The sequence below is a fragment of the Anaerococcus nagyae genome (genome assembly GCF_017874535.1).
Classification (GTDB): domain Bacteria; phylum Bacillota; class Clostridia; order Tissierellales; family Peptoniphilaceae; genus Anaerococcus; species Anaerococcus nagyae.
This window is the reverse complement of sequence record NZ_JAGGLS010000001.1, coordinates 288004-345674: the sequence shown is the minus strand read 5'-3', so window position 1 is coordinate 345674 and position 57671 is coordinate 288004. Positions and strand designations below refer to the sequence as shown.

Below are 57671 nucleotides of genomic sequence, written 5' to 3'. Positions count from 1 at the left end.
GAAGCTTTAGAAGCTTATTCAGAGATTGCTGCATTAACTGATAGACTTTCAACTTTTGCAAGTATTACTACAGAAGTTGATACTTCAAATTCAAGCGTAATGAAGAGATTTGCAAATTTTGCAAATGAAATGAGTAAGATCGATGCGAATCTAAGCTTTTTTGAATCAATGCTTGCAAAAACTGATAAAAGCTTACTAGAAGAAACAAAGACAAGTTATCCAGAATATAAGTATTATATTGATAGGGTAATTGATAATTCTAAATATTTACTATCTGACGAAACAGAAAAGGTCTTAGCAAATCTAATTCCAACATTTGATGCGCCGTATAAATCATATAGTGATATTCGCTATGCAGATATGGACTTTGAAGATTTTGAATATGATGGTGAAGAAATTGTATTAAATCATAATACTTTTGAAGAGTTTTTGGAAGCTGATCCTCGTGATGACTTACGTCGTGAAGCTTTTAAAAGATACCACGATGTTTTAAGAAAATATCAAAACTCAGATGCTTCTGTCTATACAACTCACGTAGAAAATGAAAAAAGAATATCGGATATTAGGGGTTATGATACAGTATTTGATTACCTACTTTCACGACAAGATGTAGACAAAGAAATTTATGAGAATCATATAGATACAATTATGGAAGAGCTTGCACCTCATATGAGAAAATACGCTGGGATAATTAAGGGAGTTTATGGTCTAGATGAGATGACCTATGCTGATTTAAAACTTGCTATAGATCCAGAATATGAACCAGAAGTAACAATTGATGGTGCTCGCGAATATATTATTGAGGGTCTTTCAAATCTTGGGGAAGAGTACGGGCAAGTTCTAAATCGTGCCTTTGATGAAAGATGGATTGACTATGCTCAAAATATTGGTAAGCGTACAGGAGCCTTTGCGTCTGGTCCTTATGGATCACATCCATTTATTATGACAACTTATAATAACAAGATGAGCCAAGTAATGACCTTAGCCCATGAATTAGGGCATGCTGGACAATATTATTATTCAAATAGTAATCAAAATGCTTTAAATAATGATATGAGTATGTATTTTGTAGAAGCTCCATCAACAGCAAATGAAATCACCATGGAAAGATTTTTATTAAATAAAGCGAGTGATGATCGCGAGAAGCTTTGGGTACTTGCTACAATGATTTCTAAAACTTATTACCATAACTTTGTAACCCATTTTATAGAAGCTGCTTTCCAAAGAGAGGTTTATAGAAAAGTAGAAGCTGGCGAGAGTCTAAGTGCTGATGATTTAAATCAAATCTTCACAAAAAAATTAGAAGAATTCTGGGGAGATTCTGTAAAATTGGTAGATGGATCAGAATTAACATGGATGCGTCAACCTCATTATTATATGGGACTATATCCATACACATATCAAGCGGGATTGACAATAGGAACAGTTATTTCTGATAAGATTGTAAATGGAAGTAAAAAAGATGTTGATACTTGGATAGATGTACTTAAGTTAGGTGGATCAGTAGGTCCAATTGATTTGGCAAAAGCTGCTGGTGTTGACATGACAAATACAAAAGCTATATCAGAAACGGTTGCCTTTATAGGATCATTGGTAGATCAAATAGACGAGCTTTGCCAAAAGTTAGGAATGTATAAATAATGTTTTTAGGAAAAGCTAATGAGCTTTTTGATTACACTGTAGATATTAGAAGAAAAATGCATAAAATCCCAGAGCTAGCGGGCAAAGAAGAAGAAACTGTAAAACTTGTTTGTCAAAAGTTAGGTCAAATGGGAGTATCTTACGATATAGTCAACCAGGGAGGAATATTAGGATTTATAGATGGAAATAAAAATAATAATAATCCTAAGACTATACTTTTAAGGGCAGATCTTGATGCTCTTCCCTTTGATGAGCCAGATAATAACCTAAGCAAGCCACGCATTGTTAAAAGTAAAAATGAAGGAGTAATGCATGCTTGTGGACACGATGGTCATACCTCTATACTTTTGACGGCTGCTAGAATATTAAATGAAGTAAAGGATGATTTTGCTGGAAGTGTAATATTATGCTTTGAAAGAGGAGAAGAGAGTGGTAAGGGTTATAAGTACCTTCTTGCTTACCTTGATAGTAAAAATATAAATATAGATGCTTGCTATGCTATCCATGTCTCTCCAGACTATAAGTCTGGAGTAATGGCTATAGGAGCTGGGGGGATCAATGCAGGTTCTTTGGCTTTTGACATAACTATTAAAGGAAATAGTGGACATGGTTCTCGTCCCTATGAAGCCAATAATCCATTAGATTGCTTTGTAGATATTTATAGTGGACTTAAGTCTCTTAGAATGAATAACTTTTCACCATTTGATCCTATGACCTATTCCATAGGGGCAGTACAAATGGGAAATAAATATAACCAAATACCTGACAAATTAAGATTTAGAGGTAGTATGAGATTTTTTGATAGGGAAAAAGTCGGTTATAAATTTTATGAAGATTTTAAATCTCTAATAATTAATAAGTCCAAGGCTAATAATTGTAAAGTGATTTTTGATACTTATACCAAACCTCGTTTCCCAATAATAAATGACCTAAATCTATCGGCTCTTGCTCTTACTTCTATGACTGATGAACTAGGAGAAGATTTCGTAAAAGAAGCTAGTCCATCTATGGGATCAGATACTTTTGCAACTTATTCTTATCAGTGGCCAAGCTTATATATTATGCTTGGAATAAATAATGAAGAAAAAGGAAGCGGAGCAGCTCTTCATAGTCCAAAATTTGATTTGGATGAAAAAGCACTTATACATGGCACTGCTGCTACTGCAAGATTCGTTGTAGATTTCTTAAATTCTGACATAGAGCTTGCGGATAGGCCTTATAAAAATAGATTAAGAGACTTCTTTATAGAAGAAGATAGATCTGATGAAGAAATTGAGGATATTTATGAAACAATTACAAGGTAGTGATAAATATAAAGATTTTATCCTTGCCCTTATGGCGGGAATTATTGTTGGATTTGGTGGAATAGTTCTTCTTTCTACAGAAAATCCTTATCTAGGAGCATTTTTATTTGCTGGTGCCTTATTTATAATTTTAAGTCTTAAATATAACCTTTTCACCGGTATGATTGGTTACTTTTTTTATAATGAGAAAATATCTTATAGTAAAAGACTGTTTGTAGTATTAATAGCTAATCTTTTGGGGACCTTTCTAGTAGCAAATCTTATAAAGTTTACTAGAATAGGACCAGATCTAGTTTTGAAAGCTCAAGAACGAACAGCTGTAAAGCTTTCAGACTCCCTAGGATCTATGTTTGTCTTATCTATATTTTGTAATATGTTTGTGACCAACGCGACCCATCAGTTTAAGTATAACCCTTATCAGGTTGGCAAGTATTTAGCTATATTTATTTCAATAATGACCTTTGTATTATCGAGTTTTGAACATAGTATAGCTGATAGCTTTTATTTTTTCCTAGCAGGGGAGTTTAACAAACAGACTATACTTGTATTTTTAGTGGTATTATTTGGAAATATAATAGGAGGCTTAGTAATCCCTACAGTAGCCTTGCTTTATGATGATAATTTTAGGCTGAAAGGATAATATTGAATAGCTAAAAGAGACAAAAATTACATGAAAAACTTTAAAGAATTAGATCTTTATTATAGATAATATTACAGCTTTAAATGGGTAAAAATAAGTTAAGTTAAATCTTACAATAGAAATCCTTGACAAAGTTGATTTTTAGAGTAAGCAATGTTATAATTAAATAAGTTAATTGTGGAGGGAGTGTTTTGCACTCCCTTTCATTATCTTATTAGCAAATCTATTGATAAGTAGTTTAAATATATATTATAATGAAATTAAGTATATTAGAATTAATTTAAAAGGAGTTACTATGAGCGATGTTAGAGTAAGATTTGCTCCATCACCAACTGGTTATTTACACATTGGTGGACTTAGAACTGCATTATTTAATTATTTATATGCACGTCATACAGATGGAGCTATGGTTCTTAGAATAGAAGATACTGATAGGACTAGATTTGTAGAAGGAGCACTTGAAAATTTATTAAAGGCTCTAGAATGGTCTGGAGTAGAAATAGATGAAGGTGTAATGCTTGATAGCAATGGTGAAGTTATCCAAAAAGGAGAATACGGCCCATATATTCAATCTGAGAGGGTTGAAGCAGGTATTTACAATAAATATATCGAAAAACTTATAGAAGAAGATAAGGCTTATTATTGCTTCTGCTCTCAAGAAAGAATTGATAAAGTTCGTGATAGACAAAAAGCTGATGGACTAACACCAAGATATGATGGACTTTGCCGTTCTATTCCACTTGAAGAAGCTAAACAAAGAGTAGCAAATGGTGAAGAATACACAGTTAGACTAAAACTACCAAAAGATCGTGATATCTCATTTGAAGATAGAATTAAGGGTAAAATTACATTTAATACAAATGATATGGATGATCAAGTTCTTATAAAAAGAGATGGATATCCAACATACCACTTTGCAGTAGTGGTAGATGATCACTTGATGAAAATTACCCATGTAGTACGTGGAGATGAATGGATATCATCAACTCCAAAACATGTGTATTTATATGAAGCTTTTGGATGGGATACTCCAGAATATATCCACCTACCAACCGTTCTTAATGAAGATCATAAGAAATATTCAAAGAGAAATGGTGATGGGATGGTAGAAGACTTCATAGAAGAAGGATATACACCAGAAGGTTTGATCAATTTCCTAGCACTTTTAGGATGGTCACCAGATAGTGAAGAAGAAATCTTTACTATAAAAGAATTAGCTCGACAATTTGACTTTGATAGAGTAAATAAAACTGGTGCTGTATTTGATAAGAGAAAACTAGATTGGGTAAATGGACACTATGTACGTGAAATGAGCCCAGAAGATTTAGCAAAAGAAATAAAGCCATACATGGTAGAATCTGGCCTAATTGATGAAGATTATTCAGACCATAACTTACTACTATTAGCAAATACATGGCAATCAGCAATTGATAAGTTCTCAGATGCCCCTAAACTCTCTAAAAATTATTATTTAGATGATAATAAAGTAGATTGGCAAGATGAAGCTAAAGAAGTTTTAAAAGAAGAGGATACTAAGAAACTTATCGATTCATATATAGAAAAGTTAGATAAAATAGATGAAATAGATGAAGAATTTGCTGGCTCTATTATGAAGATTATACAAAAAGAAACAGGTATCAAAGGCAAAAATCTTTGGTTCCCAGTTAGAGCGGCAATCACAGGATCAGTACACGGCCCAGACTTATCATCTGTTATGGTATTAATGGGTAAAGAGAAAATAGCACAAAGACTTAATTACGTAAAGGAAAATTTTTAAATGAAAATTCATAACACGCTCACAAGAAAGACAGAAGAATTTATTCCAATTGAAGAAAATAAAATAAGGATGTATGTCTGTGGGCCTACTGTTTATGATTATATGCACATAGGAAATGCAAGGCCTCTTGTAGTATTTGACACATTCAAAAGGTATGCCAAATTTAGAGGCTATGATGTGACCTATGTTGTAAACTTCACAGATGTAGATGATAAGATAATCAATAAGTCTATAGCAGAAGGCATTACTACAAAAGAGGTCACAGATAAATACATCAAGGCTTTTATGGAAGATGCATCAGATCTAAACTTAGATGAAAAATCAACTATTCATCCAAGAGCTACAGAACTTATGGATGAGATTATAAAATTTGTAGAAGGTCTTATTGAAAAAGATGCAGCATATGTTGTAGATGGAGACGTTTATTTTAGAGTTTCTAAGGCTAATGATTATGGAAAATTGTCAGGTAAAAATGTAGCTGATTTAGTTCATGGAGCAAGTAATAGACTTGAAAGCGCAGATTCTAGCAAAAAAGAAAGTCCAGTAGATTTTGCTCTTTGGAAAAAGACAAAAAAAGAAGGTGAAATTTCTTGGGATTCTCCCTGGGGCAAGGGACGTCCAGGTTGGCATATAGAATGCTCTACTATGAGTAAAAATATTTTAGGTGAAACTATTGATATCCACGCTGGTGGAGAAGATCTAGAGTTCCCACACCATGAAAATGAAATAGCTCAATCTGAAACACTTAATGAAAAGACTTTTGCTAATTATTGGATGCACAATGGAATGATCCAAGTAGATGGTACAAAGATGAGTAAGTCTTTAGGAAACTTCTTTACTCTTCATGATATCAAAAAAGAGTACGACTTAATGGTAATTAGATTTTGGTTACTTACTACTAATTACCGACAACCAATCAACTTTACTAGAGAAATCATTAAGGGAGCTAGCAATTCTTTAGATAGGATAAATAATTCAGTGTTTAGACTAGAGGAATTACTAGAAAATGCAAATAACAGTCAAATTAAAGAGGACGAAAAAGCTTTAGTCGATCAATTAGATAGTTTTCGTGATAGATTTATAGAAGTTATGGATGATGACCTAAATACAGCAGATGCCATAACAGTAGTCTTTGATTTAGTTAAATTTGCCAATACAAAGATTAGCTTAAAAAATTCTAAGGAACTAATAAAAGCTGTTTTAGATGAATTAGTAGAATTAGAGAATGTTTTAGGAATAGAAAATCGTAAAAAATCAAATGATACTATAGATGAATCAAAGATAGAAGATCTAATTGAGCAAAGAAATCAGGCTAAGAAAAATAAAGATTATGATAAGGCTGATCAAATTCGAGATGAACTTAAAGAAATGGGAGTTGCTATAAAGGACACACGTGATGGTGTGAAATGGGAGCTTATCTAATGGATAAGATTTATGGAAGAAAACCAGTATTAGAAACTATAGATAATGGACAGAAAATTCACAAAGCTTATATAATAGATCAAAAAACTCCTATAGTAAAAAAAATTATAGATAAACTTAATAAAAAAAATGTTAAAATTGAATTTGTAGATAAAAATTTTTTTGAAAACTATAATGGCAATCATCAAGGAGTTATGATTGAGGTTAATTCTTTTAAATATGCTAGTTTAGAAGATTTAAAGGAAGCTAAGAGATTAATACTTTTAGATAAAATCGAAGATCCTCATAATCTTGGAGCTATAATAAGATCTGCTGAAAGTTTTGGTTTTGATGGAGTAATCATCCCAGAACATAGGTCAGCAAAGGTAAATCCAACAGTATATAAAACAAGTGCTGGAGCTATCAACAATATAAAAATTTTTATGGTGACTAATCTCAATCAAACTATAGAAACTATAAAAAAAGATGGATTTTGGGTTTATGGTTTAGCAGGAGAATCAAAAAATAGTCTATCAGCTACAAATCTTACTGGCAAGGTGGCCATAGTTGTAGGTAACGAGGGCGATGGTATAAGTAGATTAGTTAGAGATAATTGTGATGAACTTATAAAAATTCCAATGCTAGGTAAAGTTAATTCGTTAAATGCATCAGTAGCAGCAGCTACCTGTATGTATGAGGTTCTAAGACAAAATGACTTCCAGTAGAAAAAATATAACCATAGTTGATGGTTATAATGTAATAAATGCGTGGTCCAATCTATTAGAAATATCAAAATCCTCACTGGAGGCAGCTAGAGATAAGCTTATAGATGAGATGGCTGAATATAAATCCCTAAGTGGAGAAGAAATTATAATAGTATTTGATGCTTATAATTTAGATAGACCAAAAGAAACCATAATAGAAAAATATGGCATTAAGATAGTCTATACCAAGAGATTTCAAACAGCAGATACTTATATAGAAAAGCAAATATTAAAAATAAGCCATAAGCATAACCTAAAGGTAGTAACAGATGATGGACAGATTCAAGTCCTAGTTACAAGCAAAGGAGCTAGTAGAGTAACAGCAAATGAGCTTAGAGCAGATATATATAATAACCAAAGAAAAATCAATCGAACACGCAAAAAGGACTTTAATAGGAATTTTAAATCATTTCCCCTATCAAAAGAAATGATTGATAAAATAGACCAAATCAAAGATGACTTGGATAAAGATTAGTAAAATAAATTCAAAAAACAAGGGTGAACTATGGATAAAATAAATTTAAAAGATGAAAGGGTAGTTGATAGACTAAGAAGTTATTTTAATTCATCAGATATGAGTGAAGAAGAAATAGCTATTGTCATTGAAGAATTATCCGATGAAGAGAGAGATGAACTGGTAGAGTTCATTGATGAAGAAGATGATGAAAACTATGAAGAAGAAATAAAAGATGATGTAGATGATGACATTGATGAAATAGAAGATATAGAGGAGGATGAAGAGGAGGAAGATGATACACCTAAAAGAAGTGAATCTACCGCCATATCTCCTATTACTCGCAAAGACATGATGAAAATGTCTGATCTTACCAATGAAGAAATAGTAGAAAAATTTCAAGAAGGTAACCAAAATGCCCTAGCAGCGTTAGTAGAAAAAAACCAAGGCTTAGTAAGAAGTCGAGCATCATACTTTTATAGATCTCATGGTAATGATTTAGACTTAGAAGACCTAGTTCAATCTGGAATGTTAGGTATGATAAGAGCAGCGGAAAAATTTGACCTATCTTTAGGTTATAAGTTTACAACTTATGCCTATAAATGGATTGATAAGGCCATAAGGAAAGCTATAAATAAGGAAGGCCACACTATAAGAATACCGGCTGGTAAATATTTAAAACTTAACAAACTAAAACAAATATTAAAAGCTAATCCAGAAGCAAGTGATGAAGAAATCTATAAAATCTTAGAAAAAGAAGGTATAGATAAAAAGCAAGCTGATGATCTATTTTTAATAAATCGTAACCAAGTAAATTCCACATCTTTAAATATCAACTTAGATAGTGAAGATTCAACAGGTGATGAGCTTATGGATATGGTAGGAGATGAATCAACTCCTGTAGATATGTTGATACTAGAGCGTGATATGGAAAATTTTTTAATGAAAGCTTTAGATCAGCTTACTGAAAGGGAAAGACAGATAATAATTTATCGATACGGTTTAGATAACGAAAAACCAAAAACCCTAGAAGAGATTGGTTCAATCTATGACCTATCCAGAGAAAGGATAAGACAAATAGAAAACCAAGCCTTAGGTAAATTAAAAGAATATTCAGATGCAGAGAACTAGAAGGTGCGAGATTAATCGCATCTTTTTTTATTTGTAAGTATGATAAATTTATATCAATATTTTGAAATTTATGTTACTATAATAAGTAAATAGGTTTTTAAATATAATTTTACTTATTTAATATAAAAGGAAAGGAGGGGTTATATGTATAAAGCGGCAATCATAGGCGCTGGGAAGGTTGGCACTTCTTTAGGACTTTATTTTTTTGATAACAATCATATAAGTCTTGAGGGATATTATAGCAAAAGTAAAAAAAGTGCAGACTATAGCGCAGGACTAACCAATACTAAGTCTTTTAAAAATTTAAAGGAATTAGTTGATAACTGTAATATTATTTTTATAACCACTACAGATGATCAGATTCTAAATGTATGGGAAGATTTAAAAAAATATAATATAGCAGGTAAGATTATTTGTCACTGTAGTGGGAGTCTAAATTCTCAGATATTTTCAAGAAATAAGTTGGATTTTCACCCTATTTCTATGCATCCTATGCTTGCATTTTCTAGTAAAGAAAATTCTTATAAGGATTTAGATGGATCCTTTTTTACATTAGAAGGTGATAAGAAGGCTCTAGAGATATTTACTAAAAACCTTGATAGACTGGGTAATCCTTATAAAATAATAACTACAAAAGATAAAAGTGGATATCATTTATCTACTGTGTGTATAAGCAATATGGTAGTAGGTCTTTCTTATATGGCTGAGAAAATATTAAGATCTTATGGATTTACAGATAAAGAATCATTAGAAGCCTTAGAGAGCTTGGCTAAAAAAAATATGGATAATATTTTTGCTAAAGGAGTAGTTAATTCACTTACAGGACCTATAGAAAGAGCTGATATAAATACTATCAGTTCTCACATAGAATATCTTAAAGAAAATGATATCTATATAGAGAAAGAAGTTTATCTTGATATAAGTTTATTATTGATTGAAATAGCAAAAGAAAAAAATCCAAATAGAAATTATAATGATTTAAGTTCTAAATTAGAAAAAGAAAAAGGAGAAAATTAAAATTGAAAAATACTGCATTGACTTTTAAAAAAGCAAAAGAAGATGGCGAAAAATTAACTATGATAACTGCTTATGACTACACAACAGCTAAGCTAGTAGAAAAGTCTAATATAAATTCAATCCTAGTAGGTGATAGTTTAGGGATGACCATGCTTGGACTTGAGGATACCCTTAGTGTAACAGTGGAAGATATGATTCATCATAGTAAGGCTGTAGCTCGTGGAGTAAAGGATACTATGGTTATTTGTGATATGCCATTTATGTCATATACCAATACAGATATTGCAAAAGCTGTAGAAAATGCGGGTAGGCTTATGAGTGAAGGTAGAGCAAATTGTGTAAAACTAGAGGGTGGAACAGAAGTAAAAGAAATAATAAAAGCTATTGTAGATGCCAAGATACCAGTATGTGCTCATATAGGATTGACTCCTCAATCTATCAACTCTCTAGGTGGGTTTAAGGTTCAAGGTAAGGATATAGAAACTGCTAAAAAATTGATTGCAGATGCTAATGCAGTAGAAGAAGCAGGGGCCTTTGCTGTAGTTTTAGAATGTGTACCAAAAGGATTGGCAACTAAGATAAGCAAAATGCTCAGTATACCAACTATAGGGATAGGTGCAGGTGATGGATGTGATGGACAAGTTTTAGTTTATCAAGATATGCTTGGAATGTACGATGACTTTACACCAAAATTCGTAAAGCACTTCGCTAATATAGGGGAAGATATAGTAGAGGCATTCAATCAATATGATAAAGAAGTAAAAGAAGGTATTTTTCCAACAGATGATCACAGTTTTAAAATAAAAGAAGATGTACTTAATCAAATTATATAAATGATAGTTATGTTATAAATTGATTCAGTTAGGCCCACAATATGGTAAAAATTTATAGCCTTAGTATAGTAAAAAAAAGTGAGGTATTATGGATTACGAAAAACCATTTATTTTTATAGATACAAATTTTGGGCTTGATGAAGCTTTAATGATAAAAATGGCATTTAATTCTTTTGATTTTGAACTGGTAGGTATCTCTACTAGCTCAGGAACAATGAGCCCTAAAAAAGCTGCAGATAATATAGTTGCTCTAAGTGCAAATGAGGGCCTATATTTATCTGTATCCAAAGGGGATGACTTAGATCTTTCCTATGAAGACAGAGATATTTTAACAACAAGTGATGATTATATAGAAAATATGCCAGCTTTTGAAAGTATAATTGATAAGGCAGATGATTGTGGGAAGCTTGATATACTAACAACAGGGCCTCTTACAAATATAGCTAAGGCTTTAGATGAAGCAGATGGGTTAGAAGATTATATTTCTCATATTTTTATATTGGGTGGAAGCCTTGGTGCAGAAGTTAGTGAGAACTTTAGATCTGATTATAAGGCTATAGATAAAGTCTTAAATACGGGTATAGATATATTTATCATCCCTGATGAACTTAGTAGATCAGTTATTTTGACAGATGATATGATTGAAAAATTAAGAAATACAGATAGAGATTTGGAGACAATATTAGATGAATTTATCAAAGTTCCTGAAGAAAAAAGATTCTTAAAAGCTCCCCTACTTTTATATCTAACTCAAGCTCCAGAAGCATTTATATTTGAAGAGTCTGGATTTAAGGTAGATAGCGATGAAGAAAAAGGAGCCTTAAAGCGTGTTTCAAGCCGAAAGAACAACTATTTAGCCAATAAGGTAAATGAAGAAGCATTTTATGATTTCATTCTAGGTAATTTATTATGAAAGTAAGAAGACCTGGTCTTAGAATAATTAAAACATTTATAGCTGTAACATTAGCCATGCTTATATCACATTTTAGACCAGGAGAAGGTCTGCCTTTTTATAGTGCTATTGCAGCTATAATATGTTTAAAATCTGACGTAGAGGGGTCTAGAGATATAGGGAAGAATAGGATAATAGGAACGATATTAGGTGGTGTGTGTGGTACAGTTTATCTTTTTTTGATACCAGCCCACACTCTACCACCAACTTTAGAATTAATTTTAATTAGTTTATTAGCCAGTATAATAATTTGGATTATGGCTATGGCTGGTAAACCTAAGGCTATTTCTATTATGGCTATTGTATTTTTATCTATTACTATAAATCACGGGAATGAAGGTAATTTAGCTTTTGTTTTTGCCTTTAGTAGGACACTTGATACGATGATTGGTGTTATTTCTGCGATAATTGTAAATGGAGTAGATTTTGACTTTATAGAAAAATATAAATCTAATTAGCATAAATAAATATAAAATATAATAAAAATATATAAAATATTCTTATTTGATAGTTTTATGTAAAATTCTTTTATGATATACTCCCTTGAAAAGGGGGTTTTTTATGATTGAAGTTAGAAATTTTAGCAAGACCTATAGTAATAATAAAGTTGCAGTTGATGATATTTCATTTGATGTAAGAGATGGAGAAATTTTTGGTTTTCTCGGTCCAAATGGTGCTGGTAAATCAAGTACTATAAAGGCCATAGTGGGTATAAATAAGCCTACAAGTGGATCTATAAAAATGAATGGATTAAGTCTTGATGAAGGCCAAACGGCTTATAAAAGTCAATTTTCTTACATACCAGATAATCCAGAATTATTCGAAAATTACACAGGCTATGAGTATATAAATTTTTTATCTGATATTTATGGAGTTGATGAAAAAACTCGTAAGGAAAGATTGGACTATTATTTAGAATACTTTGACATAAGAATGGCTATGGGTGATCAAATAGAAACTTATTCTCATGGTATGGCTCAAAGACTTGCCTTAATAGGTGGACTTATTAACGATCCAGAAGTTCTAATATTAGATGAACCTATGGTAGGTCTAGATGCTAAAAGTTCTTATAATCTAAAGCAAATCTTAAGAGAAAGAGCATCAGCTGGTAAATCTATATTTTTCTCAACTCACGTTATGAGCGTAGCTCAAGAACTTTGTGATAGGATAGCTATTATAAATAAGGGTAAGATTATTGCTATAGGTACTTTTGATGAAATAAAATCTCAAGCTTCTCATAAAGAAAACTTAGAAGCTATATTTTTGGAGCTTACTGATGAATAATATAAAAACTATTAGTAAATATACATTTTTAGAGCAGTTTTTTCCTTATTATCCAAATAAAAGGGCGACAAATCTTCCAAATTCTTATCCATTAAGAATTCTATATTTAGCTTTCACCTATCTTGTATTTATATATTTTACGATTATGTTTTCTCATGTCATTGGCAAGGTTTATTTAAACCAAGAAAATGGAGACCTTATGTATTTCACATTATTTGGCATAGCATTAACTTTAACAGTATTGATTTTTTATCTGCCAAAAATGTTATCTACATTTTTTTCTATTAAGGATACAAATCTTTATAAAACATTGCCTATAGGTCAAGGAGAACTTTTTATTGGTAAACTATTTGGGTCGGTATTTTCATTTGTAGATTTTTATGTATTATTTATTATAAGTATAGCTGTTTACTTTTATTTTAAAGGATTTGATTTAGAGATTTTAATTTTTGGAATTATTAATTTTGTAAGTTTGATAATGATTCCATATGCGATTTTAACTGGTCTTATACTAGTAATTATGAGATTTACTAATGTAGGTAGGCATAGGAAACTATTTAAAAATATTGGATATATAATTTTATTTTTTATAGTTGGAATGCTATACTATTTTTCTTTTAATAAAGATAATTCATCGTCAATGGAAAGTAATGGTCAAGTTTTTAATTCTGTTATTGGGACATTGTCAGGTATTTCCAATGTATTTTTTAACTCCAAACTTTATGGACTGAGCCTTAGCGGTAATATTATAAATAAAATCATATACACTCTTATACTATTTGCAATTTCTGCTGTTTTAGTATTTATACTTTATAAGCTGGCAAATAATTTATATTATGATGCTTTAGAGGATAAAAAGTTTAGTAAATCTTCTAAAAAAGAAGTAGATAATATGGACTTTAAAAGAAGTTCTCAAGTTAAGACTATATTTAAAAGGGATATAAAAAATTTGTTTTCTAATATAGCATTTATTTCACAAGCTATAATGATGATAATTATATTTGGTGTCATGTCCTTTAATATTGGAAAAGATATTGTAAGTGATGTGGGAAATGGACCTGATTTGAACACATTTAGATTTTGGATGTTTTTAGCAGGGTATGGTCTAGGTGTTTTAATCTGGATTAACTCTGGTTTTGCAGCTAATGATTTATCACGTGAACATAGCAGTTTTTACTTATTTCAAACACTACCTATAAATCCAAAGAGTCATTACAAGGCTAGATTTTTAACTAGCTTTATAGCTTCTAGTATGTTTAGTTTAATCTTAAGTATCATTGCTACTATTGCACTAAAGACTGAAATTATAGGAGCTTTAGCTTTCTTTGTAGGTCAAGAGTTAGCGATAATTTTGGCCACAAATATAGGACTTTATATAGGAAGCAAAAATATAAAAACTAATTGGACAAAACCTGAGGAACTTAGCAAAGGTGGCATACAAGGAGTTATATTTTACTTTGCAGGACTTATCTATGTTGCAATTATAATCCTCTTATATATATTTATAATTAATGAAAGCGGTAGAAGATATTATATTTTGGCATCTTCTATAGATCTAATTATAATTTTTGCGACAATTATTCTATTTAGGCATTTAGCCATTAAAGCTTATGAAGATGGTTTTTATGACGTGTAGATAAAAGGAGCCGTTGCAAAACTATGAATAATTATAGTCCCGTTATTAGAAGGTTCTCTTAGGAAATTTCATTTCCCATGGCTGGTGGGCCAATTTTAGCCTGTCAGCTCGTGAAGGCAAAATTTTCGTAGAGATTCTTCTAATGATTTTAAGACGTTTTATTCATTCTGCAACAGGCTCTTTCATAGTTAAATTTTGCTAAGTCTTTAAAATTTGATAAAATATATATAATATTATATATCTATAAAGGAGAAATTATGAAAAATTCTAAAAAAATCGTTGCAGCTGGTCTTGTTATTTCATTTTCTATTTTAAATGTAGGTCAATCATTTGCAGCTATTAACACTAATTCACCATTCTATTATTCAAACAAAACTAGACAAGCATATATTAACTTAACTGATTTGCAAAGAGAAGAACTAGATAGAATGAATACTGATAACAATAAAGTTCTTACTATTGAAGAAGTACTTGAATCAGGAAAATTTTCTTTACCAATTAAACGCGGTGTAGACTGGATTTATCCCTTTATGATAGATAAAAATAAGGATGGACAAGTAGGAGAAAATTATTGGGGAGCTAGCGGATCTAGTTCATCTAATACTAATAATAGTACTCATTCAACTATAGAAAAAGAAACTCCTAAATATGATTCTAGTCACGAATTAATATCTACACCTATTGATGAAGAAAAAGATGTCAAAAAGAAAGTGACAAATGAAGATCTTAATGAATTAAGAGAGGCTATAAGTGAAGCTAAATTAACTTTGAGTGCAGTAGATATCATACTAAAGAAAGCTCCTAATTTTTCTAATAAAAATATAGTCTTTTTAAGACAATTAGCTAAAGAAGCACAAGAATTAATTGACTTAGGAGAGAGAGTTTTATCAATCTATAAATAAAATTAGGGCTGTTGCAATATTGAAAGGATAATTCATCTTTGCAACAGCTACTTTTTGTAGTAAAATTTATTCTCTTTTAAAGAAACTGTCAATTTCAAAAGCATCTTCTGAATTAACTAATACAGTTAGTTTATCACCAATTAAAATTACATCCAAGGCACTAGGTACAAATTCATGGTTATCTCTTTCAATTGAAAGTATTATTATGTGCTTTGGGAAATTAATCTCTTTTATACTCATTCCAACTATAGCTAATCCATCAGTTATAGTATATTCAAATATTGAATAATCCCCAAGTTCTTTTCTATGAGTAGCTAATAAGTTCCTATCTTTTAGCTGTCTTTCAAAAAGTGTATCATAAATTGGTGCGATTTTTAGAGATTCGGCTACATAAAAAGAAGTTATTACTACTAGGGATAGTGATAGGAGATGGCTGAATGAAGAGGTCATTTCTGAGACTAAAATTACAGAAAGTATTGGACTTCTTACAACTGATGCTAGAATTCCACTCATACCTAAAATTAAAAAGTTTATATAATAATCATTAACTGCAATATTTTTATTGAGCATTGCAAAAATGAGAGCCCCACAACATCCACCAATTACTAGGACTGGTAAAAATATACCGCCTTGGACGCCTGAACCATAGCAAAAAGTAGTATAGATTAATTTTACAAAAAGAATAGCTAATATATATTTTACAGAAAATCTATTGGCAGCCATAGCTTCTAAAAGCTCGTGGCCTCCGCCAGTTCCCTCAATAAAAGTAAAGCCTATGATTATAGTTACAATCATTAAAAGAGCATATTTTGATACACTTGAGCTTATAGATTTAAATAAATCTTGAAATTTAGAAATTAGTTCGTTATAAATTCCACCAACTACTCCTGTTAAAAGTCCTACTATAATTGCTACCCATACGAGATTCATTGGAAGTGACTTTGCCATGGTAAAGGAAAATGCGTTATCTACTCCCATTATTACAAAGGAGATATAGTTTGCGATTATTGATGCTATAAGAGCAGGAAGTAAGACAAATCTAGAATAGGATTTATGTAATTCTTCTATTGCAAAAATACAGCCAGCAAGTGGAGCATTGAAAGCTGCTGCAAGACCTGCTGCAGCTCCTGCAGTAATCATATACTTTATTTCATCAGGAGGTCTTTTTAATATTTTACCTATAAGCTTTGCAGCTGCACCGCCCATCTGTATAGAAGGACCCTCTCTACCTAGAGAAAATCCCATTAGATTACCTAGTCCTCCACCAACTATTTTTGAAATTATAGTAGGTACTTCCTCCATTTGAAATTTGCCTAGTATCTCTCCGCGTATTTGGGGAATACCGCTTCCTCCAGATAGAGGTGCCCATTTTAACAAGCTATATATAATAAAGGAAATTATAATGGCTAAGCATATAATAATTGCAACTGATCTTATACTAAATTCATCATATAAGTTATGTCTTACTATTCCCATTTTGGAGATGATAAACTTATATAAGACAGAAAAAAGTCCTGCAAAAACCCCTACTATGATAGAGTCAGTAAGCATTCTAAATATTAGTTTTTCTTTGTGGTTAAAATCATTTCTCATGTTTTTTCCTTTTAGTTACCTTGTTCAATCTTAATTATGTAAACAGTAAAAGACCCTAAGAAGTTGAATTAAATTCAAACTTTTCGGGCCAAATTATTTTGCTAAATTTATTTGACTTAATTTTTGGGATGGATTCTGTAATTAATACCATTTATCAACTCTACATCATAGGGACTATTAGAAAAGTATCCTTTTAAGAATTCATACCTATAATCGTGATAAGTTGAATTTTCCTTTTTAAGGTTGATTGGATTTTCACTACTTACTTCAAAGTTTTCGTGATGGTCATGATCATGGCCACCTTGGCAAGTATTATCTAAAGAATTATCTGGGTTTATAGTTTCTTTTTCATACTTACTATGCATATTGTTATTAGTAATTAAATACAAGTCATTTTTATCATCTACTTGGGCGGCAAGACCATTATCACATGGCATTCCATCAAGTAAATATTTATTTAAATCAGAAAAAATTGTATTATAATTTGAAAAATCTTTTCCTTTAGCACTTTCCTCACCGAGTTTATACATTTTTTCTTTCGTATTTTCTGAGTGGGTAAGGGCATAGTGTAGTCTATTTTCTACAACATCTATTCTAGAATCAAGCCATCCATGTATATTGTCTTGATCAATTAAACTTTCTAGTGGTTCATTAGAAACGGGATTATTTATTCTATCAACTTCACTAGTATTTCCATCTAGCAAGTAATTAGTAATTTTATCTTGAAATTTGATCTTTTCATACATCATATAATGTATAGGACCTAAAAATTCGCTCATTATATCACCTCTATTATTACTTTACTATAAATATATATGATATACTATAAATTAATGAGGAGGAGCTTATGAAAAATTTAACAACAAAAAGATTAGCTTATATTGGATTATTTGCTGCACTAGCGTATTTGTCGAATTATTTGCAAATACCTGTTGTGACCCCTTTTGGCAATACTAGGTTTCATTTGGGTAATGTATTTTGTTTATTATCAGGAATTATTTTAGGACCACTTTATGGGGGCCTTGCAGCAGGAATTGGGACAAGTATGTTTGATTTATTTGATCCAGTCTATTTTACCTCTGCGCCAACAACTTTTATAAATAAGTTTGCTATGGCGGCTGTAGCAGGACTTATATTATATAAGAAGAAAGATGATACTTCTAAATCTAGGATTATACTATCATCTATACTTGGACAGATAACTTATATCATTCTTTATTTACTAAAGACTTTTATAAAAGATTATTTTATATTAGATCTTTCTGGACCCGCTACTTGGGTAGAGATGGTTCAAAAAGGTGGAGTTTCTTTAACTAATGGCCTTATTTCTGTTATATTTGCATCAATACTTTCTATACCTTTATTAAAGGCAGTCAAATTTGAATAATAGATTCTTATTTGGGTAAAAACTATTTTAAGAGATGAGTTTATGTATTATAAGAAATTTAATAAGAGGATTGTTCTTAGATTCAAAAGATGAATGACTTGCTAGAAAGCCTGACAAAAAGTTAGGCATAAATACTATAGAATTTGAATGAGGTTTATATGCAAACTAGAGAAAAAATATTTGGAGTAACTTGCCCAGTATGCAAACACTCCTTTGAAACAGAATTAAATACAGCTATATTTTCTGCCACAGAAGATAGGGAGAAGATATTAAATAAGGAATTTGGAGAATTACTTTGTCCATCTTGTGGACATAGATTTATTTTAAATTATAGATTTGCCTATACAGATGATGAAATTAAATTTATGATAGTAAATGATCCTAAGTTTGTAGATAGTAAGGCTAGGATGATTTTTAAGTCAAGCTTATCTCTGCTAGATAGGAATCATAAAGATGAGCAAAATAAGTATTTGACGCGTATGACATCAGACCTTGATGAAGTTTGTGAAAAAATTGTGATTTTTGAAAATTACCTTTCTGATAAGGCAGTTGAGATTATGAAATACATTCTCTTAGAAAGCGAGGAATTATCCTTAGGGCATGATGATGTGGAGTCTTTTAGATTAGAAAGAGATGATAAATTCCATATAATTACAACAGACGGTAATGAATATACCTTAGGATTTGTAAGGGAAGTATATGATAACCTTTTAAATCGATATTCCCAACTTTTAGAAATAGATAAAGCTGAAAAGGTAGATAAAGATTGGGCTTATAATTTTTTAAAAGATATAAAATAACTTTTATATAAAAGAACTAGCTTATGTTTAGCATAAGCTAGTTCTTTGCAATTATTTTACTTATGGTATAATTTTCACATGAAAATAAGTTTAAATGATAAAAATAAAAGAAAAACTGTATATGATATTTTAAATATTTTTTATGATGATAGTAACATAGAATTTACTAATAGAGCTAGTATTAACATTTTAGATGATGAAATTATTTTTAAAGATAAATCTTATCCCTACGAAAGTAATTACCAATTGAAAGCAAATTTATATAAAATTTTTGAAAAAGAAACTGGTTATAAGTCTCCATGGGGGATGCTTACGGGATCAAAACCATCAAAACTTTTAAAAAGTCAAAGTACAAATCAGATTAAGGATAAATACTTTGTTTCTGATGAAAAACTAGCTTTACTCAAAGGTGTAGAAAATGAACAAAATAAGCTAGACTTTAATAAAAATGATTTTAATTTGTATATAAATATACCATTTTGTCCTACAAGATGTAGATATTGTGCCTATCCTACCTTAGTAGGAATTAATCATGATAGAAGTGCATATATTGATAAATTAATTTATGAAATAAATAATATAGACTTACCCAATAGTCTTGATAGCATCTATATAGGAGGGGGAACTCCTACAAATATATCAGCATATGATCTTGATAGGCTGCTTAATACTATAAATAAGAGATTTACCTATAGAGAATTTACGGTTGAAGCAGGTAGAGAAGACACACTAGATAAGCAAAAACTTGATATTTTAAGCGAAAATAAAGTGCAGAGAATATCTCTAAATCCTCAAACTTTTAATGAAGATATTATAAATTCTGTAGGTCGCAGCTTTGATTACGATAATTTTATAACCATATATGAATATGCTAAAGATTTGAAATTTATTATAAATATGGACTTTATTGTGGGACTTGTAGGAGAGAATAGTTGCTCTTTTATAAGGAACTTTGAAATTCTAGAAAAGTTAAAGCCACAAAATATAACTTTCCATGCTTTGGCTAGCAAACGTGGGAGTAAGTACAGAGAAGAAAATAAAAAAGGTTCTGTAAAAGATGCTTTGAAGATAAATGAAGCCATTAAAAAATTTACAGAAGAAAATGGATATAAAGCTTATTATCTTTATAGACAAAAGAATATTTTATCTAATTTAGAGAATGTAGGATATCAGAAAGATGATACTAGTCAAAGATATAATATTGTAATTAACGAGGAGAGTGAGAATGTAATTGGCCTGGGTATGAACGCTAATACTAAACTTATGAATGGTAAAAAATATCGCAATGCTCGTAACTTACGTGATTACACAGAAAATATAGAAAATATTATAAGGGATAAAAATATGATGATTGAATCAAATTAAAAAGCTGACAAATAAATGCCAGCTTTTTATATTAAGTAACAAAGAACTTGTTAATCTTAAATTACTAAAAACTTATTTTTACTGAATATCTTTCCAAATAGCAGTAACTGTAATATTATCGTTTACTGTTATTTTATCTTTTGGATTATTTATATCTTCATTTCCAGATACAAGCCATCCAGCAAATTCTTTGCCATCTGGAGCTATGAATGTATTTTCAGGAAGGCTTATTTCGCTTCCTTTCACAACTTTCATTTCTGGAATCTCTCCATCCGCTCCATTGGATTCAAAATTTAAAGACACATAATCTTTTTCTCTATCTTTAAATACTGGTGTGATTTCTATATTTGCTTGAGTATTAAAAGTAAAACCTGGTTTTTTGATAGCATCTCTAACTTTCCATCCGGCGAATTCTTTTTCCTCAGGTATTGCGCCTTCATATTCTGGAAGAGTGAAGTCTTCACCTAAATTTACTTCATTTGTAGTAGCATTTACTAAGACCTCTACTTTTGGATTTTGGACATTTTCTATTTTTCCTGTATTTAAGTCAAGCTTATAAATTTGTACTTTGGTATTCCTTGCATAATCAGTTGCAATAACTTTAATTTCTATTTGATCAGGATTATTGTAATTAGCATAAGAATTTAATAAGCTATTAGCTTGGTATTCTTTTCCATTTACTAAAATTGATTTTTGTTGAATTCTTCCAGGATTTCCACTATCTATCTTATCTGTTATAGATAAATTTACTTCCTTATCTTTACCGTCAATCTCATATTTTAGTCCGATACTGTTATCGAGCTTTTCATTTGTTAATTCAATTTCTGGTTTAGTGTTGTCGATAAATATCTTGTATTGTGATCTAATACCTTCTGGCTCACCGTTGCCTATATAGTCTTTGACAGCCCAATCCATGATATCACCATCGTTAGCATCTATTTTTACTTCGAAGTCTTTGGAATTATCACTGTTTAGATCTCCATAAATTAAATATTGATCAACTATGGATTCATTTATTCTAAAGTTCCAGTTAAATCCACCTTTATCACCTACTTTTCCTCGTAAAATTAGTGGACTTTTTCTAATGTAAAGTTCTCCATAATTAGCGTTATCTTCATTTGTATAAGGATTAAAGCTATCATTATCCATATCAAGTTGGACTTTATCTTTATCTATATATACAATTTTGCCAATTTCTTCTACTAAATTTTCATCATTTAGTATAGCTTCTCCATTAGAATTTTTTTCTAGTTTATAGACTTCATATCTTAAGATGGTAAAGCCTTGAAGAGTCTTTATATTAGCTGTTTTAGTTGCTACATCTTTACTATCGTTAGTATATATATTTGATGATAAGGCTTCTAATCCGGTTTTTCCAGGATTTATAGATATTATTTTAACTGCATATCCATTTTTAATTTTTAAATTATCACTTATTTCATAATAAATATTGCCGGCCTCATCGGTTTTCTCTTTTAATCCATGATTTAGGTCAGCTCCGCCAAGCTCTATGATATTTCCATAATTAGATTCGACATTTGGTATTTTATCTTCTGTCTTCTTAGAGATTTTTTCTTTAGGCATTCTTATATAGATACTTTGGCTGCTACCATTTTTATCGGTTACGTATAGTTCTATATCTCCCTTATAATCAATACCTTTATTATTATCGACATCATTTATATTTGCCCATAGATTGAATGACATTGACTTATCTTTTTCGTTATATGTTGATGGAATAGTATTCACTTGGCCTAGCTTGTTAGTTTTTTTCATAGCAGTAGATCTAAAGTAGATTTTAGCATCTTTACTTACGTTTTTGACTACACCTTCTATATCAAATCCACCATTTGCATTTAATATAATCTTTCCTACATAGTTATGATCTTTAAAATAATCTAGGGAATTATCTACAAATTCCATCTTACTTCCATCAAGATATTTACTTGGAAGTCCATATTCATCTATGGACTTTTCATCTCCATAATCGTAGCTTTCTTCTTTTATACCAGTTAACGGATTTTCTTTTTTGATCTTTTTTACTTTTATAATTCTATTTAGATCTTTATTATCAAGTGATTCAATAGTAGATTTAGTAGTATCTATATTAATACTTGGTTTTCCTTCTAAATTAGCAGAGCTATTAGCTTCATTTTTATCTGATTTTTTTTCACTTGTATTAATATTTTTTAATAACTTGGCGTCTATTTTTCCTGCTGAATTTTTTTCTTCAATATAGTCATCTATATCAGGATCGTAGGAGCTTTTTACAGTAGAGTATCCTAGCTTGCCGTTTATAATTTTTTTGTCAAATTTAACTTGATATAAATCAGTAAAGTTTGAAGCTCCATCTAAAGCAGCAATTTCTATTGTCTTTCCTAAAAGATTTTTATTAGCTCCCAATATTTTATAACAGCTGTTACCATCTTTATCTAGTTTAAAGCCGTTATATTTATTTTTTTCTCCAACATTTACTACTTTAAGTTTATCTAATATTTCGCCATTTTCATCTACAAATGCAGCTCCTGCAAACCATACTTTGTTAGGAACTTCTTCAAATTTTTGAGGATTTTTTTCTTGTTCTCTGGTAAAGATAGTTTCATTTTTGTAGGCTTCTTTTTGCTTATGGTAGCTATCCTTTATTTTAAGTTTTATTTCATCAGGGTTAGATGCATCAACAGATACAATCTCAGGTGGAGTTCTATCTATTTTTACTGGAATATAGGAGATCTGATATGGATAATCAGGGGTTAGTCTATATTCAAATTTATAGAAATATTGCCCTTCTGCTATTGGCTCAAATTTACCTTCAACATAATTTTTATCGTATTTATCTACTGAATGAGGATTATAGATTAATCCATCCCATCTCAGATCACCATAAACTTTTAGCTTAGAACCCTTTATACCTTTTGAGTCATTTCTTTTAGAGTTTAAGATTCCCTTTATAAAATGATCTACATCGAGTACTTTTAAATAATTTTGATTTTTGGGATTATCACTGTTTACTATAGAAACTTTAGCATCTGCTGCAGATCTTAAAATGAGTGGGCTTGGAGTAAGGCCTCTATCTGTTTCATAATCTTTGATAAGTTTACTTTCTCCAGTGGATTCTAGATCCCAATCTTGTGAATTGTTAAAGGCAAATAAATCTGGGTCTTGATCTAAGCTCTTATTATCATCTTCTCTATTTTGGATAACTCCTGCTGGTTTAAATAAATCTATGCCGTGTTCTCCTCCGCGACCTCTATTTAAGGTTCCAGGTATTTTTGGATTGCCTTCATCATCATAACCTACAATGCCCTTTGAACGAGATCCATCTTCCCAAGCCCATTTATCGATTATAGGTTCATTATTCCAGTCTCCAGCAAATCCCATAAATGGCATAGATAGAGAAGGTTGAGGATCCTTTCTGGTATTTTCTTTTTCTTCTTTTGACTCAAAGTTTATAAATCCTTCTATAAATTTATTTTTGTTAACAAGGCTTCCAACGTCAAGGCTTGCACCTAAACTATAAGATCCTCTTGCAGGAATTACTATTTCGTTTTTAGCGAAGGTTAGCTTAGCTCCGTCAACTTTTTTTGGATGAATTTCATTAACTGTATGAATTCCAGTTTTGGACTTTTCATCATATTCTTCATCTAATTTTTTTACTTTAATCTCTCCATCTGTAGTAATAGGGGAGGATGATACTTTAAGAGTGATATCCCTATTAGTTGGATTATCAATATTAATTCTGAAATCTTTTTTCTTAGTTTTTATTTCCTTTAGAGAGACAGCTCCATAAGAGTTTGTTTGACCACTAGAGTCCTTTAGATCATAAGAAATTACTAAATTATTTTTAAGAGCTTTCTCAACATTGATAAGTCCGGAACCTTGTTGTCTAGGTGATGCGTAAAGATAAGTTCCACTTTCTTCTGTTTGAGGATCTATCATAGGAGTGGATGTTATTTGTAGCATTATTTTTGTAAGGGATACCAAATCTATTCCTCTACTCTTAATAACTGGTTTTTTTACCATTTCTTTTAATTTAGGTCTAATAATAACTGTTGAACCTGATACTACTGGAGTAGCCATTGACGTACCTGACATATATTGATAGGTATCTTTTCCGTCTATTTTATTTAAGGTAGAGTATATATTTTTACCTGGGGCAGATACATCTGGTTTTAACATTAGATCTACTCTAGGTCCCCATGAAGTAGATCCGGCAGGAACATTAACATCTTGCCAAGGAATTTTTTTATCTAAAAATTTAATATTAAGCTCTTTTTCCTCTCCTACTTTAGGTTTTTGAGAGTTATATAAGTTCATATCTATTCTATAGTCTGAGTCTTTTTTAGATTTGACATTAACCTTGTCGGATCTTCCAGTTAGCATTGACCATAATTTTATACCGTCCATACCAGAGATGGAAAATACTTGTACTTTTGTAGCTTCATCTTCTTCATAACCCATAGCTGGAAGGCTTTCCCAATCATCACGGTTATAGTAAGATACAGTATTTACAACTATAACTCCAGCTGCTCCTTTATCAGCTGCTTTTTTAAAAGAATATTTTAAATCTTTTGTGTATATTCTATCCATGATTACAATTTTATCTTTTAGGTTTTTGCCAGCTATATCATCATCTTGACATTTGCCTAAATAAATAAACTTATACTTGTCTTTTTTAAAACTATTGGGATCAAAAAAAGCTCCTATTCTGGAATATCTAAAGTCGTTTCCACCAATATTTATTCCATCAAAATTGATTTTAGTATTTCTGGATGAGCCTACTGCTATGGCATCTTCGTGGGCTGCTGTTCTAGTTACATTTCCAGTATCTGTCATATTTAAGGCATTGTTTGCATATCTATCCCAAGAAGAATTAGAAGCTGAGCTTGCATAATTACCAGTTGCAACGCAAACTGGAATGCCATGATTTCTTAGAGTTCTGATTGCTTGCCAATATTTTTCTCCCTTAAGTCCAGTACCTGTAAAACCTGAGGATATAGAAATTACATCTACATCATGTTTTATACAATCTTCAAAGGCATGGAACATAGTTTCATCTCCAGCAAAACCCTCACTAGCATCTGAGTACATCTTATAAGAAAACAATTGAGCATTAGGGGCAATACCTCTGATTCCCTTACCTTTATTAATATCTTCCATAGTATCATTAGCAGCTAGAATTCCTGATATATGCATTCCATGAGGATCGTGATAATCTGAACCATCATCGTACTTTTCGGTTGTTATTTTTCCTCCATTTAGATAATTTACTGAATGTGGAACCTTTTCTGAAATATAGAAGTTCTTATCGGCTTCTGATAAGTTATCTAATTTTACCTTGGCGACTTTTTTTGCATCATCATCGAGTCTCATTGCCTTATGGCTTGCATCCATACCTGTATCTATATTGGCTATTACCATGCCTCTTCCATCATAATTTTTGCCGAGATTGGGATTTATTGCATTGATATTTTTAAGGTAGTTACTTGCCTTGTCTACCTTTACTAGGCTTCTGGCATTTTCCATTAAAGGATTGAGTTTTTCTGATTTTTCTACATCTGCAACTCCTTTAATAGTTTTTATATAATCGATGTTTTCTGGATAAGTAGAGATTGCTAATCCGTTGAATATAATATTATATTCGTAGAGGATCTTTGTATCCTTGATTGAATTTAATGCTTTTTTTATTTTATTTTTATCTGCATTCTTATTAAATTCGATAAAATATACTTCTTTTTCAATATCTGCCTTTATACTAGCTTCGCTAGATAAATAATCATCGATAATTTTGCTTTTTTTCTGCTTGCTTCTATTAATATTTATCAAATCACTATCTTTTTTAGGATTTGTTGATTTTGATGCAAAGGATGGACTTACAAAGCTAAATACCATTGATAAAGCTAAAATAAATGATATAGATTTATTATGATTTTTTTTCAATATATACCTCCATAACTATTTTTAATTATCTATTTCTAGAATCTTACAATATTCTTTTAAAGCCATTTTTCCTTCTTTACATAATAACTTGGATTGTTTTATCAGTTTGTTTATTTTGTCAGAATATTTTTTGCTCAAACTTGAAATATCAGACAATAAGTGTTGGCAAGTTTTACATAAACATTCATTTTCTAATATAGCTTGTTTAAGGTTATAGTAATCTTTAAGAAGATCTTCTTTAAAATAGAATCCTTTTTTGATATATTTATAGTCGTCTGGAATATAAATTAGAGAGTGACTATTGTTGGAATTATTAGAATTTTTATGATCTTCCTTAATTTTATTAATAGATTCTTTTGATATATCGACATTTGATTCATCTTTGATAAATGGATATTTATTTACTTCTTTTGATTTGTTATCATCAATGATGTAATTGTCATCTGTGTTAGAACTTTCATTTTTAGTTCTTGCATTATTTAAATTAATAGCTTCGTTATAAATTTTATAGATTTCATCATTAGATTTAGCTAAATTGATTCTTTCCTCAAATTTTGCTTTTTCTGTATTTGATAATTTGGACAAGTTTAATAGATTATTTAAAAATTCTTTTTTATAATCTTTATCAACATAATTTTCTTCTACATCTTTATTATTTGGATTATCAATAGCTTTATTTTCAAATTTTTTATAGTAGTAAATTTTACTAGTATTAGAATATATAACAGGATTTTCGTTGATAATCTCATAGGAGAGATCTAAGTCGTTTAGAATTTTATCGTTTTCTTTAACACCTTTATATGTTTTTAAAACATTTCCATCTTGATCATATGTTGTGATATCTATGATTGATTGATCACCTGCTCTCTTTACTTCAACTTTTTGTTTTTTATCTTTACCTATATAGTATTCAAAAGTATCATTAGCTTCTTGAAGAATTTTATAATTTTCACTAAATTTATCCAAACCAATAGACTTGCCAGTATACTCATATGTTATTCCATCTTTGTTAATATTCTTAGGAGCTTGTGGAGGCGTGATATCCTGTCCAAAGAAACCAGAAGCGATAACAGGAGAATGAATATCATTATCAGTATCTGCGTCTAAAAAATGTGTAGTGTGATGAGTTCTTAGGGGGATGTCATAAGTTGTGGATTTATTTTCTTGATTTTCTGCATCAGTATTTTCTTTTACAGTGCCAAAAGTACTTTCTCCAGTGTTTTTCTTATCTAAAGCTGAAATTTCTAGTTCATTTCTAGATATATTCGTAGCTAATTTCTTGATGTTTAGTTCGCCGTTATAGTTTATGCTATAAACTTTTTCAAATTCTTTTCCTTCACTATTTATTTTTTTTAAATTAATGTAAACTTTTTGGTAAGGATCATTTCTATCAATATAAAATGTATAAGTAGCTCTATCTTCGCCATCATCTCGATTATTTTTATATTGACCAAATATATAGTATTCATTTTGATCTATCTTATCTAGGGGTATGTAACTTGGATAAGTAGGATCTTTGACAACTGTAACTAGATTTTCTTCGTTTGCGTCATCTAGTTTTACTTTGCTTGCTTTATTTGTGTCTTTTGATACTTCTTCTTTAGAATCAATATTGTTATTTATTTTATTTTCATTATCTATATCTATTGGATCATTGATATTATTAGTTTTGGGATTGCTATCTTCTCTCATCTTTTCTTTACTATCCTCAGCATTATCATTTGCTTGATTTATTTCATCTGTATCTGTAGGACTGGTAGTAAGATCGGTAGAACCATCGTCACTGTTTTCTACTATCTCTTGATCATTTGATTTATTTAAAAATTCTTCTTCACTAGTAGAAAAAAATTCATCATTATTTAAATTTCCTTCTTCACTTGCAAATACAGTATTATTAGTTGAAAAAATTAGCATTAAAGCTAATGCGGTACTTAATCTATAATTGCTATAATTATTTTTTTTATTCATTAAAGTCCTCCCTATTAAAATATACATATTCTATTTTTATATTTTAATTTTAGCTATCTTTTCAGTAGACAGCTATATAAAATCATATAACAAGTCTTGAAATTAGTATGGCCATACTCACTTATTAATTTTTACTGTAAATAAATTTATTTATTATAATGATTTCATATTTGATATTATAATATAAATGACAAAAAAATTCTACTAAATTAATATAAAAATTAGGGCAGCCTAAATTAATAGCTTAAAAAATTTTTATTACAAGGAAGGTAGAGTAAAGATTTATTTGGATAATTTATCTTATTTGAGTATAGACTTGAATACAATTTGAAAGATAAAATTTATAAGATGGTTATATTGCTAATAAAAGCAACTTATAGCTTCTATTAGCAATAAGAATATAATCTATATTATTTATATAGTTTAAGTAAGTAAAAGAATTATTTCAACTAAGTAACCAAATATGAGCTATTTGATCTTGTAGTTGATGGTATGACCATTTCATTTGGCTTTTTTTGATACTATTTGGATCATTAATTATAAATTTACCATTCTCATAGGAATCTATAACAAGTATGTGTCCGAAAAGAGTAAAATATCCTTTATCTACAGAAACAATTAAAGGTCCGTAGTTTAAAGCATCTATCATAGCTTCTTCATTATTTGGAATATCACTAACACTGTATCCATACTTATTTGCCTCATCTTGGAAGAATGACCAAGATATACCATTTCCATCCATATACCCATAGGCGTCTTTAGATATTTTATCAGGGCTTATAGTGATATCGTTATTTAGTCTTGCAAGTACCATGGCTATTGAGGTTGGTCCACATCCTGCTATACCTATATTGGAATGACCTAAATTATTGTAGGCCCATCTGTTGTCCCATTGAATAAAATAAGGTGTTTTTCTGCCTAAATCTACAGACTGACCATCATAATAGGCAAAGTCTGTAATTCCATTTGCATAATTATAGACAAATTCTATAGTATCAGAGTCGTTTCCACTTAGGTATAATAAAGTATTATCTAAAGAATCTAAATTATCATAAATCCATTGAGCTTTTTCATTGCCTTTATTAGCTTCTTTTTCTATATTTTTTCTAAGTTTGTTCATGTCATCTGTTTTATATTTATTTGATTTAAAGATTGAATTGAAATAACTTAATTTTTCGTTAAAGTAATTATCCTCATATGGTGAGTCATTTATTCTAGTTCTAAGAAAATTTACCATAATGTAAATTATAAAAGCTATTACAATTAACCTTAAAAGTTTAAATTTTCTTTTTTTTCTTTTTCTCATAATTATTCCTTTACTGAACTTATAAAAATAATTATATAATAAATTCAATGTTTAATCAATATTGGAGTTAAAAATCAATAATATTAATTTAATAGTTGATTTATTTAATTATTGACTAAAAAACATATAAGTTTATAATAATTGTAATAAGTTTATATATTTTGAGGTAAGTTTTATGGCGAAAATTGATGTGATAATTCCAATGTACAATGCAAGTAGTATGATAAGTGAGACTATTGAATCGGTAGAAGCAAGTGATTTTAATGATTTTAAAATTATTATAGTTGACGATGGCTCAACTGATGATTCATGTGAAATAGTAGGTAAATTAGGCAAAAAGTATGATAATATTTATTATTATAAAAAAGAAAATGGTGGTGTTTCTGCTGCAAGAAATTTTGGAATATCTAAGTCAACTAGCCCATATATTTGCTTTCTAGATTCTGATGATCTCTATGACAGGAAGTACTTATCAAAGATGTATAAAAAAATAGAACAGACAAATTCTGACCTATGTACATGTGGCTATAATGAATTGATTGATGGAGAAGTTACTGAAAAGAAAAGTTCTTTTGTAAAGAGTGACTTTTTAGTTAATTACTTAATAACAAAAAATAAGCTCCATATAAGTAATTTTCTAATTAAAAAAGAAATAATATTGGATAATGATATTATTTTTCATGAGCAAAGCTCCTATGGAGAAGATATTGAGTTTATGGTAAGGATAATAAAAAATTCTAAAAAAATTGAGATAGTACCTGAGTATCTTACTTATTATAGAATCGAAACAAATAGGCTTTCTCTTTCTTCCTTTAGCTTAGAAAAAATAGAAGATGATATAGAATTTTCTAATAGGATCTTAAATGATAAATCCTTGCACCTATCAAAAAGAGAAAAAGAGGCCTTAATAAACCATAAATTGGTGGGTAATATAGTTAATAAACTCTTAGAAGCTATAAATTTAGGTTATAACAAGGATGAAATTAGGGAAACTTATAATAAGTATGAGTATATTATAAATAAGAAAAGCCATTCATTTGGTTTAAGAAGCTTAAAACTTAGTCTAAACAAGCAAAGGTTAAAGTCAAAAATTGGGTATTAGTATTTGTATATAATAGTTAAGATTAATGGAGGATATAAATGGAATATAATGAATTAAATCCTAAAGAAGTTTGGAGATATTTTAAAGAATTAAGCGAAATTCCTAGATGCTCTGGAGATGAAAAAGCTGTTTCAGATTATTTGGTAAATTTTGCTAAAGAACATAAACTAGAAGTACGTCAAGATGAGGCTCTTAATGTAATTATGAAAAAGAATGCTTCATCTGGTTGTGAGAATAGAGAAACTGTGGCTTTACAAGCTCATATGGATATGGTTTGTGTAAAAGAAGATGATTCTGATCATGACTTTAGTAAAGACCCTATAAAATTATTGATAGAAGATGAATGGGTAACGGCTGATAAGACTACCCTAGGTGCCGATGATGGTATGGGAGTGGCTTTTATTCTTGCAATATTTGATGATGATTCACTAGAACATGGGCCGCTTGAAGCAATCATTACAACAGGAGAGGAAACATCAATGGTTGGTGCAAATGCTCTTGATGGAACGGATATAAATGCAAAATATTTATTAAATATAGATTCAGAAGAAGAAGGTGCTCTTACGATAGGATGTGCTGGAGGTCTTGATTTAGAAATAACATTTGAAAAAGAATATGAAGATGCTAAAGGAGACTTTATTAAACTTGACCTAAGAGGATTTGAAGGTGGCCATTCTGGAATGGAAATTGATAAAGCTAGGATCAATGCTATAAATAGTTTGGCTAGGTTATTAGTAGATATAGACGGAGTACAAATAGCAGAGTTTAATGGTGGTGTAAAGAGGAATGCTATCCCATCTACGGCCTATGCCATAGTTTCTGTATCTGATAAAAAAAGTGCTATAGAAGAAATTAATAGCAGAAAAGAGGATATATTAAATGAATCAAAAGATACAGACCCTAAGGGACAAATCAGTATAGAAGAAACTAGTTTTAATGGAAAAGTTCTTAGCCAAAATTTATCTAAAAATATAATTGACTGTATATACACCTTACCTAATGGTTTGTATAAAAAATATAAAGATGAGATTATAACTTCATCAAATCTAGGTATACTAGAAGAAAGTGAAGATGAGATTAGAATGAGCTCAATGATTAGATCACAAATTGATTCTGCTAAATTTAATAGAGCAGCTATAGCTACAAAAATTGTAAAATTATATGGTGGTAAGGCAGAGATAAAAAGTGCTTACACAGGATGGCAAAGAGAAGAAACTAAGTTAATAGATATTGCAAATGATATATGGAAAGAGCAAAATGGAACGGATATGGAAGTTGCAACCACTCATGGGGGTCTAGAATGTGGTCTATTTAAGGGTGTTATGCCAGATGTTGAGATGATTTCCTTTGGACCAGAAATACAAGGAGCACACTCACCGGCAGAGCGTGTTAGTATAAAGTCAGTAGAAAACAATTACAAATTCTTAAAAGAGCTTATAAAAAGAATTTAAGTTTTGCTTAGAGTTTTTATAAATAAATAATTGCTTAAATAAAAGTTATATATTTAGGATAGTTAATTTCTATAGCTTATCAGATTTAACTGTCCTAATTTTTTTGTTAAATCCTAGTAAACTGCCAGATTTTATAATCATAATTGAATAAATTTGTGAAAATGTTTGCATTTTTTGCTTAAATAATGTAATATTAATTTATAAAAAGATTTAAAAAAAGGAGGTACTATGTACGAGCAAAAAGTCACACTAACTAATGAGATTGGCTTACATGCAAGACCTGCATCAATCTTTATCAGAGCCGCTGTTCAGTTTCCTTGTGATATAACAGTAGAAAAAAATGGAAGAAGCTATAATGCAAAGTCTATCATGTCAGTTCTTAGCATGAGTGCTTCTAATGGCGAAGAATTAACAATCAAAGCTAGCGGCGATAAGGAAGAAGAAGCTGTCAAATCTTTAGTAGATGTAATAGAAAATAAAATTAATCAAAATTAAAAGTATAGAGATATTTGCGAGCCTAGGCTCGTTTTTTTATGGATATTTTCGAGTACAATATAGACTATAAGCTGATTGATAATTCCTAGTAAAGGAGTATACTTTAATTGAATTTTCGATTAATATAAATTAAAAAGAAGAGGTAAAAATGTCTGAGTTATTAAAAATTGAAAATCTTCATGTATCTGTAGAAGATAATGAGATTTTAAAAGGTATAGATTTAACAGTAAATAAGGGTGAAGTTCATGTAGTTATGGGTTCGAATGGATCAGGTAAATCAACTCTAATGAATACAATTATGGCTAACCCAGTTTATGAAGTTACAGAAGGGAAAATTTATTTTGAAGGAGAAGATATCACAGAAGAATCTGTTGATAAACGTGCTCGTCGTGGAATTTTCATGAGTTTCCAACATCCTGATGAAATCCCGGGTGTAAAATTAAATGATTTTTTAAGAATTTCTGAAGAGCAAATCACAGGAAAGAAGCCGCAAATGCTAAGCTTTAGCAAAAATTTAGCTAAGGAAATGAAATCTTTAAACTTATCTGAAGATTATGCGTCAAGATATGTTAATGTGGGATTTTCTGGTGGTGAAAGAAAAAAATCAGAAATTTTACAATTAAAGATGCTCAATCCAAAACTTGCTATGCTAGATGAAACAGATTCAGGACTAGACGTTGATGCTGTTAGAATAGTAAGTAGTGGTATAAAAGATTATCTATCAGAGGATAATGCAGTTATTATTATTACTCACCATAGAGAATTATTAGAAAATATCAAAGCGGACTACGTTCATGTTATAAAAGACGGTAAAATTGCTCATGAAGGCGACGATAGTCTTATGGACGAGATCGAAAAACGTGGATATGAATGGGTGTAGACTATGCCAAGTAATAATATAGAAGAAAAATTAAAGGAATTAGATCGAGGTTTTTACGACTTTATAGACGAATTTACCTATGATAAGATTACAGAAAAAGGAATTAATGCTGATATAGTAAATGAAATTTCACGTGAAAAAGGCGAGCCAGACTGGATGAGGCTTAGAAGGCTTAAATCTCTTGAGCTTTTCCTTCAAATGGAAAATCCAAACTGGGGTCCAGACTTATCTGAGTTAAATATGGATGATATCACAGCCTATGTTAAGCCAAAGACAGATAAGAAATCTAATTGGGAAGCTCTTCCGGAAGAGATAAAAGCTACTTTTGATAGACTTGGTATACCTCAAGCTGAACAAGAATCTTTAGCTGGTGTAGGTGCCCAATACGATAGTGAGGAAGTATACTTCTCTATTCAAAAGCATTTAGAAGATCAAGGTGTTATCTTTATGGACTTTGCAACAGCCCTTAAAGAGCATGAAGATTTGGTAAAAGAATACTTTCAAAGAGCAATACCCCCAACACTTCATAAATATGCGGCACTTCACGGTGCAGTATGGTCAGGTGGATCGTTAATATATGTTCCAGAAGGAGTAAAGGTAGATATACCACTTCAATCATATTATAGACTTAATGCTCCAGGTGCTGGACAATTTGAACATACTATGATTATCGCAGAAGATAATGCAAAAGTTCACTTCATAGAAGGATGTTCAGCTCCAAAATATAATGTTGTAAACTTACATGCAGGTTCTGTAGAAATATTTGTTGGTAAAAATGCTGAAGTTAGATTTTCTACAATAGAAAACTGGTCAAGGAATATGTATAACCTAAACACAAAGCGCGCTATAGTAGATGAGGGCGGCAAGGTTATTTGGGTATCAGGTTCCTTTGGATCAAAAGTTTCTATGCTTTATCCTACAAGTGTATTAGCTGGAGAAGGTGCAAGCGCGGAGTATACTGGAATTACTTTTGCAGGTGATGGTCAATATATTGATAATGGTTGCTCAATGATTCACCTTGCTCCAAACACATATTCAACTGCTCTTACCAAGTCAATTACGGGTGGTACTGGAAAATCAATGACTAGATCTCTAGTTCAAATGAAGAGAAATTCAGCGGGTAGTCGTTCAACAGTTGACTGTGAAAATCTAATGCTTACTGAAGGTGCACAGTCTGATACTATTCCAGTACTCGATATTAGAAATGATGATGTGGATTGTGGACACGAGGCAAAGATTGGATCATTAGATCAATCACAAATATTTTATCTAATGAGTCGTGGAATTCCCGAAGATGAAGCAAAATCTATGATAGTACGTGGATTTGCAGAACCAGTTAGTCGTGAATTACCATTAGAATATGCTGTAGAAATGAATCACTTAATAGATATGGAACTTGAAGGAGCGAATGGCTGATGAGTAAACTTAATGAAATGAGAATGTATACTTGGAATTCTACTGGCCTAAATTGGGTAGATTCAGATATCAGCCTAGGCCAAGCAGAAAGAAAAGAATATTTTAAATCAAGTGACACTGAATCTATAAAAGCTCTTGATGAGGCATTTAAGTCAAAAGTTTATGGAATTTCAGATGAAGTAAAAGCAGAAAATAAGAACTTTAGAAACTTTACAAGGACATTTGATATAGCAAGTGCTGATAAAAAAGAAACTGAGATTATAGAACTTAAGCTTGATAGTGATAATGATATTTTGGTTTCAGGCATTGATGTAAATGCAGGAGAGGATTCTACTTCTTCATATTTAATTAGCGCTTTTGGAGAAGGAGATAACTTATACCTTAACTCTCAAATTAGAGCCAATATAGCTGACAAAGCACGAGTTAAACTTGTTGTAGTAACAAATTTACCAGAAAAATCAATTAATTTTTCTTCTATTACAACAATTTTAGGAGAAGAGTCTTATCTAGATATTACTTATATTGAAATAGGGGCGGATAATTCTATTGTAAATATAAAAAATATTCTTGATGGAGATAGAGCGATGGTCCGTGAATCAGGAGTATACTTTAAAGAAGAAAATCAATTCTTAGATATACTTGCTACTAATGAACACAATGGAAATGATACGGATTCTGAAGCTATGTTTAATGGAGCACTCAAAGATCATGCTCATAAAAACTGGAAGGGTGTAGTAGACCTTAGACCAGGTTGCGTAAGTGCAGATGGTAAGATAGGGGATTATTCTATGATGTTTTCCGATACGGTTAAAAATAAGACTGCACCAATTCTACTTTGTGCAGAAAAAGAAGTTGCGGGCAACCATGCTGCAAGTGTTGGTAGACTTAATAAGGAAATGTTATTTTACATTATGAGTCGTGGTTTTGATAAAAAGCAAGCGGAGTCTATGATGCTGGAAGCAACTTTTTCTAAAGCCCTTGATAAGATAGAAGATGAAGCTTTAAAAGAATCTTTAAAAGAAAAAGTTCATCAAATGAATACAAGGAATTAAGATGGATATTAATAAAATTAGAGCAGACTTTCCTTACCTAGATAGTAAAAATGTAGGTAAGGATGTCATCTACCTAGATACAGCAGCTACTAGCCAAAAACCTATACAGGTTATAGAAGCGGTTGATAAATATTATAAATATAAGAATGCAAATCCTCATAGGGGAGCACATTATTTAAGCTTTGAGGCAACTAAGGCTTACGAAAACTCTCGTGATGATATTAAGGAATATATAGGGGCTAAGCATCGTGAAGAAGTTATCTTTACAAGAAATGCAACAGAAGCTTTAAATCTAATAGCATATTCTTATGCTCTAGATAATTTGCATGAAGGTGATGAGATACTTATAACAATCTTAGAGCACCATGCAAATCTTGTTCCATGGCAACAAGTTTGTAAAAAAACTGGAGCAAAGCTAGTTTATGCTTACTTAAATGACGATTATTCCTTAGACTATGATGATTTAGAATCAAAGATTAATGATAAGACAAAAATAGTTTCATTCACTGGTGCGAGCAATGTAACTGGTGAAATAATTGACGTAAAAAAAATAGTAAACTTGGCTCATGAGAAAGGTGCTATTGCTATAGTTGATGGAGCTCAACTTATCCCACACTTAAAGACAGATGTAAGTGATTTAGATTGTGACTTTTTAGTATTTTCAGGCCATAAGCTTTTATCTCCTATGGGTATAGGTGTTCTTTATGGTAAAAAGGAAATTCTTGAAAAGATGGAACCTTTTAATACTGGTGGAGACATGATAGAATATGTCTATGAGCAAGAAGCAACTTTTGCAGAACTCCCTTATAAATTTGAAGCAGGTACACAAAATGTAGGTGGCGTAGTAGGTTTGGCTGAGGCCATAAAATACATGGAAAATATAGGAATAGATGAGATTTATAAATACGAGTCAGAGCTTACCCACTATGCCTATGATTTAGTAAAAGACTATCCGCATATTAAGATCTTCTATCCAGAAGACTCTAAAACTGGATCTGTTTTAGCTTTTACTTATGACGATATCCATCCACATGATATAGCAAGCATCCTAGATAGTAAGGGAGTTGCAGTTAGATCAGGTCATCACTGTGCTATGCCTTTACACAAGTACTTAGGTGTAAGTTCAACTGCAAGAGCAAGCTTTGCATTCTATAATACAAAAGAAGAAGCAGAAATTTTTGCAAAAGAATTATTAAATGTCAGAAAGGTAATGGGTTTATAACATGGATATGGAAGAAATTTATTCTCAAATAATACTCGATCATTCTAGAAATCAAGCTAATAAACATGAACTAGAAGATGCAGATATCAAAGAGCCAGGTCACAATCCTTCTTGTGGTGATGAGATTGTCTTAGAGCTAAAATACGATGGAGACAAGATTGTAGATGCAGCCTTTACAGGCGATGGATGCGCTATAAGCCAAGCAGCTACAAGTGTTATGTGTGATACAATTATCGGAAAGACTAAAGAAGAAGCAAAAGAACTTGCGGATATTTATATTAGAATGATAAAAAGAGAAGATATAAGCGATGAGGAGATAGACAAATTAGGTGATGCCGCAGCATTTATCAACATTCAAAATATGCCACAAAGAGTAAAATGTGCCCTGCTTTCATGGAAAACTTTAGATCAAGTTATTTAATATGAATAAGAATAATTTAGATGATTTAGAATTCTTAACAAGTGTTATTACAACAATGCTACTGTTAGTGATAACTTATTTACAATATCAAAAAAATCGTCCATTCTGGTGGATTATTTTGATAGTATCAATAACTATGGCTGCAAATGCCTATATAAAGTACAATAAAATAGAAAACAAAAACTGAGATCATCAAGATTTCAGTTTTTTATTGTATATCTATTGTGCGCATATAAATATGTATTAACATATATATCATTTGCAATTTCACTTGTTATAATTGGCACGATAACTATAATTCTAGGTAGATATGTATATCGTAAATTAAAATATATAGATATGCTAGAAGCACTTCAATCTATAGAATAGGTATAATAAAAGAGTCCTTTCGGACCCTTTTCAGAACGTAGACAAAATCGATTTTATAACTTATTAATAATTTAAAATTTAAATTAAGCTACAGACCATCTCGACTAGATGAATATACCTTGGTTTGGTAAGTTCATCCCTAAAACTAGTGCGAAAGCACAAAAAAGTTTGCCCAGTAAACGAGTTTTAGTGTGAGTGAAACGAATGCATGGAGAGATCTAATAAGATTTCTCCGCTCACTACGTTCAGTCGAAATGGGTAAATTTATATTTTGTTAACAGTTCAAAAAGCCCTTTCGGGCTCTTTTATTATTTTATAAATTTAATTATTTATCTTGTTATCTTCTAAAGAAAAATTTAATATTACAGTCATAGAAAATATTATTGAAAATAAATTTAGGTTATATAAAAACGTAGTATAAAAATTCTTTTATAATCTTAAATATCATCTCTCCGTAAAGGCATGGACATGCATCTGGGACCACCACGACCACGAGAAAGTTCACTTGATGGCATAACATGGACTTTGATTCCGTTATCTTTTAGGAGGCTATTAGTCACCTTATTTCTAGAATAAACGATTACTTCGCCAGGAGCGATTGCTAGGGTATTTGCACCATCTGACCACTGTTCTCTGGCGCCAGCTACAAGATCATTTCCTCCACAGCGGATTAGTGTAACTTTGTCAAGACATAAAGCTTCAGCTAATATCTTATCTAGTTCTAGGTTTTCCTTTTTTATCCTGATTTCTTTTTCTTCAGACTTTGTCAAAGAATATACTGTAAGAGGACCTTCTATTTCTGGATGTATGGTAAATTTATCATAATCAACCATAGTAAAAACTGTATCTAAGTGCATGAAAGCTCTTTTATTAGGTATTTGCAAGGCTAGAATTTTTTTGAATGTTTCATTGTGTGTAAATATTCTTTCTGCAAGTTTTTCTATAGAATCTGGATCCGTTCTCTCTGATATACCTATAGCTATAACTTCTTTGGAAAGTATAAGTTCATCTCCGCCTTCAATTACACTTACATCATTTCTGTTATACCATAGAGGAATATTAGCATCTTTAAACCTTGGATGGTACTTTAAAATGTATTTGGCAAATAGTGTTTCCCTTTGTCTTGTTTCATTTCTCATTTTATTTAGGGATACGCCATGGCCTATATTTGCTGCAGGATCTCTTGTGAAATATAAGTTGGGCATAGCATCACATATAAATGGATTAGTAGAATTAACCATATCAGCAAGACTTACTTCTCTATAGGAGGCTATATCTGTTTTTTTGATTCCCTCCATCATGTTAAGTATCATATTTTGGTTAGTATCTATACTCATAAGATAATCTTTCACTAGATTTTTGCTACAAATTCCATAGATTTTAGCTTCGCTTATAAATTCATCTACAAACTCTTCTTTAATTGTTGAATTAGTTATAGCTTCAGCAGCTAAATCTTCTAAGTATAGAACTTCTATATTGTTATCAATTAATATTTTTGCAAAAGCATCATGCTCATATCTAGCTATATCTAAAAATGGTATATCATCAAAAAGCAATCTATCTAGGGAATCTGGAGTTAGATTTTCTAACTCTTTTCCTGGTCTATGTAACAAAACAGATTTTAATTTTCCTATTTCAGAATAGACATTTAATGTTCTTTCTCTCATTACATTCCTTTCTTTCAAATTAAATAAGATAAGCAAAAAGTGCCAGCTAGCGTAAAATAATTACTTATGAGTTGACTGGCTAATATTCTTAAACTTCTTCGAAAAATTCTACTTCTATCCCATCTAAAACTTTTGAAGGTACACCAATTTTACCAGTTGCTTTGATTTCCTTGTATCCTTTTAAATCGTCACGGTACTTTAGAAATCTTTTCAAATGGCTTAGATTTTTACTTATATTAAGTATTTCTGTTCCATCATATTTTTCGGGATGATTCTCATAATCTCTTATAACTACTTGGCAATGTGGGCATAAATCGCTTACAAATATTTCTGTGCTTTTAATATTATCCATTATTTCCTCCTGTAAGTAATATATTCAAATTTAATTCCGTTTTCTTTATTGATTCCTGATTTATTTATAATTTCAAAATTATTATCCTTATCGAAATTATGAAGATAAGTATCGGCATCGCGGCTTGCATATATTTTTGTAATAATAGCTTCATTGCAAAATGGTAAGAATATATCAACTATTTGAGAACCACCAATTACATAAGCTTCTTTTGGGCTATTTTCTACAAAAGATAAAACTTCTTTGTAGTCGTTAAAAACCTTGGCGTCATCTAGCCTGTAATCGGTATTTCGACTGAGAACAATGTTTTTTCTATCGGTTAAACCACCGCCCATAGATTCATAGGTGTTTCTGCCCATGATAACTATGTTATGGATGGTCTCCTCTTTAAAATGTTTAAGATCAGTAGATAGATGAAAAAGCATCTCATTACCCTTACCAATACCCCAATTTTCATCAACAGCCAAAATGATTTTCATAAATTACTCCTTTAGATAATAATACTTCTATTTAGTTACTTTTAAATTCAATTGAACTGTGCAATTGATTTGAAACAAAAACAAACATTTTTTATTGTGTGGATAATGTAGATGATTATTTTAAAATATTTTTGCAGAAAACGTTGACAAAAAAGTTCGGTTGATATACTATATAAACAAATAAGAAAATTAATAAACATAAAGGAACAAAGGAGGGGGTTATGAAAGTTTATTTTTCTTCTGATAAAGATGGAATAGAGCTAAAAAATGCTCTAGTTGAAGAAGTAAAATTTTTAGGATATGAAGTTGAAGATTTAACTGAAGATGAATTTGACTTTGTTGATAGTGCAAAAGCTGTTTGTAAAAAACTTTTAGAAGTAGATGGTATGCTTACAAGTGGCTCTGATGATTCTTCTGTGGGGATACTTATTGATAAATATGGAGCAGGTTCTTACATGGCGGCTACTAAACATAAAGGAATGATAGCTGCAGAAGTTAGTGATGAAAGATCTTCATTAATGACAAAAAGACATAATGGAGCAAGAGTGTTATGCTTTGGATCTGGAATTGTTGGTGAAGAACTAGCTAAGTCTTGTGTAAGAAGCTTTTTAAGTCATGGCTATGATAGTGGTCGCCATCAAATCAGAATAGATATGCTAAATAAAATGATGTAGGAGGTAAGTAATGAAGATAGCATTAGGATGTGATCATATTGTTACAAGTTTAAAAATGAAAATATCAGATCATTTAAAAGCTAATGGTTATGAAGTTATTGACGTAGGAACTTACGATAATACTAGAACTCATTATCCGATATTTGGTAAAAAAGTTGGGGAATTGGTAGCAAGCGGAGAATGTGACTTTGGAGTTGTTTTATGTGGTACGGGTGTAGGGATCACTACAGCGGTAAATAAATCTTTTGGAACAAGATGTGCATTGGTGCGTGATTGTGCAACAGCTGTATATGCTAGAGAAGAACTAGATGCAAATGTAATAGGTGTAGGTGGAATGATTGTAGGAAAAGATCTTGCTTGTGAAATAGTGGATAGCTTTATAAATGCAGAATATAAAGAAACTAATGAAAATAAAAGGTTAATAGAAAAGCTTATGTCCATTGAAGAAGAACAAGGTGAAGATAAGCAAAAACAATTTTGTAATAGCGAATTCTTTGATGAATTTTTAGAAAAATGGGATCATGGAGAATACCATGACTAACGAAATCTTCCTTGGTGTAGATGGAGGAGGAACGAAAACAGAATTTTTGTTAGATGTAGCTGGTAATAAATTTGAATCGAAACAGACTACTATACACCCAAAACAAGTTTCTAAGAAAGAGTATTTTGATATTATGGAAATGGGAATAAAGGAAATTGCTAAGAAAGAGGGTATTAATCCATTTAATATTACTTACTCTTTTATTTCAATTTCTGGATATAGGCAGTATCCAAATACAGAAGAATACATTAACGAAGGCATAAGAAGAGTTGTTAATAGTGATAGGTTTAGCATAGATAATGATTGTGTTAATGGATGGGCTGGTTCATTAAATGGAAATCCAGGAATAAATATAGTTTTAGGAACAGGCGCAATTGGTCATGGAGTAGATATTAATTGTAATTCTATGAGATGCTCAGGCTGGGGACACTAATTGGGGATGAAGCTAGTGGGTATTGGATAGGTTTAAAATTATTAAATTTATTTACCAAAATGAGTGATGGAAGATTAGAAAAAGATTCCATATATGATTTAGTTAAAAAAATCTAGTTATAAAAGATGATTTCGAAATTTTTGAAATTATAGAAGTTATGAAAAGAAATGAGATAGCGTCTATATCAGTAATATTAGATATAGCGCTGGAAGAAAACAATAAAAATGCATTAAATATCTTAGACGAAACGTCTGAAGAAGTATCCTTAATAATTGATACAATATATAAGAAATTGAATTTTGACACACTTGTCAAGGTATCGTTTTCAGGAAGTGTAGCTAATATAGGAGAAAGATTAATGGGATCTATAAAAAATAAAGTGGAAGGTGATATTGATATTGTAACATCTTATGCAAGCCCGGTTGAAGGATCAATTATATTAGCTAAGAAATTATATAAAGAGAGTAAGAGGGTAATATGAATAGACAAGAAATAGGCATGTTAGGATTTGAAATAGTAGCATATTCTGGTGATGCAAGAAGTAGTTTATTAGAAGCTAGAGATTGTGCGAAGAGAGGAGAATGGGATAGAATTGAAAATTTAATAGAATCCGCTCAAGAAAATATAAATGAAGCCCATAATAAACAAACTGAGATGCTTACACTTGATGCTAGGGGCGAAGATTTAGATATAGGTATTATAATGATTCACGCCCAGGACCACTTGATGACGACGATGTTACTCAAGGATATAATATATGATCTAATAGAGATTTATAAAAGATAGGAGTTATTATGGATGCAATAGTAAAACGTATAGATAAAATAACACCTACTTTTGAAAAGATATCAAGAAATAAATACATGGTAGCAATTAAAGATGGATTTATGGAAACTATGCCGGTTGTAGTTTTCTCAAGCTTATTCTTATTAATAGCTTATATCCCGAATATATTTGGATTTTATTGGTCTGAGAATGTAGAGACATGGCTTACTAAACCATATGCATACTCCATGGGACTTTTAGGACTTATAATGTCAATAACTACAGCAAAACACTTTACAGCAGGCCTTAACAGAGAATTACCAATAGATACCCAGCTTAATACCGTATCAGTAATGTTTGCATCACTTGTTGGGTTTATGTTTTTATCAGCAGATCAAATAAAAGATGGATTTAGTAATGGTTATTTGGGGTCTACTGGCCTAATAACTGCATTTATATCTACATTTGTTGCTGGGAATATTTATAAATCTTGCTTTAAAAATAATTTGACTATCAAGATGCCTAAAGAAGTGCCACCTAATATTTCTCAAGCTTTTAAAGATATAATACCATTTGGGTTATCTTTATTAATGTTTTGGGTTATTGATTATATAATTAGGACAACAATTGGAACAAACTTAGCGGAAGCTATTATTGTTTTAATACAACCACTTTTCTCTGCAGCAGATAGCTGGGGTGGAACGGCTTTAATCTATGGAGCTATGGCATTCTTTTGGTTTATAGGTATACATGGACCGTCAATAGTAAATCCTGCTATAAATGCAATTGCATATATAAATCAGGCAAATAATATTGAGGCCTTTCGCCAAGGCTTGCATGCTACAGCAATAGTAACTCCAAATACAGGCGAATTTATAGCTACTTTAGGTGGTACAGGAGCTACATTCGTTGTGCCATTTATATTTATGTTTTGTTCAAAATCAAAACAAAATAAGGCTGTAGGAAGAGCTGCAGTTGTACCTACATCTTTTGGTGTAAATGAACCTATTCTTTTCGGCGGACCTTTAGTGTTAAATCCAATATTTATGATCCCCTTTATATTAGCACCGATTTTAAATGTGTGGATATTTAAATTTTTTGTAGAGGTTTTGGGAATGAATTCAATGGTTGCTCAAATGCCATGGACAACTCCAGGTCCTATTGGAGCATTTATATCTACAGGTTTTTCGCAATTATCATTATTAATGATGGCTATATTATTAATAGTAGATACTTTATTATATTTGCCTTTCTTTAAAGTTTATGATAAACAAATCTTAGAGAAAGAGCAGGCAGAAGAAGCACTTATAGATATGGAAGAAGAAAATGCGGAAGAAACTGCTGAACGAGATGTTAAACTCATTGAAGAAGGAAAGCGACTTGAAGAAGAAGTTAATGTTCTAGTATTATGTGCTGGAGGCGGTACGAGTGGTTTGTTAGCAAATGCTTTAAATGAGGGTGCTGAAGAAAAAGGCGTTAAATTACATGCAGCTGCAGGAAGTTATGGTGCTCATCATGATATTTTGCCTAAATATGATGTGGTAGTATTAGCTCCACAGGTAGCAAATAATTATGAGGATATAAAACAAGATACTGATAGGATTGGTAATAAGTTAATAAAAACAGCGGGTAAACAATACATTGATTTAACAAGGGATCCAGATGGTGCAGTTAAATTTATATTAAGCGAATTGGAAAAGGAGCAATAAATGAAATTTTCGAATGATTTTATATTTGGTGGGGCAACAGCAGCATATCAATGTGAAGGGGCTACTAAAGAGGATGGTAAAGGACTAGTGTGTTGGGATGTTTATTATAAAGAAACCGATGGGTATAATCCAGATCCTGCTAGTGATTTTTATCATAAATATAAAGAAGATATTGACAACTGTGTAAAATTTGGCATAAATGGAATAAGAGTTTCAATTGCTTGGACAAGAATATTTCCAAAAGGTTATGGAGAAATAAATGAATTAGGTGTTAAACATTACCATGAGTTATTTAAATATGCAATAGAAAATGGTGTAGAACCTCTTGTTACTTTGCATCATTTTGATACACCTTATGAACTTAATAAAAACGGAGATTTCACAAATAAAGAAGTTCAAAATTATTTTATTGAATATGCAAAATTTTGTTTAAATGAATTTAGTGAAGTTACACATTGGGCGACATTTAATGAAATATGGCCATGGTCTGTAAATCAATATATAACTGGAACTTTTCCTCCAGGAGAAAAATATCAATATAATAAAACAGTAGAATGTATACATGGTATGTTATATTCTCATGCTGTAGTAGTTAACTACTTTAAAGATAACAATATTGAAGGAGAAATTGGCGTGATTCATTCATTAGAATCACATTATCCATATGATGAGGATGATCCGTCAAGTGTAGAAGCAGCTAAAAGAGTAGATGCAATAGCAAATGGGCTAGAATTAGAAGCATCATTTGAGGGAAGTTATAGAGAGAAAACTTTAACTAGAGTGAACTATATATTGGAGACGAATGGTTTTGAAAGGTTTGAGCCTGATTATTCTGACCTTCAAGAAATGAAAAAAGCGTGTAAAAGAGTTGATTTTTTAGGGATAAATTCATACTCAGCTCATTGGCATAAAAATTATGAAGGTGAGAACTATCACCATCATAATGGAACGGGAGATAGAGGTACATTTAAATCAGCTTTAAAGGGTATGAGTGAAGAAATTAAGCCAGAAGGATTGCCACGTACTGATTGGGACTGGATTATCTATCCGCAAGGCTTATATGATATGATAATGAGAGTTTCAGAATATAAAAACTGTAAAAAGATTTATATTACAGAAAATGGTATGGGCATTAAAGAAGAATTAAATGAAAACAATACAGTTGAAGATGACCAAAGAATAGACTATGTAAAAGATCATCTAGAAGTAGTTTTAAAAGCCAATGAGAATGGAGCTAATGTAAGAGGCTATTATTTGTGGAGCTTAATGGATATGTTTAGCTGGTCAAATGGTTATAATAAGAGGTATGGATTCTTTTTTGTGGATTTTGATACTCAAAAAAGATATCCAAAGAAAAGTGCATATTGGTTTAAGAACTTATCTGAAACTAAAGAACTTAAATAAATATAAAGCGGCATAGGTATTGTATTGATGCTAGCTTTATTTTAAAGGTGGATAAATGTTAAAAGAAAAGCGTCAAGATTTAATAGTAGAAATGGTAAATGATAAGGATTTGATAGAAGTTTCTGATCTCACAACGACATTAGAGGTCACAGAAATGACTATAAGACGTGATTTAAAAGAACTTGAAGGAAAGGGTCTTTTAAAGAGAGTTCATGGTGGAGCTAGAAAAATCAAATCTATATCTAATGTAGAGTACAGTAATGCTGAAAAAAAGGAAAAGAATATAACTCAAAAAAAATATATTTCCAAGCAGATATCAGAGATATTAAAAGAAGATGATATAGTATTTTTCGGTGCAGGCACAACAATTGAATTTGTACCAGAGTACATTGGCGAAAAGAGACTGAAAGCATTTACCAATTCTTTATACTTATTCAATGAATTACTAAGTATAGATACAATTGATTTGAAATTAATTGGTGGAAGTTTTAGAAATATAACTGGCGCTTTTGTTGGTCCTATGGCAGTAGAGAACATAAAGAATCTAAGGTTTAAAAAAGCTTTCATAGGTGTAAATGGAATTAATGATAACAATGCTTTCACATATAATGAAGATGAAGGATACCTACAAAAACTTGTATTGGATAATTCTATAGAAAAATATTTAGTGGCTGACTCATCAAAAATAGGAGTTGAAGATTTTTATTCTTTTTATAATATAGATGAAGTAAATATTATCACAGATGATAAACTATCTAAGCAAGACTTAAAGTCCTTAAAAAAATACACTAAAGTTATTAACTGATGAATTAGCTAAATATAGAATTAAACATGAAATCTTAGGATAAATATATAAATAATAATATAGTAATATCTAATAAATAAATTTATCTATAAGCGTATTAATTATTGAAAGTAGGTATAAGTATTATGAGTTTATATTCGGATATTGTAGATGATTTAAGTAAAGAAATTAAAAATATGAAAAAAGGAGATCAGATTCCCTCTGAGAGACAACTTTGTGCAATATATAATGTAAGTAGAACTACAATAAGAAATGCTATTAATGAATTGGTCAATAGTGGGCTTATTTATCAAATCCATGGTAAAGGATCCTTTGTTACAGGTAAAACCTCTGATCAAGATAATTTAAATAAATATTATTCTTTCACTCAAAGGACAATAGCAAATGGGCAGACACCTAGATCAGAGATTATTGATTTTAGGATAATACATCCTTCCTATGAAATTTCCCAGAATCTTAAAATAAAAGAAACTGATTTAGCTATATCTTTTACAAGGCTTAGGTTGGCAAATGAGGTTCCTATGATGTATGAGGTCACATATATTCCATATAGTAGATTTGAAAGGGTTACTAAAGACATGATTGAAAGAAAGCCTTTATATGAAATATTTGATGAGAAAGCAAGCACAAAAATTTTTAATGTTAATGAGAGATTTTCAGTAGGGATATTACCTAATAAGATAGCTAACTATCTTAATCAAAAAGCAAAAGATGCGTGCTTAAAAATAATTAGAAAATCTTATGATTTTGATGATCAAGTATTAGAGTATACTATTTCTCTTGCTAGAGGAGATAAATTTTATTATGAAACTTCTTATAATCCTTTATAATAACTATATATAAATAATATTATATATGGTTATTGTGTATAGTTGACACTTTGAGAAAATGTTCTTATAATTAAATAAGAGGTAATTACCAGTTAGGAGGATTCATGATAAAAGATATCGCTACAGTTTCACTAGTTTTATTAGTTTTTATACTCATTTTTGTTATCATTATGCAAATAGTGAGTATGAGAAACTTGAAAAAGTCTAGATCTCATATGGAAAAACTGCAAGCTTTACTCAAGCCTGGATCAAAGGTTATCTTGCTTGGAGGGATTTACGGTAGAGTAATAAAGATGAGTGAAGATACTGCTATTGTAAATATAGCAAAAGATGTAGATATCAAAGTGGATCGATCCGCAATAAAAGAAGTAGTTGCTTAAAATTATGTTGGAGGTTATTTATGCCAAATATTATTCTAGCGAGAATAGACAATCGTTTATTGCATGGACAAGTTGCAACTCAATGGACAAAAGCTATTGGAGCAAATTTAATACTTGTCGCAAATGATGAGGTTGCTGGTAATAAAATGAGACAAGGTCTTATGGATATGGCTGCTCCTAATGGGGTGGATACAAGATATTGGACAATTCAAAAGACGATAGATACTATTCATAAAGCTGCAGATAGGCAAAAAATATTTATTATTATTGAATCCCCAGAGGATGCATTAAGATTAGTTGAAGGTGGAGTGCCTATTAAAAAAGTAAATGTTGGAAATATGCATATGTCTGAGGGAAAAAGACAAGTGGCAGGTGTTGTTGCTGTAGATGATAACGATATCAATGCTTTTAAGGCTTTAAGAGAACACGGTATAGAACTTGAAATAAGGAAAGTTCCTACAGAAGCCACGGAGAGCGTTGAAAAGCTATTTTCATAATAGAATAGGAGAAAATTATGCATTTTAATGCTTTGCAAATAATTTTGATATTTATAGTGACATTTATAGCAGCTATTGACCAATTTAGTTTTCTTGAATCACTTTATCAACCGATTGTAATGGGCCCTATAGTTGGAGCTATCCTTGGTGATCTAAACACTGGATTAATAGTTGGAGCGACTTATCAGCTTATGACTATAGGTAATATGCCTGTAGGAGGAGCACAACCACCTAATGCAGTTATCGGTGGAATTATGTCTGTAATATTTGCTATTACAGCAGGGTTTGACTCTAATGCGGCTGTAGCAGCAGCTATTCCTTTTGCTCTTTTAGGACAATATGGTGTAACAGTAATATTTACAATAATGGCACCTTTAATGAGTAGGGCAGATAAATATGCAGCTGAAGCTAACCCAAGAGGGATTGAAAAATTAAATTATGGAGCTATGGCGGCGATTGGAGCTATATTTGGTATTATTGTAGTATTATTTTTCATAGGTGGAGCTACCTTTGGAAAGCAACTTGTAAAAAATATACCTGATACATTTATGCATGGCTTAGATGTTGCAGGTGGAATGATGAAATATGTAGGCTTTGCTGTATTATTAAGACTTATGATAAGTCGTGACTTGTGGGGATTTTTCTTTGCTGGTTTTGCTCTAGCTGTTATTATAATGGCTAATCCAACCCTAAGTGGACCAGCATTACTCATAATAGCTATGATAGGATTTGCGATTGCATATTGGGATTATCAAATTAATTCTAAGATAAAAGTATCATCAAGTGTATCTATTGAAGGAGATTATGAAGATGGAATATAATCAATCAACCCAATATAAGGATCTTACTCCTGCTCCACAATTAGACAAAAAAACTTTAAATAAGATGGTGTGGAGATCACTGTTTTTACAAGCGTCATTTAATTATGAAAGAATGCAAGCTGCAGGTTGGCTATATGCTATACTACCTGGTCTAGAAAAGATTCATACTAATGATGAAGACCTATCTAAGTCTATGGCTCATAATCTTGAATTTTTTAATACTCATCCATTCTTGGTTACATTTGTAATGGGAATAATACTTTCGCTTGAACAAAATAAAGTTGAAGTTCCCACAATAAGAGCTGTAAGAGTAGCTGCTATGGGTCCACTAGGTGGAATAGGAGATGCTTTATTTTGGTTTACTCTTGTACCAATTACTGCAGGCATATCTTCAAACCTTGCTTTACAGGGACATATTGCAGGGCCGATACTATTTCTAGTAATATTTAATGTGGCTCAGTTTGCATTGCGTTTTTGGCTTATGAACTGGTCTTATAAATTGGGATCCGATGCTATAGATATTTTCACAGCTAATGCTAAAGAATTTACTAGAGCAGCATCTATACTTGGTGTAATAATAGTTGGAGCACTTATATCAGTTTACGGTGGTACAAAGCTTGCTATTGAAATTCCAAATGGTATGACAAATGAAGCTCAAGAAGTGCAAACAGTAGTAGCTAATGACTCTATTAAGACATATGAAGATTATTTATATATAAAAGATGATGAGGGAAACTTTACCAAAGACTTGAAAGAAGGTGCTAAGGTACGTGATCTTGGAAACGGCACATCAGAATTAAAATTCACCGTTTATGAACAAGTTCCTGTTAATGTAAATATCCAAGAAGTACTAGATGGTATCATACCAAGTTTAGTACCATTAGGTCTTACTTTACTATTATACTTCCTCTTATCTAAGAAGAGTTGGACGCCTATAAAGTGCATAGTCTTCCTTCTTATATTAGGTATAGTAGGTGCTTATATTGGTGTATTTTAGCGGGAGGAGTTGTATCTGATGAAAGGAATTATTTTAACTACTCATGGAGACTTAGCTAGTGGGTTATATTCGACAATTAAGATGATAGCAGGAAGCTTTGATAATATAAGAATTGTTGAATTTCATGATGGAGATAATATTGAGCAATTAGATAAGAATATAGAAGATGCATACAAAGAATTGAACTATAGTGATATATTTGTATTGTCTGATTTGGCTGGTGGAACTCCATTTAATAGATCTGTAATGACTTTAGCAGATAAAGAAAATGTTCAGTTTGTAGCAGGTGTTAATTTTGCGATGCTATATCAGGCTTTATCATCTGAAATAGAAGATAATGAGGAATTCTTAGAAGATATAATTACAACATCAAAACAATCAATTGTGACCTACAAACAAGAAATAGAAACTTCCTCAAATCAAGATGGTATTTAGTAATGAGACGATAGTGCAATTGAATATTAATCAATTGCGCTATCGTTTTTTAATATAATAGTTGTTGCTAATGTGTAAAATTTTTATTAGGAAAGAAGAGGTTAGAAAGTGTACTTAGATTTAGATTATATAAAAGAAAATGATGCAATTAATACTTATTCAGAAATTTTTTCTCAAGCTGATATATGGGAAAAAGTATATGAGCTTTATGAACAAAGACTAGAAGAACTTAAGGATTTTTTTGGAAAAATAGGTGAGGATATTGAGATAATTTTTACTGGAGCTGGGACTAGTGAATATGTGGGTAATGTTGCTTGTGAATACTTAAATTCTTTAGGAAATTACGATTTTAAGTCAATAGCAACTACTGATTTAGTAAGTTGCCCATATCTTCATTTTAAAAAGGATAAAAAAACTCTACTAGTAAGTTTTGCAAGAAGTGGTAACTCACCTGAGTCTTTAGCCGCAGTAGAGCTTGGCGAAAAATTAGTAGATGACTTTTATAACTTAGCCATTACTTGTGCTCCAGATGGTAAACTTGCTTTAAAATTATTAGATGATGATAATTCTTATGTTTTCATAGAGCCAGAAGGTACAAACGATAAGGGCTTTGCTATGACAAGTTCATTTTCATCTATGCTTTTAACAGCTCTTTTAATATTTGATAATAGAAGCGACAAGAAAGAGCAAGTGGATGTAATTGTTAAGATAGCCAGAGATATTTTAAAAGATAGCGAGAAAATAGAAAAACTTGTTGACTTTGACTTTGATAGGATCATATATCTTGGATCGGGTTCTTTGTATAAACTAACCAATGAAGCTAGACTAAAAGTTCTAGAACTTACAGCAGGTGATGTTTCTAGTCTATATGAATCTTCAATGGGCTTTAGACATGGACCTAAGTCATTTGTAAATGGTAAGACATTAATTATTTCTTTTATATCTTCAAATGAGTATACAAGAGATTATGATTTGGATATATTAAATGAAATATCAGCTGATAAAATTGCTCCTCAAATAATAGCTGTAGCCAATTCTAAAATAGATGGGGACTTTGAAAAGTTAATTTATGAAAATGAACTTACTTGTGATGCTTACTTATCTTTACCGTTTATAATTATTGGTCAACTTGTAAGTTTGATTACAAGTCTAAGAGTAGGCAATACCCCTGATAATCCTTCAAAATCTGGAACTGTTAATAGAGTAGTAAAGGGAGTTACTATACATCCTTATAATTAAGTCATGGGTATAAAATAAATACTTAAAGAAAAGGAGAAGTTATGTTTTATACAGCAAAATATATAATATTAGAAGATACAGTTTTACAAGATTACTATATGGAAGTAGGAGATGGAAAGATTAAATCATTTTCAAAAGAGAAGCCAGATTTTTATGAAGATCTAGGAGAAATTATAGCACCAGGTTTAGTAGATACTCATATTCATGGATATTGTGGAGAAGATATTATGAACGCTAAGCCAGGTGCTCTAAATATAATTTCAGAAGCCTTACTAGAAACAGGAGTTACAAGCTTTTTGCCTACAACCCTTACAGATAGTACTGAAAGATTAAATGAAGCTTGTAGGATTGTAGGTGAGGAATACAGGGATGTAAAAGGTGCTAAGATTCGTGGCATATTTTTAGAAGGACCATTTTTTACTGAAAAATATAAAGGTGCTCAAAATGAAAAATATATGTCAGATCCTGATATAGAAAAACTTAAAAAGTGGAAAGAGCTTTCAAATGGTCTTGTAAATAAGATTGCAATTGCACCGGAAAGAGAAAATATAAAAGACTTTATACACAAGGCAAATGCTATGGGAGTATACGTTGCTCTTGGACATTCTGATGCAAGCTATGAAGAAGCTATGGATGCTGTAAATGAAGGGGCAAATATATTTGTTCATACCTATAATGGTATGAGTGGACTTCATCACAGAAATCCTGGAATGGTAGGAGCTGCAATGAATTCAGAAACTATATCTGAGCTTATATGTGATGGTCATCATGTAAATCCAGCTGCTGCCAATATTTTGATGAATGTTAAGGGAAGAGATCATATAGCTTTAATTACGGACTGTATGTCAGCAGGTGGAATGAAAGATGGAGACTATATGCTAGGAGAATTTCCAGTTGTAGTTAAAGATGGCACAGCAAGACTTAAGGAAGGCGGTTCTCTAGCAGGATCTATACTTAAGCTAAAGGATGCTATTAAAAATGTAGTTGACTGGGAAATTGCAGATGTATTTGAAGCGATACAAATGGCAAGCCTTATACCTGCAAAGTCTGTAGGTATTGATGATGTATGTGGAAAATTAAAACTTGGCTATGAAGCAGATTTTATAGTACTAAACGAAGATTTAGATCTTAAAGCTACCTATATAAATGGAAAGAGGGCTTTTGAATGATTTTAACAATCACAGCAAATCCATCTGTAGATATATCATATGAACTAGAAAATTTTAAAATCGATGATGTTAATAGGACTAACCAAGTTATAAAAGATGCAGGTGGTAAGGGAATTCATGTTGGATATGTCTTGAATGAACTGGGAGAAGATGTTGTACACTCAGGCTTTGTTGGAGGAGCCTTAGGAGAGTATATAAAAAATACCATTAAAAATAAAGGGCAAGAGTCAAGATTTATTGATATAGGGGAAGATACGAGAAATTGTATAGCTGTATTACACGAAGGAAATCAAACAGAGATCCTTGAAAAAGGACCTAAAATAACAACAACTGAAGAGAATGACTTTATAGAAAAGCTCGATGAAATCACTAAGGGCTGTGATTATATAAATGTTTCAGGATCATTACCAAATGGTCTTAATGCAAGTTTTTATGAAAGAATAATAGCCTATGCTAAAGAGAAAAATAAATTTATATCTGTGGATACTTCAGGAAAAACCCTTGAGTCTATAATAAATGCAGGTGTAAAACCAGATTTAATTAAGCCAAACGAAAGTGAAATAGGAGATGTATTAAAGACGGAAGTTAGCAAAGATAATTTGGTTGATATTTTATTAAGAGAACCTTTCAAAGATATAAGATATATAATAGCTTCTATGGGCAAAGATGGGGCTATTGTAAAAATTGATAATAAAGTTTATAAGGCAAACGTTCCAGAAGTAGAGGCAATTAATCCTGTTGGGAGCGGAGATTCTTCTCTTGCAGGAGCTATATATGCTATAAGTAAAGATAAAGATGACATAGATATCATAAAAACAAGTATGACTTGTGGTTTGTTAAATGTTTTAAATAAAGAAATTGCCCACATTAACATGGATGATTTTGATAAGTATTATGAGCAAATAGAAGTGGAGGAAATCTAATGAAAGTATCTAAAGAAAAATATGAGAATCTTAAACAATTAGTAAATGATGAAGGTGTTATAGCGGCTCTTGCTATTGATCAAAGAGGGTCTATGGAAAAGATGATGGAGAAAGCTAACCCTAAGTTAAATAATGTAGAAGGGATTGGAAGGTTTAAAGAATTAATTTCTAGTGAACTTACTAAATACTCATCATCTATTCTTCTTGATCCAATCTATGGTATGAAAGGTGTAAATGCTCGTGATAAAAATGCTGGCTTAATCATGTCTTATGAACAAACTGGATATGATGAGTATGAAGAAGGCAGATTACCTAGATTAATTGATTTTGTATCAGGACTTAGAATAAAAGAAATGGGAGCAAATGCTGTTAAAGTTCTTTTGTACTACGATATAGATGAAGATGATAAGATCAATGACATCAAGAAAGCTTGGGTTGAAAGAGTTGGTTATGAATGTGAAGCATTAGGACTTCCGTATTTCTTAGAAATCGTAAACTATGATGCAAATATAGACGATGCAAAAGGAGCAGAGTATTCTAAGCTACGTCCTAAAAAAGTAATCGAATCAATTAAGGTGTTTGATGATCCAAGATATAAGGTAGACGTATTAAAGGTAGAAGCACCAGTAAATATGAACTTTGTAGAAGGATTTGGTGATGGTGAAATCTTACACTCAAGGAAAGAAGCTTTAGGATATTTCAAAGAACAATCCGATGCAACTGATATTCCATTCATCTTCCTAAGCGGCGGAGTAAGCGCAGACTTATTCAAAGAAACCCTAAAATTTGCCAAAGAAGCCGGCTCAACATTCAATGGTGTCCTTTGCGGAAGAGCTACTTGGAGAGGCGCTGTAGAAGAATTTGGTAAATCTGAAGAAGAAGCAAAAGAATGGTTAAATGCAGAAGGGAAAGATAATATAGTAACATTAAATGAAGTTATAAAAGAAACAGCTACATCTGTATTTGATAAAATAGTAGAAGAATAAAAGCAATCCCTTAAGGTTTATGAACTGCCCCCACCCTTAAGTTGCTTTGGTTCAACTTTAAAGGCTCAGTTCATTATGCTTTAATGGGATATTTTTATATTTAAAGTATTATAAGCTAACATATATTTTTAAGTAATTTACTAGCTATAGACTTATTAAAAAAATCGACCATTGGGCCCATAAAAAATACATTTATTATAGTTCCAATACCGATAGTAGCTTTTCCTATAATACCTACGATCATACTTATAGAATCAGTGATAATCCTAGCAACACCTAAAGAAATATTATGATTCTTTTTATTAATTGTAAGGAACAAGGAATCATAAGCAGATACTCCTATATTGGTGCTAGTATACAAAGAAACGTTCATAGCCATTATTATAAGAGCTGCTATTAAAATGATAATTCTAGATATGAAAGTTGGGCTAGTGTATATATTTTCTATAAAAGCCGCAGAATAATCTGCTACAGGTCCTATAACTAAAAGATTAATAACTGTTCCTATACCAATCATCGACTTATTTAAGAAAAAAATTAAAATTATAATTACTGCATTGATAATGGGATATATATACCTAAAAGGAGTTTTAGCTAAGTTGCTTACTCCTATTATTAGAGATGTAAATGGATCTATACCAAGATTAACTACTCTCATAGCACCTATGGTTATTCCGATTAGAATATTTGCCATAAGGCAAATTAATACTCTTTTTATATAATTTGAATTTTTGGCAGTCATACATACCTCTTTGATAAATAATATAGTTAATACACTTACTAATTATACCAATATTCCGTGGATTTATATAATTTTTATAAACTTATGGGTAATTTTAATTTAAAATATCTTAGAGATTAACGTTTTATTAAAAGTAAATGTTTTTAAAGATAATTAAGAAGAGATTTTGGGAATAATATTTAAAAGGGATATAACTTTTATGCTAGATCTAAATATATAAATATAATATAAGTTTTAATAAGATTTAAAAATTCTGTATTTAATTAATGGGGGTATCATGAAATTTTTCTTAGACACAGCAAATATAAATGAAATAAAGAGGATAAATGATTTAGGACTTTGTGATGGAGTAACTACCAACCCTTCTTTAATTAATAAAGAGGGGCGTAATTTTAATGAAGTTATTGGGGATATAACAGAGTTGGTTGATGGGCCAGTTTCTGCTGAGGTTACTAGTTACGATTATAAGGGAATGGTTAAGCAAGCTCGTGATTTAGCTAAGTGGGCTGATAACATAGTTGTAAAAATTCCTATGACAGAGGAAGGGTTAAGAGCAATTCATACTTTAAGTAAAGAAGGAATTAAGACTAACTGCACATTGATTTTTTCTGTATCCCAAGGAATAATGGCTATGAAAGCAGGTTCTACATATATCTCTCCTTTTATGGGTAGAATCGATGATATGGGTGAAGATGGAGCTAGACTTGTAGCTGAACTTCGAAAAGTCATAAATATATATGATTATGACTCAGAAATTATAGCAGCAAGTATTAGGCACATTAATCATTTAGAAAAAGCTGCACTTGCTGGAGCGCATATAGCTACTATTCCAGGAAATCTTTTTGAAAAACTTTGGACGCATCCTCTTACGACAGCGGGGATTGAGTCTTTTAAGAAAGACTGGGAAGCTTTCGAATCAAGGAATAAATAGTGTATAAAGAGTGAGTTAATTAGACTCGCTCTATTTTTATAAATATATATAAAAAATGAAGAGTATAGTAATCATATAAGTAAATATTCATTTGTATAAATTTAATAATTAAGGAGAGAAAATGTTTAATAATGATGATAATAGAGCGATCAGTGCTATAAGATCCCTTTCAATTGCCCAAATTGAGGCGGCAAATAGTGGTCACCCAGGACTTCCTATGGGTGCTGCCCCTATGGCTTATGTTTTATGGAATAAGTTTTTAAAAGCGAATCCTAAGAATTCTTCTTGGTTTGATCGTGATAGATTTGTTCTAGCAGCAGGACATGGATCTGCATTGATATATTCCCTATTACACCTAACAGGATACGATGTAAGTCTAGATAATTTAAAAA

General features: G+C 31.0%; 56 protein-coding genes (2 of these 56 only partly in view). 47 read left to right on the top strand and 9 right to left on the bottom strand.

The window, feature by feature from the left end; genetic code table 11:
• The 15 genes from pepF to J2Z39_RS01655 all read left to right on the top strand — a co-directional run.
• Positions 1-1641, top strand: partial view of an oligoendopeptidase F gene (pepF, locus tag J2Z39_RS01725; RefSeq protein ID WP_117520412.1) — the 3' portion only. It extends 159 nt beyond the left edge of the window; the window shows 1641 of its 1800 coding nt (coding positions 160-1800); its start codon lies beyond the left edge, outside the window; its stop codon occupies positions 1639-1641.
• The gene (locus J2Z39_RS01720) at positions 1641-2945 is read left to right on the top strand and encodes a M20 metallopeptidase family protein (protein ID WP_209813474.1); all 1305 of its coding nucleotides are present in this window, start codon (positions 1641-1643) and stop codon (positions 2943-2945) included. Before pepF ends, J2Z39_RS01720 begins: the two co-directional genes overlap by 1 nt.
• Complete coding sequence (locus J2Z39_RS01715; RefSeq protein WP_117520408.1) at positions 2926-3585, top strand: formate/nitrite transporter family protein; 660 nt, start codon at positions 2926-2928, stop codon at positions 3583-3585. The genes J2Z39_RS01720 and J2Z39_RS01715 overlap by 20 nt, the downstream gene beginning before the upstream one ends.
• A gap of 295 nt (positions 3586-3880) precedes the next feature.
• Positions 3881-5362 carry a glutamate--tRNA ligase gene (gene gltX / locus J2Z39_RS01710; RefSeq protein WP_209813472.1) on the top strand — a complete coding sequence of 494 codons (1482 nt, stop codon included), beginning with the start codon at positions 3881-3883 and terminating at the stop codon, positions 5360-5362.
• Positions 5363-6784 (top strand): cysteine--tRNA ligase, encoded by a 1422-nt coding sequence (gene cysS, locus J2Z39_RS01705; RefSeq protein WP_117520404.1) that lies wholly within the window; start codon positions 5363-5365, stop codon positions 6782-6784.
• Complete coding sequence (gene rlmB, locus J2Z39_RS01700) at positions 6784-7488, top strand: 23S rRNA (guanosine(2251)-2'-O)-methyltransferase RlmB (RefSeq protein ID WP_117520402.1); 705 nt, start codon at positions 6784-6786, stop codon at positions 7486-7488. The genes cysS and rlmB overlap by 1 nt, the downstream gene beginning before the upstream one ends.
• Positions 7475-8002, top strand: a complete 528-nt coding sequence (locus tag J2Z39_RS01695; RefSeq protein ID WP_117520400.1) for an NYN domain-containing protein — start codon at positions 7475-7477, stop codon at positions 8000-8002. The genes rlmB and J2Z39_RS01695 overlap by 14 nt, the downstream gene beginning before the upstream one ends.
• A gap of 30 nt (positions 8003-8032) precedes the next feature.
• A complete protein-coding gene (locus J2Z39_RS01690; RefSeq protein WP_117520398.1) occupies positions 8033-9112 on the top strand; it encodes a sigma-70 family RNA polymerase sigma factor in 1080 nt (359 codons plus the stop codon).
• A 144-nt stretch (positions 9113-9256) separates the two neighbouring features.
• Entirely contained in the window at positions 9257-10129 is an 873-nt protein-coding gene (locus J2Z39_RS01685; protein WP_117520396.1) for a Rossmann-like and DUF2520 domain-containing protein, read from the top strand.
• A 2-nt stretch (positions 10130-10131) separates the two neighbouring features.
• On the top strand, positions 10132-10962 hold the full coding sequence (gene panB / locus J2Z39_RS01680; protein WP_209813470.1) for a 3-methyl-2-oxobutanoate hydroxymethyltransferase: 831 nt from the start codon (positions 10132-10134) through the stop codon (positions 10960-10962).
• 88 nt (positions 10963-11050) lie between these two features.
• On the top strand, positions 11051-11875 hold the full coding sequence (locus tag J2Z39_RS01675) for a nucleoside hydrolase (RefSeq protein ID WP_209813468.1): 825 nt from the start codon (positions 11051-11053) through the stop codon (positions 11873-11875).
• Complete coding sequence (locus J2Z39_RS01670; RefSeq protein WP_117520390.1) at positions 11872-12372, top strand: FUSC family protein; 501 nt, start codon at positions 11872-11874, stop codon at positions 12370-12372. Before J2Z39_RS01675 ends, J2Z39_RS01670 begins: the two co-directional genes overlap by 4 nt.
• Before the next feature lie 103 nt (positions 12373-12475).
• Positions 12476-13198, top strand: a complete 723-nt coding sequence (locus tag J2Z39_RS01665) for an ABC transporter ATP-binding protein (RefSeq protein ID WP_117520388.1) — start codon at positions 12476-12478, stop codon at positions 13196-13198.
• On the top strand, positions 13191-14834 hold the full coding sequence (locus J2Z39_RS01660; RefSeq protein WP_209813466.1) for a hypothetical protein: 1644 nt from the start codon (positions 13191-13193) through the stop codon (positions 14832-14834). The genes J2Z39_RS01665 and J2Z39_RS01660 overlap by 8 nt, the downstream gene beginning before the upstream one ends.
• 257 nt (positions 14835-15091) lie before the next feature.
• On the top strand, positions 15092-15736 hold the full coding sequence (locus J2Z39_RS01655) for a hypothetical protein (RefSeq protein ID WP_209813464.1): 645 nt from the start codon (positions 15092-15094) through the stop codon (positions 15734-15736).
• A 66-nt stretch (positions 15737-15802) separates the two neighbouring features.
• Here the strand turns inward: J2Z39_RS01655 and J2Z39_RS01650 are convergent, their stop codons facing one another.
• Together J2Z39_RS01650 and J2Z39_RS01645 are read right to left on the bottom strand one after the other, a co-directional pair.
• Positions 15803-17329: a ClC family H(+)/Cl(-) exchange transporter gene (locus J2Z39_RS01650; protein WP_209813463.1), complete on the bottom strand. Its 1527-nt coding sequence runs from the start codon at positions 17327-17329 to the stop codon at positions 15803-15805.
• Positions 17330-17445: 116 nt separating this feature from the next.
• Positions 17446-18108, bottom strand: a complete 663-nt coding sequence (locus J2Z39_RS01645) for a hypothetical protein (protein ID WP_209813461.1) — start codon at positions 18106-18108, stop codon at positions 17446-17448.
• Between the two features lie 68 nt (positions 18109-18176).
• Between J2Z39_RS01645 and J2Z39_RS01640 the strand changes: the two genes are divergently transcribed.
• From J2Z39_RS01640 to hemZ, 3 genes are all read left to right on the top strand, one after another.
• The gene (locus J2Z39_RS01640) at positions 18177-18716 is read left to right on the top strand and encodes an ECF transporter S component (RefSeq protein WP_117520378.1); all 540 of its coding nucleotides are present in this window, start codon (positions 18177-18179) and stop codon (positions 18714-18716) included.
• Between the two features lie 158 nt (positions 18717-18874).
• The gene (locus J2Z39_RS01635; protein ID WP_209813459.1) at positions 18875-19516 is read left to right on the top strand and encodes a CpXC domain-containing protein; all 642 of its coding nucleotides are present in this window, start codon (positions 18875-18877) and stop codon (positions 19514-19516) included.
• Between the two features lie 78 nt (positions 19517-19594).
• A complete protein-coding gene (gene hemZ, locus J2Z39_RS01630; protein WP_209813457.1) occupies positions 19595-20881 on the top strand; it encodes a coproporphyrinogen dehydrogenase HemZ in 1287 nt (428 codons plus the stop codon).
• Between the two features lie 78 nt (positions 20882-20959).
• Here the strand turns inward: hemZ and J2Z39_RS01625 are convergent, their stop codons facing one another.
• The 3 genes from J2Z39_RS01625 to J2Z39_RS01615 all read right to left on the bottom strand — a co-directional run bounded on the left by J2Z39_RS01625 (position 20960) and on the right by J2Z39_RS01615 (position 30092).
• Positions 20960-26818: a S8 family serine peptidase gene (locus J2Z39_RS01625; protein WP_245325651.1), complete on the bottom strand. Its 5859-nt coding sequence runs from the start codon at positions 26816-26818 to the stop codon at positions 20960-20962.
• Between the two features lie 21 nt (positions 26819-26839).
• Entirely contained in the window at positions 26840-28786 is a 1947-nt protein-coding gene (locus tag J2Z39_RS01620; protein WP_209813455.1) for a GA module-containing protein, read from the bottom strand.
• Between the two features lie 445 nt (positions 28787-29231).
• Positions 29232-30092 carry a C39 family peptidase gene (locus J2Z39_RS01615; RefSeq protein ID WP_245325650.1) on the bottom strand — a complete coding sequence of 287 codons (861 nt, stop codon included), beginning with the start codon at positions 30090-30092 and terminating at the stop codon, positions 29232-29234.
• Positions 30093-30267: 175 nt separating this feature from the next.
• Between J2Z39_RS01615 and J2Z39_RS01610 the strand changes: the two genes are divergently transcribed.
• From J2Z39_RS01610 to J2Z39_RS01570, 9 genes are all read left to right on the top strand, one after another.
• Positions 30268-31194 (top strand): glycosyltransferase family 2 protein, encoded by a 927-nt coding sequence (locus J2Z39_RS01610; RefSeq protein ID WP_117520370.1) that lies wholly within the window; start codon positions 30268-30270, stop codon positions 31192-31194.
• A 38-nt stretch (positions 31195-31232) separates the two neighbouring features.
• Complete coding sequence (pepD, locus tag J2Z39_RS01605; protein WP_209813453.1) at positions 31233-32645, top strand: beta-Ala-His dipeptidase; 1413 nt, start codon at positions 31233-31235, stop codon at positions 32643-32645.
• Between the two features lie 228 nt (positions 32646-32873).
• Positions 32874-33140 carry an HPr family phosphocarrier protein gene (locus J2Z39_RS01600; RefSeq protein WP_117520367.1) on the top strand — a complete coding sequence of 89 codons (267 nt, stop codon included), beginning with the start codon at positions 32874-32876 and terminating at the stop codon, positions 33138-33140.
• Between the two features lie 148 nt (positions 33141-33288).
• Positions 33289-34020 carry a Fe-S cluster assembly ATPase SufC gene (gene sufC, locus J2Z39_RS01595; RefSeq protein ID WP_117520365.1) on the top strand — a complete coding sequence of 244 codons (732 nt, stop codon included), beginning with the start codon at positions 33289-33291 and terminating at the stop codon, positions 34018-34020.
• A gap of 3 nt (positions 34021-34023) precedes the next feature.
• On the top strand, positions 34024-35436 hold the full coding sequence (sufB, locus tag J2Z39_RS01590; protein WP_209813451.1) for a Fe-S cluster assembly protein SufB: 1413 nt from the start codon (positions 34024-34026) through the stop codon (positions 35434-35436).
• Positions 35436-36488: a SufD family Fe-S cluster assembly protein gene (locus J2Z39_RS01585; RefSeq protein ID WP_209813449.1), complete on the top strand. Its 1053-nt coding sequence runs from the start codon at positions 35436-35438 to the stop codon at positions 36486-36488. Before sufB ends, J2Z39_RS01585 begins: the two co-directional genes overlap by 1 nt.
• A 1-nt stretch (position 36489) precedes the next feature.
• A complete protein-coding gene (locus tag J2Z39_RS01580; protein WP_209813447.1) occupies positions 36490-37710 on the top strand; it encodes a SufS family cysteine desulfurase in 1221 nt (406 codons plus the stop codon).
• Position 37711: 1 nt separating this feature from the next.
• Positions 37712-38131 (top strand): Fe-S cluster assembly sulfur transfer protein SufU, encoded by a 420-nt coding sequence (gene sufU, locus J2Z39_RS01575; protein ID WP_117520357.1) that lies wholly within the window; start codon positions 37712-37714, stop codon positions 38129-38131.
• A gap of 1 nt (position 38132) precedes the next feature.
• Complete coding sequence (locus J2Z39_RS01570; RefSeq protein WP_209813445.1) at positions 38133-38318, top strand: hypothetical protein; 186 nt, start codon at positions 38133-38135, stop codon at positions 38316-38318.
• A gap of 619 nt (positions 38319-38937) precedes the next feature.
• Here J2Z39_RS01570 and arcA read toward each other — a convergent pair.
• The 3 genes from arcA to J2Z39_RS01555 form a co-directional block, all read right to left on the bottom strand.
• Complete coding sequence (arcA, locus tag J2Z39_RS01565) at positions 38938-40167, bottom strand: arginine deiminase (RefSeq protein WP_209813443.1); 1230 nt, start codon at positions 40165-40167, stop codon at positions 38938-38940.
• A gap of 88 nt (positions 40168-40255) precedes the next feature.
• Positions 40256-40519, bottom strand: a complete 264-nt coding sequence (locus tag J2Z39_RS01560) for a hypothetical protein (protein ID WP_209813441.1) — start codon at positions 40517-40519, stop codon at positions 40256-40258.
• A complete protein-coding gene (locus J2Z39_RS01555) occupies positions 40519-40998 on the bottom strand; it encodes a dihydrofolate reductase (protein ID WP_209813438.1) in 480 nt (159 codons plus the stop codon). Before J2Z39_RS01555 ends, J2Z39_RS01560 begins: the two co-directional genes overlap by 1 nt.
• 221 nt (positions 40999-41219) lie before the next feature.
• Between J2Z39_RS01555 and lacA the strand changes: the two genes are divergently transcribed.
• The 18 genes from lacA (at position 41220) to J2Z39_RS01470 (ending at position 55606) form a co-directional block, all read left to right on the top strand.
• A complete protein-coding gene (gene lacA, locus J2Z39_RS01550) occupies positions 41220-41672 on the top strand; it encodes a galactose-6-phosphate isomerase subunit LacA (protein WP_209813436.1) in 453 nt (150 codons plus the stop codon).
• Between the two features lie 10 nt (positions 41673-41682).
• Complete coding sequence (lacB, locus tag J2Z39_RS01545) at positions 41683-42213, top strand: galactose-6-phosphate isomerase subunit LacB (RefSeq protein WP_209813435.1); 531 nt, start codon at positions 41683-41685, stop codon at positions 42211-42213.
• Positions 42206-42646 (top strand): BadF/BadG/BcrA/BcrD ATPase family protein, encoded by a 441-nt coding sequence (locus J2Z39_RS08420; RefSeq protein WP_245325649.1) that lies wholly within the window; start codon positions 42206-42208, stop codon positions 42644-42646. Before lacB ends, J2Z39_RS08420 begins: the two co-directional genes overlap by 8 nt.
• Positions 42647-42803: 157 nt before the next feature.
• On the top strand, positions 42804-43127 hold the full coding sequence (locus tag J2Z39_RS08415; protein WP_245325648.1) for a hypothetical protein: 324 nt from the start codon (positions 42804-42806) through the stop codon (positions 43125-43127).
• Positions 43124-43432: a PTS lactose/cellobiose transporter subunit IIA gene (locus tag J2Z39_RS01535; RefSeq protein WP_117520344.1), complete on the top strand. Its 309-nt coding sequence runs from the start codon at positions 43124-43126 to the stop codon at positions 43430-43432. The genes J2Z39_RS08415 and J2Z39_RS01535 overlap by 4 nt, the downstream gene beginning before the upstream one ends.
• A gap of 8 nt (positions 43433-43440) precedes the next feature.
• Positions 43441-45120 (top strand): PTS lactose transporter subunit IIBC, encoded by a 1680-nt coding sequence (locus J2Z39_RS01530; protein WP_209813433.1) that lies wholly within the window; start codon positions 43441-43443, stop codon positions 45118-45120.
• A complete protein-coding gene (lacG, locus tag J2Z39_RS01525; protein ID WP_209813431.1) occupies positions 45121-46524 on the top strand; it encodes a 6-phospho-beta-galactosidase in 1404 nt (467 codons plus the stop codon).
• A 55-nt stretch (positions 46525-46579) separates the two neighbouring features.
• Entirely contained in the window at positions 46580-47329 is a 750-nt protein-coding gene (locus tag J2Z39_RS01520; protein WP_209813429.1) for a DeoR/GlpR family DNA-binding transcription regulator, read from the top strand.
• Between the two features lie 125 nt (positions 47330-47454).
• Positions 47455-48159 (top strand): GntR family transcriptional regulator, encoded by a 705-nt coding sequence (locus tag J2Z39_RS01515; protein ID WP_181965101.1) that lies wholly within the window; start codon positions 47455-47457, stop codon positions 48157-48159.
• Between the two features lie 104 nt (positions 48160-48263).
• A complete protein-coding gene (gene yajC / locus J2Z39_RS01510; RefSeq protein ID WP_209813427.1) occupies positions 48264-48539 on the top strand; it encodes a preprotein translocase subunit YajC in 276 nt (91 codons plus the stop codon).
• A 20-nt stretch (positions 48540-48559) separates the two neighbouring features.
• Positions 48560-49036, top strand: coding sequence for a PTS N-acetylgalactosamine transporter subunit IIB (agaV, locus tag J2Z39_RS01505; RefSeq protein WP_117520334.1), 477 nt, complete (start codon positions 48560-48562; stop codon positions 49034-49036).
• Between the two features lie 17 nt (positions 49037-49053).
• Positions 49054-49857, top strand: a complete 804-nt coding sequence (locus tag J2Z39_RS01500; protein ID WP_117520332.1) for a PTS mannose/fructose/sorbose/N-acetylgalactosamine transporter subunit IIC — start codon at positions 49054-49056, stop codon at positions 49855-49857.
• Positions 49847-50854, top strand: a complete 1008-nt coding sequence (locus tag J2Z39_RS01495) for a PTS system mannose/fructose/sorbose family transporter subunit IID (protein ID WP_209813424.1) — start codon at positions 49847-49849, stop codon at positions 50852-50854. Before J2Z39_RS01500 ends, J2Z39_RS01495 begins: the two co-directional genes overlap by 11 nt.
• Positions 50855-50872: 18 nt before the next feature.
• Positions 50873-51289, top strand: coding sequence for a PTS sugar transporter subunit IIA (locus tag J2Z39_RS01490; RefSeq protein ID WP_245325647.1), 417 nt, complete (start codon positions 50873-50875; stop codon positions 51287-51289).
• Between the two features lie 108 nt (positions 51290-51397).
• Positions 51398-52528 (top strand): AgaS family sugar isomerase, encoded by a 1131-nt coding sequence (locus J2Z39_RS01485; protein WP_209813423.1) that lies wholly within the window; start codon positions 51398-51400, stop codon positions 52526-52528.
• Positions 52529-52569: 41 nt separating this feature from the next.
• A complete protein-coding gene (gene nagA, locus J2Z39_RS01480; protein WP_209813422.1) occupies positions 52570-53697 on the top strand; it encodes an N-acetylglucosamine-6-phosphate deacetylase in 1128 nt (375 codons plus the stop codon).
• Positions 53694-54620 carry a hexose kinase gene (locus tag J2Z39_RS01475; protein WP_209813421.1) on the top strand — a complete coding sequence of 309 codons (927 nt, stop codon included), beginning with the start codon at positions 53694-53696 and terminating at the stop codon, positions 54618-54620. Before nagA ends, J2Z39_RS01475 begins: the two co-directional genes overlap by 4 nt.
• The gene (locus tag J2Z39_RS01470) at positions 54620-55606 is read left to right on the top strand and encodes a tagatose 1,6-diphosphate aldolase (RefSeq protein WP_117520322.1); all 987 of its coding nucleotides are present in this window, start codon (positions 54620-54622) and stop codon (positions 55604-55606) included. The genes J2Z39_RS01475 and J2Z39_RS01470 overlap by 1 nt, the downstream gene beginning before the upstream one ends.
• A 115-nt stretch (positions 55607-55721) precedes the next feature.
• Here the strand turns inward: J2Z39_RS01470 and J2Z39_RS01465 are convergent, their stop codons facing one another.
• Positions 55722-56348, bottom strand: a complete 627-nt coding sequence (locus tag J2Z39_RS01465; RefSeq protein ID WP_209813420.1) for a YczE/YyaS/YitT family protein — start codon at positions 56346-56348, stop codon at positions 55722-55724.
• Positions 56349-56625: 277 nt separating this feature from the next.
• Here J2Z39_RS01465 and fsa point away from each other — a divergent pair, with 277 nt between their 5' ends.
• Entirely contained in the window at positions 56626-57279 is a 654-nt protein-coding gene (fsa, locus tag J2Z39_RS01460) for a fructose-6-phosphate aldolase (RefSeq protein WP_117520318.1), read from the top strand.
• Between the two features lie 121 nt (positions 57280-57400).
• A protein-coding gene (gene tkt, locus J2Z39_RS01455; RefSeq protein ID WP_117520316.1) for a transketolase crosses the window boundary here: on the top strand, positions 57401-57671 show its start. 1727 nt of this gene lie beyond the right edge of the window; only the first 271 of its 1998 coding nucleotides appear in the window; the start codon lies at positions 57401-57403; the stop codon falls past the right edge of the window.

What these genes read in the sequence shown, in the direction of transcription:
- J2Z39_RS01720 (WP_209813474.1), top strand. Translation starts at nt 1,641, where the DNA reads ATGTTTTTAGGAAAAGCTAATGAGCTTTTTGATTACACTGTAGATATT.
- J2Z39_RS01715 (WP_117520408.1), top strand. Translation starts at nt 2,926, where the DNA reads ATGAAACAATTACAAGGTAGTGATAAATATAAAGATTTTATCCTTGCC.
- gltX (WP_209813472.1), top strand. Translation starts at nt 3,881, where the DNA reads ATGAGCGATGTTAGAGTAAGATTTGCTCCATCACCAACTGGTTATTTA.
- cysS (WP_117520404.1), top strand. Translation starts at nt 5,363, where the DNA reads ATGAAAATTCATAACACGCTCACAAGAAAGACAGAAGAATTTATTCCA.
- rlmB (WP_117520402.1), top strand. Translation starts at nt 6,784, where the DNA reads ATGGATAAGATTTATGGAAGAAAACCAGTATTAGAAACTATAGATAAT.
- J2Z39_RS01695 (WP_117520400.1), top strand. Translation starts at nt 7,475, where the DNA reads ATGACTTCCAGTAGAAAAAATATAACCATAGTTGATGGTTATAATGTA.
- J2Z39_RS01690 (WP_117520398.1), top strand. Translation starts at nt 8,033, where the DNA reads ATGGATAAAATAAATTTAAAAGATGAAAGGGTAGTTGATAGACTAAGA.
- J2Z39_RS01685 (WP_117520396.1), top strand. Translation starts at nt 9,257, where the DNA reads ATGTATAAAGCGGCAATCATAGGCGCTGGGAAGGTTGGCACTTCTTTA.
- J2Z39_RS01675 (WP_209813468.1), top strand. Translation starts at nt 11,051, where the DNA reads ATGGATTACGAAAAACCATTTATTTTTATAGATACAAATTTTGGGCTT.
- J2Z39_RS01670 (WP_117520390.1), top strand. Translation starts at nt 11,872, where the DNA reads ATGAAAGTAAGAAGACCTGGTCTTAGAATAATTAAAACATTTATAGCT.
- J2Z39_RS01665 (WP_117520388.1), top strand. Translation starts at nt 12,476, where the DNA reads ATGATTGAAGTTAGAAATTTTAGCAAGACCTATAGTAATAATAAAGTT.
- J2Z39_RS01660 (WP_209813466.1), top strand. Translation starts at nt 13,191, where the DNA reads ATGAATAATATAAAAACTATTAGTAAATATACATTTTTAGAGCAGTTT.
- J2Z39_RS01655 (WP_209813464.1), top strand. Translation starts at nt 15,092, where the DNA reads ATGAAAAATTCTAAAAAAATCGTTGCAGCTGGTCTTGTTATTTCATTT.
- J2Z39_RS01650 (WP_209813463.1), bottom strand. Translation starts at nt 17,329, where the DNA reads ATGAGAAATGATTTTAACCACAAAGAAAAACTAATATTTAGAATGCTT.
- J2Z39_RS01645 (WP_209813461.1), bottom strand. Translation starts at nt 18,108, where the DNA reads ATGAGCGAATTTTTAGGTCCTATACATTATATGATGTATGAAAAGATC.
- J2Z39_RS01640 (WP_117520378.1), top strand. Translation starts at nt 18,177, where the DNA reads ATGAAAAATTTAACAACAAAAAGATTAGCTTATATTGGATTATTTGCT.
- J2Z39_RS01635 (WP_209813459.1), top strand. Translation starts at nt 18,875, where the DNA reads ATGCAAACTAGAGAAAAAATATTTGGAGTAACTTGCCCAGTATGCAAA.
- hemZ (WP_209813457.1), top strand. Translation starts at nt 19,595, where the DNA reads ATGAAAATAAGTTTAAATGATAAAAATAAAAGAAAAACTGTATATGAT.
- J2Z39_RS01620 (WP_209813455.1), bottom strand. Translation starts at nt 28,786, where the DNA reads ATGAATAAAAAAAATAATTATAGCAATTATAGATTAAGTACCGCATTA.
- J2Z39_RS01615 (WP_245325650.1), bottom strand. Translation starts at nt 30,092, where the DNA reads ATGAGAAAAAGAAAAAAAAGAAAATTTAAACTTTTAAGGTTAATTGTA.
- J2Z39_RS01610 (WP_117520370.1), top strand. Translation starts at nt 30,268, where the DNA reads ATGGCGAAAATTGATGTGATAATTCCAATGTACAATGCAAGTAGTATG.
- pepD (WP_209813453.1), top strand. Translation starts at nt 31,233, where the DNA reads ATGGAATATAATGAATTAAATCCTAAAGAAGTTTGGAGATATTTTAAA.
- J2Z39_RS01600 (WP_117520367.1), top strand. Translation starts at nt 32,874, where the DNA reads ATGTACGAGCAAAAAGTCACACTAACTAATGAGATTGGCTTACATGCA.
- sufC (WP_117520365.1), top strand. Translation starts at nt 33,289, where the DNA reads ATGTCTGAGTTATTAAAAATTGAAAATCTTCATGTATCTGTAGAAGAT.
- sufB (WP_209813451.1), top strand. Translation starts at nt 34,024, where the DNA reads ATGCCAAGTAATAATATAGAAGAAAAATTAAAGGAATTAGATCGAGGT.
- J2Z39_RS01585 (WP_209813449.1), top strand. Translation starts at nt 35,436, where the DNA reads ATGAGTAAACTTAATGAAATGAGAATGTATACTTGGAATTCTACTGGC.
- J2Z39_RS01580 (WP_209813447.1), top strand. Translation starts at nt 36,490, where the DNA reads ATGGATATTAATAAAATTAGAGCAGACTTTCCTTACCTAGATAGTAAA.
- sufU (WP_117520357.1), top strand. Translation starts at nt 37,712, where the DNA reads ATGGATATGGAAGAAATTTATTCTCAAATAATACTCGATCATTCTAGA.
- J2Z39_RS01570 (WP_209813445.1), top strand. Translation starts at nt 38,133, where the DNA reads ATGAATAAGAATAATTTAGATGATTTAGAATTCTTAACAAGTGTTATT.
- arcA (WP_209813443.1), bottom strand. Translation starts at nt 40,167, where the DNA reads ATGAGAGAAAGAACATTAAATGTCTATTCTGAAATAGGAAAATTAAAA.
- J2Z39_RS01560 (WP_209813441.1), bottom strand. Translation starts at nt 40,519, where the DNA reads ATGGATAATATTAAAAGCACAGAAATATTTGTAAGCGATTTATGCCCA.
- J2Z39_RS01555 (WP_209813438.1), bottom strand. Translation starts at nt 40,998, where the DNA reads ATGAAAATCATTTTGGCTGTTGATGAAAATTGGGGTATTGGTAAGGGT.
- lacA (WP_209813436.1), top strand. Translation starts at nt 41,220, where the DNA reads ATGAAAGTTTATTTTTCTTCTGATAAAGATGGAATAGAGCTAAAAAAT.
- lacB (WP_209813435.1), top strand. Translation starts at nt 41,683, where the DNA reads ATGAAGATAGCATTAGGATGTGATCATATTGTTACAAGTTTAAAAATG.
- J2Z39_RS08420 (WP_245325649.1), top strand. Translation starts at nt 42,206, where the DNA reads ATGACTAACGAAATCTTCCTTGGTGTAGATGGAGGAGGAACGAAAACA.
- J2Z39_RS08415 (WP_245325648.1), top strand. Translation starts at nt 42,804, where the DNA reads ATGAAAAGAAATGAGATAGCGTCTATATCAGTAATATTAGATATAGCG.
- J2Z39_RS01535 (WP_117520344.1), top strand. Translation starts at nt 43,124, where the DNA reads ATGAATAGACAAGAAATAGGCATGTTAGGATTTGAAATAGTAGCATAT.
- J2Z39_RS01530 (WP_209813433.1), top strand. Translation starts at nt 43,441, where the DNA reads ATGGATGCAATAGTAAAACGTATAGATAAAATAACACCTACTTTTGAA.
- lacG (WP_209813431.1), top strand. Translation starts at nt 45,121, where the DNA reads ATGAAATTTTCGAATGATTTTATATTTGGTGGGGCAACAGCAGCATAT.
- J2Z39_RS01520 (WP_209813429.1), top strand. Translation starts at nt 46,580, where the DNA reads ATGTTAAAAGAAAAGCGTCAAGATTTAATAGTAGAAATGGTAAATGAT.
- J2Z39_RS01515 (WP_181965101.1), top strand. Translation starts at nt 47,455, where the DNA reads ATGAGTTTATATTCGGATATTGTAGATGATTTAAGTAAAGAAATTAAA.
- yajC (WP_209813427.1), top strand. Translation starts at nt 48,264, where the DNA reads ATGATAAAAGATATCGCTACAGTTTCACTAGTTTTATTAGTTTTTATA.
- agaV (WP_117520334.1), top strand. Translation starts at nt 48,560, where the DNA reads ATGCCAAATATTATTCTAGCGAGAATAGACAATCGTTTATTGCATGGA.
- J2Z39_RS01500 (WP_117520332.1), top strand. Translation starts at nt 49,054, where the DNA reads ATGCATTTTAATGCTTTGCAAATAATTTTGATATTTATAGTGACATTT.
- J2Z39_RS01495 (WP_209813424.1), top strand. Translation starts at nt 49,847, where the DNA reads ATGGAATATAATCAATCAACCCAATATAAGGATCTTACTCCTGCTCCA.
- J2Z39_RS01490 (WP_245325647.1), top strand. Translation starts at nt 50,873, where the DNA reads ATGAAAGGAATTATTTTAACTACTCATGGAGACTTAGCTAGTGGGTTA.
- nagA (WP_209813422.1), top strand. Translation starts at nt 52,570, where the DNA reads ATGTTTTATACAGCAAAATATATAATATTAGAAGATACAGTTTTACAA.
- J2Z39_RS01475 (WP_209813421.1), top strand. Translation starts at nt 53,694, where the DNA reads ATGATTTTAACAATCACAGCAAATCCATCTGTAGATATATCATATGAA.
- J2Z39_RS01470 (WP_117520322.1), top strand. Translation starts at nt 54,620, where the DNA reads ATGAAAGTATCTAAAGAAAAATATGAGAATCTTAAACAATTAGTAAAT.
- J2Z39_RS01465 (WP_209813420.1), bottom strand. Translation starts at nt 56,348, where the DNA reads ATGACTGCCAAAAATTCAAATTATATAAAAAGAGTATTAATTTGCCTT.
- fsa (WP_117520318.1), top strand. Translation starts at nt 56,626, where the DNA reads ATGAAATTTTTCTTAGACACAGCAAATATAAATGAAATAAAGAGGATA.